63 protein-coding genes, 1 tRNA gene, 2 pseudogenes and 2 other annotated features (1 of these 68 only partly in view) are annotated in these 56,346 nt (G+C 40.9%); of the genes and pseudogenes, 7 read left to right on the top strand and 59 right to left on the bottom strand.

Annotated elements, in window-relative coordinates; genetic code table 11:
- The 3 genes from GMD4S_RS01895 to GMD4S_RS01885 all read right to left on the bottom strand — a co-directional run.
- A protein-coding gene (locus GMD4S_RS01895; RefSeq protein WP_000411181.1) for a peptidase U32 family protein crosses the window boundary here: on the bottom strand, positions 1-297 show its start. Its footprint begins 633 nt before the window's first position; 297 of the gene's 930 nt are visible here — the first part of the coding sequence; its start codon is at positions 295-297; the stop codon falls past the left edge of the window.
- A gap of 125 nt (positions 298-422) precedes the next feature.
- On the bottom strand, positions 423-1,103 hold the full coding sequence (locus GMD4S_RS01890) for an ABC transporter ATP-binding protein (protein WP_000125733.1): 681 nt from the start codon (positions 1,101-1,103) through the stop codon (positions 423-425).
- Positions 1,104-1,116: 13 nt separating this feature from the next.
- The gene (locus GMD4S_RS01885) at positions 1,117-2,172 is read right to left on the bottom strand and encodes an ABC transporter permease (RefSeq protein WP_000280270.1); all 1,056 of its coding nucleotides are present in this window, start codon (positions 2,170-2,172) and stop codon (positions 1,117-1,119) included.
- A 384-nt stretch (positions 2,173-2,556) separates the two neighbouring features.
- Between GMD4S_RS01885 and GMD4S_RS01880 the strand changes: the two genes are divergently transcribed.
- A complete protein-coding gene (locus GMD4S_RS01880) occupies positions 2,557-2,841 on the top strand; it encodes a DUF3270 domain-containing protein (RefSeq protein WP_001276165.1) in 285 nt (94 codons plus the stop codon).
- 64 nt (positions 2,842-2,905) lie between these two features.
- Here GMD4S_RS01880 and GMD4S_RS01875 read toward each other — a convergent pair whose 3' ends face one another.
- The 22 genes from GMD4S_RS01875 to GMD4S_RS01770 all read right to left on the bottom strand — a co-directional run bounded on the left by GMD4S_RS01875 (position 2,906) and on the right by GMD4S_RS01770 (position 26,608).
- Positions 2,906-4,243, bottom strand: a complete 1,338-nt coding sequence (locus GMD4S_RS01875) for a sensor histidine kinase (RefSeq protein WP_000482349.1) — start codon at positions 4,241-4,243, stop codon at positions 2,906-2,908.
- Positions 4,233-4,907: a two-component system response regulator CiaR gene (ciaR, locus tag GMD4S_RS01870; RefSeq protein WP_000590635.1), complete on the bottom strand. Its 675-nt coding sequence runs from the start codon at positions 4,905-4,907 to the stop codon at positions 4,233-4,235. The genes GMD4S_RS01875 and ciaR overlap by 11 nt, the downstream gene beginning before the upstream one ends.
- 109 nt (positions 4,908-5,016) lie before the next feature.
- Positions 5,017-7,563, bottom strand: coding sequence for a M1 family metallopeptidase (locus GMD4S_RS01865; protein WP_001149141.1), 2,547 nt, complete (start codon positions 7,561-7,563; stop codon positions 5,017-5,019).
- Between the two features lie 120 nt (positions 7,564-7,683).
- A complete protein-coding gene (locus GMD4S_RS01860; protein WP_000188825.1) occupies positions 7,684-8,124 on the bottom strand; it encodes an ASCH domain-containing protein in 441 nt (146 codons plus the stop codon).
- Positions 8,121-8,969, bottom strand: coding sequence for a putative PEP-binding protein (locus GMD4S_RS01855; RefSeq protein WP_008276044.1), 849 nt, complete (start codon positions 8,967-8,969; stop codon positions 8,121-8,123). Before GMD4S_RS01855 ends, GMD4S_RS01860 begins: the two co-directional genes overlap by 4 nt.
- Before the next feature lie 41 nt (positions 8,970-9,010).
- Entirely contained in the window at positions 9,011-9,739 is a 729-nt protein-coding gene (locus tag GMD4S_RS01850; protein ID WP_000418697.1) for a GNAT family N-acetyltransferase, read from the bottom strand.
- Between the two features lie 7 nt (positions 9,740-9,746).
- Positions 9,747-10,226 (bottom strand): NUDIX hydrolase, encoded by a 480-nt coding sequence (locus GMD4S_RS01845; RefSeq protein ID WP_000403326.1) that lies wholly within the window; start codon positions 10,224-10,226, stop codon positions 9,747-9,749.
- 10 nt (positions 10,227-10,236) lie between these two features.
- The gene (locus GMD4S_RS01840; protein WP_000198455.1) at positions 10,237-10,935 is read right to left on the bottom strand and encodes a 3-oxoacyl-ACP reductase; all 699 of its coding nucleotides are present in this window, start codon (positions 10,933-10,935) and stop codon (positions 10,237-10,239) included.
- Entirely contained in the window at positions 10,928-11,164 is a 237-nt protein-coding gene (locus GMD4S_RS01835; protein WP_000141924.1) for a DUF2829 domain-containing protein, read from the bottom strand. Before GMD4S_RS01835 ends, GMD4S_RS01840 begins: the two co-directional genes overlap by 8 nt.
- A 113-nt stretch (positions 11,165-11,277) precedes the next feature.
- A complete protein-coding gene (locus GMD4S_RS01830; protein ID WP_000749426.1) occupies positions 11,278-12,093 on the bottom strand; it encodes a hypothetical protein in 816 nt (271 codons plus the stop codon).
- 148 nt (positions 12,094-12,241) lie between these two features.
- A complete protein-coding gene (locus GMD4S_RS01825) occupies positions 12,242-14,494 on the bottom strand; it encodes a glucosaminidase domain-containing protein (RefSeq protein WP_000832902.1) in 2,253 nt (750 codons plus the stop codon).
- 110 nt (positions 14,495-14,604) lie between these two features.
- Positions 14,605-15,591, bottom strand: a complete 987-nt coding sequence (locus tag GMD4S_RS01820; protein ID WP_161800715.1) for a dihydroorotate dehydrogenase — start codon at positions 15,589-15,591, stop codon at positions 14,605-14,607.
- Positions 15,554-16,354, bottom strand: a complete 801-nt coding sequence (locus tag GMD4S_RS01815) for a dihydroorotate dehydrogenase electron transfer subunit (protein ID WP_001070074.1) — start codon at positions 16,352-16,354, stop codon at positions 15,554-15,556. The genes GMD4S_RS01820 and GMD4S_RS01815 overlap by 38 nt, the downstream gene beginning before the upstream one ends.
- Positions 16,355-16,601: 247 nt before the next feature.
- Complete coding sequence (gloA, locus tag GMD4S_RS01810; RefSeq protein ID WP_000157150.1) at positions 16,602-16,982, bottom strand: lactoylglutathione lyase; 381 nt, start codon at positions 16,980-16,982, stop codon at positions 16,602-16,604.
- A 97-nt stretch (positions 16,983-17,079) separates the two neighbouring features.
- Positions 17,080-19,851 (bottom strand): J domain-containing protein, encoded by a 2,772-nt coding sequence (locus GMD4S_RS01805; RefSeq protein ID WP_001028666.1) that lies wholly within the window; start codon positions 19,849-19,851, stop codon positions 17,080-17,082.
- Positions 19,852-19,864: 13 nt separating this feature from the next.
- Positions 19,865-21,529, bottom strand: a complete 1,665-nt coding sequence (locus GMD4S_RS01800; RefSeq protein ID WP_000583410.1) for a molecular chaperone HscC — start codon at positions 21,527-21,529, stop codon at positions 19,865-19,867.
- A gap of 174 nt (positions 21,530-21,703) precedes the next feature.
- Positions 21,704-22,063 (bottom strand): 50S ribosomal protein L20, encoded by a 360-nt coding sequence (rplT, locus tag GMD4S_RS01795; RefSeq protein ID WP_000124830.1) that lies wholly within the window; start codon positions 22,061-22,063, stop codon positions 21,704-21,706.
- Positions 22,064-22,114: 51 nt separating this feature from the next.
- Positions 22,115-22,315, bottom strand: coding sequence for a 50S ribosomal protein L35 (gene rpmI / locus GMD4S_RS01790; protein WP_001125942.1), 201 nt, complete (start codon positions 22,313-22,315; stop codon positions 22,115-22,117).
- Between the two features lie 32 nt (positions 22,316-22,347).
- Complete coding sequence (infC, locus tag GMD4S_RS01785; protein ID WP_000848184.1) at positions 22,348-22,878, bottom strand: translation initiation factor IF-3; 531 nt, start codon at positions 22,876-22,878, stop codon at positions 22,348-22,350.
- A 15-nt stretch (positions 22,879-22,893) separates the two neighbouring features.
- Positions 22,894-23,025 (bottom strand) — a sequence feature (ribosomal protein L20 leader region).
- A gap of 72 nt (positions 23,026-23,097) precedes the next feature.
- Entirely contained in the window at positions 23,098-25,338 is a 2,241-nt protein-coding gene (locus tag GMD4S_RS01780) for a DNA internalization-related competence protein ComEC/Rec2 (protein ID WP_000942378.1), read from the bottom strand.
- Positions 25,322-25,972, bottom strand: a complete 651-nt coding sequence (locus GMD4S_RS01775) for a helix-hairpin-helix domain-containing protein (protein WP_000643903.1) — start codon at positions 25,970-25,972, stop codon at positions 25,322-25,324. Before GMD4S_RS01775 ends, GMD4S_RS01780 begins: the two co-directional genes overlap by 17 nt.
- A gap of 66 nt (positions 25,973-26,038) precedes the next feature.
- Entirely contained in the window at positions 26,039-26,608 is a 570-nt protein-coding gene (locus GMD4S_RS01770; RefSeq protein ID WP_000443754.1) for a GNAT family N-acetyltransferase, read from the bottom strand.
- A gap of 175 nt (positions 26,609-26,783) precedes the next feature.
- Here GMD4S_RS01770 and ald point away from each other — a divergent pair, with 175 nt between their 5' ends.
- Complete coding sequence (gene ald / locus GMD4S_RS01765; protein WP_000904697.1) at positions 26,784-27,896, top strand: alanine dehydrogenase; 1,113 nt, start codon at positions 26,784-26,786, stop codon at positions 27,894-27,896.
- Positions 27,897-27,947: 51 nt separating this feature from the next.
- Here ald and GMD4S_RS01760 read toward each other — a convergent pair whose 3' ends face one another.
- The 16 genes from GMD4S_RS01760 to GMD4S_RS01685 form a co-directional block, all read right to left on the bottom strand.
- Positions 27,948-28,934 (bottom strand): PhoH family protein, encoded by a 987-nt coding sequence (locus tag GMD4S_RS01760; RefSeq protein WP_000658201.1) that lies wholly within the window; start codon positions 28,932-28,934, stop codon positions 27,948-27,950.
- An 80-nt stretch (positions 28,935-29,014) separates the two neighbouring features.
- Positions 29,015-29,230 (bottom strand): YozE family protein, encoded by a 216-nt coding sequence (locus tag GMD4S_RS01755; RefSeq protein ID WP_001232077.1) that lies wholly within the window; start codon positions 29,228-29,230, stop codon positions 29,015-29,017.
- An 8-nt stretch (positions 29,231-29,238) separates the two neighbouring features.
- The gene (cvfB, locus tag GMD4S_RS01750; protein ID WP_001095464.1) at positions 29,239-30,093 is read right to left on the bottom strand and encodes an RNA-binding virulence regulatory protein CvfB; all 855 of its coding nucleotides are present in this window, start codon (positions 30,091-30,093) and stop codon (positions 29,239-29,241) included.
- A 59-nt stretch (positions 30,094-30,152) separates the two neighbouring features.
- Positions 30,153-30,710, bottom strand: a complete 558-nt coding sequence (frr, locus tag GMD4S_RS01745; RefSeq protein ID WP_001262235.1) for a ribosome recycling factor — start codon at positions 30,708-30,710, stop codon at positions 30,153-30,155.
- A 7-nt stretch (positions 30,711-30,717) separates the two neighbouring features.
- Positions 30,718-31,455 carry a UMP kinase gene (gene pyrH, locus GMD4S_RS01740; RefSeq protein WP_000002996.1) on the bottom strand — a complete coding sequence of 246 codons (738 nt, stop codon included), beginning with the start codon at positions 31,453-31,455 and terminating at the stop codon, positions 30,718-30,720.
- Positions 31,456-31,538: 83 nt separating this feature from the next.
- On the bottom strand, positions 31,539-32,873 hold the full coding sequence (gene trmFO / locus GMD4S_RS01735) for a methylenetetrahydrofolate--tRNA-(uracil(54)-C(5))-methyltransferase (FADH(2)-oxidizing) TrmFO (RefSeq protein WP_000083705.1): 1,335 nt from the start codon (positions 32,871-32,873) through the stop codon (positions 31,539-31,541).
- Positions 32,874-33,006: 133 nt separating this feature from the next.
- Positions 33,007-33,885, bottom strand: a complete 879-nt coding sequence (gene rsmI / locus GMD4S_RS01730; protein WP_001166889.1) for a 16S rRNA (cytidine(1402)-2'-O)-methyltransferase — start codon at positions 33,883-33,885, stop codon at positions 33,007-33,009.
- A 2-nt stretch (positions 33,886-33,887) separates the two neighbouring features.
- Positions 33,888-34,205 carry a DNA replication initiation control protein YabA gene (gene yabA, locus GMD4S_RS01725; RefSeq protein WP_000358229.1) on the bottom strand — a complete coding sequence of 106 codons (318 nt, stop codon included), beginning with the start codon at positions 34,203-34,205 and terminating at the stop codon, positions 33,888-33,890.
- A gap of 137 nt (positions 34,206-34,342) precedes the next feature.
- Complete coding sequence (locus tag GMD4S_RS01720; protein ID WP_000808203.1) at positions 34,343-35,233, bottom strand: DNA polymerase III subunit delta'; 891 nt, start codon at positions 35,231-35,233, stop codon at positions 34,343-34,345.
- A complete protein-coding gene (tmk, locus tag GMD4S_RS01715; RefSeq protein WP_000033393.1) occupies positions 35,230-35,868 on the bottom strand; it encodes a dTMP kinase in 639 nt (212 codons plus the stop codon). Before tmk ends, GMD4S_RS01720 begins: the two co-directional genes overlap by 4 nt.
- Before the next feature lie 114 nt (positions 35,869-35,982).
- Positions 35,983-36,780, bottom strand: a complete 798-nt coding sequence (gene proC, locus GMD4S_RS01710; protein WP_000689686.1) for a pyrroline-5-carboxylate reductase — start codon at positions 36,778-36,780, stop codon at positions 35,983-35,985.
- 3 nt (positions 36,781-36,783) lie between these two features.
- A complete protein-coding gene (locus tag GMD4S_RS01705) occupies positions 36,784-38,046 on the bottom strand; it encodes a glutamate-5-semialdehyde dehydrogenase (RefSeq protein WP_000255271.1) in 1,263 nt (420 codons plus the stop codon).
- 9 nt (positions 38,047-38,055) lie between these two features.
- Positions 38,056-39,165: a glutamate 5-kinase gene (gene proB, locus GMD4S_RS01700; protein ID WP_000875730.1), complete on the bottom strand. Its 1,110-nt coding sequence runs from the start codon at positions 39,163-39,165 to the stop codon at positions 38,056-38,058.
- Between the two features lie 101 nt (positions 39,166-39,266).
- Positions 39,267-40,166 (bottom strand): RluA family pseudouridine synthase, encoded by a 900-nt coding sequence (locus GMD4S_RS01695; protein ID WP_000403230.1) that lies wholly within the window; start codon positions 40,164-40,166, stop codon positions 39,267-39,269.
- The gene (gene lspA, locus GMD4S_RS01690; protein WP_000745694.1) at positions 40,150-40,617 is read right to left on the bottom strand and encodes a signal peptidase II; all 468 of its coding nucleotides are present in this window, start codon (positions 40,615-40,617) and stop codon (positions 40,150-40,152) included. Before lspA ends, GMD4S_RS01695 begins: the two co-directional genes overlap by 17 nt.
- On the bottom strand, positions 40,614-41,522 hold the full coding sequence (locus tag GMD4S_RS01685) for a LysR family transcriptional regulator (protein WP_001025716.1): 909 nt from the start codon (positions 41,520-41,522) through the stop codon (positions 40,614-40,616). Before GMD4S_RS01685 ends, lspA begins: the two co-directional genes overlap by 4 nt.
- Here GMD4S_RS01685 and GMD4S_RS13715 point away from each other — a divergent pair.
- Positions 41,515-41,610 (top strand): annotated as a pseudogene (locus GMD4S_RS13715) (AraC family transcriptional regulator); the annotation flags it as partial. The gene GMD4S_RS01685 and the pseudogene GMD4S_RS13715 sit on opposite strands and share 8 nt — an antisense overlap.
- Before the next feature lie 145 nt (positions 41,611-41,755).
- Here the strand turns inward: GMD4S_RS13715 and rpmA are convergent.
- The 4 genes from rpmA to GMD4S_RS01665 form a co-directional block, all read right to left on the bottom strand.
- On the bottom strand, positions 41,756-42,049 hold the full coding sequence (gene rpmA / locus GMD4S_RS01680; RefSeq protein WP_000916509.1) for a 50S ribosomal protein L27: 294 nt from the start codon (positions 42,047-42,049) through the stop codon (positions 41,756-41,758).
- 16 nt (positions 42,050-42,065) lie between these two features.
- Positions 42,066-42,410 carry a ribosomal-processing cysteine protease Prp gene (locus tag GMD4S_RS01675; protein WP_000613704.1) on the bottom strand — a complete coding sequence of 115 codons (345 nt, stop codon included), beginning with the start codon at positions 42,408-42,410 and terminating at the stop codon, positions 42,066-42,068.
- 15 nt (positions 42,411-42,425) lie between these two features.
- Complete coding sequence (gene rplU / locus GMD4S_RS01670; protein WP_000109137.1) at positions 42,426-42,740, bottom strand: 50S ribosomal protein L21; 315 nt, start codon at positions 42,738-42,740, stop codon at positions 42,426-42,428.
- Between the two features lie 34 nt (positions 42,741-42,774).
- Positions 42,775-42,863 (bottom strand) — a sequence feature (ribosomal protein L21 leader region).
- A 54-nt stretch (positions 42,864-42,917) separates the two neighbouring features.
- Positions 42,918-43,613, bottom strand: coding sequence for a YoaK family protein (locus GMD4S_RS01665; protein WP_001238360.1), 696 nt, complete (start codon positions 43,611-43,613; stop codon positions 42,918-42,920).
- 155 nt (positions 43,614-43,768) lie between these two features.
- On the opposite strand from GMD4S_RS01665, the gene GMD4S_RS01660 reads away from it, so the two are divergent.
- Together GMD4S_RS01660 and GMD4S_RS01655 are read left to right on the top strand one after the other, a co-directional pair.
- Positions 43,769-44,746, top strand: coding sequence for a Gfo/Idh/MocA family protein (locus tag GMD4S_RS01660; protein ID WP_000915852.1), 978 nt, complete (start codon positions 43,769-43,771; stop codon positions 44,744-44,746).
- Complete coding sequence (locus GMD4S_RS01655; protein WP_000850559.1) at positions 44,743-45,825, top strand: DEAD/DEAH box helicase; 1,083 nt, start codon at positions 44,743-44,745, stop codon at positions 45,823-45,825. Before GMD4S_RS01660 ends, GMD4S_RS01655 begins: the two co-directional genes overlap by 4 nt.
- A 24-nt stretch (positions 45,826-45,849) precedes the next feature.
- On the opposite strand, the gene GMD4S_RS01650 is transcribed toward GMD4S_RS01655, so the two are convergent.
- Positions 45,850-46,227: a DUF1934 domain-containing protein gene (locus GMD4S_RS01650; protein ID WP_008279073.1), complete on the bottom strand. Its 378-nt coding sequence runs from the start codon at positions 46,225-46,227 to the stop codon at positions 45,850-45,852.
- Positions 46,228-46,298: 71 nt separating this feature from the next.
- Between GMD4S_RS01650 and GMD4S_RS01645 the strand changes: the two genes are divergently transcribed.
- Together GMD4S_RS01645 and yidA are read left to right on the top strand one after the other, a co-directional pair.
- Entirely contained in the window at positions 46,299-47,606 is a 1,308-nt protein-coding gene (locus tag GMD4S_RS01645; RefSeq protein ID WP_001003532.1) for an HD domain-containing protein, read from the top strand.
- A gap of 9 nt (positions 47,607-47,615) precedes the next feature.
- Positions 47,616-48,422: a sugar-phosphatase gene (yidA, locus tag GMD4S_RS01640; protein ID WP_000023482.1), complete on the top strand. Its 807-nt coding sequence runs from the start codon at positions 47,616-47,618 to the stop codon at positions 48,420-48,422.
- Between the two features lie 100 nt (positions 48,423-48,522).
- Here yidA and GMD4S_RS01635 read toward each other — a convergent pair whose 3' ends face one another.
- From GMD4S_RS01635 to GMD4S_RS01575, 13 genes and pseudogenes are all read right to left on the bottom strand, one after another.
- Complete coding sequence (locus GMD4S_RS01635) at positions 48,523-48,999, bottom strand: Imm6 family immunity protein (RefSeq protein WP_000958200.1); 477 nt, start codon at positions 48,997-48,999, stop codon at positions 48,523-48,525.
- A gap of 32 nt (positions 49,000-49,031) precedes the next feature.
- Positions 49,032-49,526 (bottom strand): Imm6 family immunity protein, encoded by a 495-nt coding sequence (locus GMD4S_RS01630; RefSeq protein WP_000999424.1) that lies wholly within the window; start codon positions 49,524-49,526, stop codon positions 49,032-49,034.
- A gap of 56 nt (positions 49,527-49,582) precedes the next feature.
- On the bottom strand, positions 49,583-49,909 hold the full coding sequence (locus GMD4S_RS01625; protein WP_000879673.1) for a hypothetical protein: 327 nt from the start codon (positions 49,907-49,909) through the stop codon (positions 49,583-49,585).
- A gap of 155 nt (positions 49,910-50,064) precedes the next feature.
- Complete coding sequence (locus GMD4S_RS01620; protein ID WP_000920280.1) at positions 50,065-51,018, bottom strand: hypothetical protein; 954 nt, start codon at positions 51,016-51,018, stop codon at positions 50,065-50,067.
- Positions 51,019-51,109: 91 nt separating this feature from the next.
- A complete protein-coding gene (locus tag GMD4S_RS01615) occupies positions 51,110-51,790 on the bottom strand; it encodes a hypothetical protein (protein WP_000662241.1) in 681 nt (226 codons plus the stop codon).
- A gap of 62 nt (positions 51,791-51,852) precedes the next feature.
- Positions 51,853-52,428 carry a DUF6572 domain-containing protein gene (locus tag GMD4S_RS01610; protein WP_000165997.1) on the bottom strand — a complete coding sequence of 192 codons (576 nt, stop codon included), beginning with the start codon at positions 52,426-52,428 and terminating at the stop codon, positions 51,853-51,855.
- A 41-nt stretch (positions 52,429-52,469) separates the two neighbouring features.
- Positions 52,470-53,024 carry an NAD glycohydrolase inhibitor gene (locus tag GMD4S_RS01605; protein WP_000708259.1) on the bottom strand — a complete coding sequence of 185 codons (555 nt, stop codon included), beginning with the start codon at positions 53,022-53,024 and terminating at the stop codon, positions 52,470-52,472.
- Positions 53,025-53,189, bottom strand: a pseudogene (locus GMD4S_RS13480) (hypothetical protein); the annotation flags it as partial.
- A gap of 86 nt (positions 53,190-53,275) precedes the next feature.
- Positions 53,276-53,935, bottom strand: coding sequence for a DUF6572 domain-containing protein (locus tag GMD4S_RS01600; protein WP_000443989.1), 660 nt, complete (start codon positions 53,933-53,935; stop codon positions 53,276-53,278).
- Positions 53,936-54,011: 76 nt separating this feature from the next.
- Positions 54,012-54,443, bottom strand: a complete 432-nt coding sequence (locus tag GMD4S_RS01595; protein ID WP_008278436.1) for a hypothetical protein — start codon at positions 54,441-54,443, stop codon at positions 54,012-54,014.
- A 727-nt stretch (positions 54,444-55,170) separates the two neighbouring features.
- Positions 55,171-55,593: a hypothetical protein gene (locus tag GMD4S_RS01585; RefSeq protein ID WP_000805164.1), complete on the bottom strand. Its 423-nt coding sequence runs from the start codon at positions 55,591-55,593 to the stop codon at positions 55,171-55,173.
- A 12-nt stretch (positions 55,594-55,605) separates the two neighbouring features.
- The gene (locus GMD4S_RS01580) at positions 55,606-56,028 is read right to left on the bottom strand and encodes a hypothetical protein (protein WP_000805166.1); all 423 of its coding nucleotides are present in this window, start codon (positions 56,026-56,028) and stop codon (positions 55,606-55,608) included.
- A gap of 212 nt (positions 56,029-56,240) precedes the next feature.
- A tRNA-Arg gene (locus GMD4S_RS01575) sits at positions 56,241-56,312 on the bottom strand.
- Between the last annotated feature and the right edge of the window lie 34 nt (positions 56,313-56,346).

Genomic DNA, 56,346 nt, shown 5'->3' with positions numbered 1-56,346 from the left:
GACACCTGCATCCCCAACTGTGATGTAGTCTGTCTTAATTTCTTCCAAGAAGTCTAGGAAGGGCTTGATACGGTCCATCATGTCTTGGTGCATAAGGGCATTGACCGCAACGATCAATTCCTTGCCTGCTTCATGAACCAGCTTAGCGATGGTGCGTAACTCTTCATAGCTAAAGGTTGTTGGCAGACGAAGTCCAAAATCTTTCTCACCAACATAGATACGGTCTACGCCGGCTTCGAGTAACTGTTCAACTTGTTCAATACTTTCAGCAGTTGCTGTAATGATAATCTTTTCCATAAGAAAAATTATACCACATTTCTCAAAAATCAGCTATGGGTACTGGGAGTTTCACAAAAAGTTAAACTTGTTTCTATCTTTTCCAATCAAAAAAGTGAACAGTAACTTGTACCATTCACTCTATTTTATGCATGTGTTTCTTCAACTAGGTGGCCATCATTCATGACATAAATACGGTCAACCTTATCAAGAAGGCGTGTATCATGAGTGATCATGACAACTCCTCTTCCTTGTTCATGGGCAATGGCAGCCAGCATCTCCGTTACTTGGTAAGCACGCTCGGTATCTAGACTGGCTGTCGGCTCATCTGCAAGCACAATGCTTGGATTGTTATAGAGCGCTCTAGCAATCGCGGCACGTTGACGTTCGCCACCCGATAGAGCTTTGGGATAATGATTTTGAACTTTTTCCAAATCCAACAAGTCAAAGAGTTCTTTTCGGTCACTTTTACTATTTTTTCCCTTATCTAGTCTGTCTATCAAATCCAGCTGTTCCTTGACCGTTAGAAAAGGAATTAAGTTTGAAGCCTGGAGAATGAAACCAAACTCTCTAAAACGGAGATCTGTTTTTTCCTTCTCCGTCAAACTGCCTGTTTCCTTCCCCTTTACCAAAATTTTTCCACTCGATGCTCCCTGAAGTTGTCCTAGAGTCGTTAGAAAAGTCGTCTTTCCAGAGCCAGAAGGCCCGACGATAGCTACGAACTCTCCCGCATTTAGCTGAAAATTCGTCTCATGCAGGGCTACGACTCTCATCTTTCCTTCCCCGTAGGTTTTTGTCACTTGATTCATTTCAATCAATGCTGTCATACTATTCTCCTTATCATTCTGCAATCGCAGTAATCGGGTCTACCTTTAGCAAGCGTGGAAGTGAAATGACACCACCTAGAAGGGCCATCAAGGAAATTACCAAGCTTAGGACAGAGTAGGCTATCCAACTTGGATAGAAAAAGAAGGTAGCTGGTAAGACTAAAATCACTCCTCCGATTGCCAGCAAGGCTAAAGCAATCCCCATACCAGCTAGGAGGAAGATTTGACAGAACAGAGACCATACAATGGTTTTGATCTGTATCCCCTGAGCCCGCATTATTCCATAAAGGCCTAGTTTTTGGATGGTAATGATATAAACAAAAATTCCCACAATCAAGCCTGTAATGACAATCATAGCAAGAATCATTCCTGAAAATACATTAACCTGAGGTGTGTAACCAGGAATTTTCGATATCATTTTTGGAATGGAAATCTGTTTCAATCCATCGCCAGACACTTCTATGTCATTTTTCAATACCAAGGCAGAGACGGAACGATTGGCCTTCAAGGTTCCTTGTAAGGTCCAATAAGTTGTCAGACTCGTAAAGACAACAGGCTCTGTGAAAAATTTATTTCCTTGAGTCAGGCCTACAATCTTGTAACTTGTCTCGCTTCCATTGAGCTGAATGGCATCACCTAGCTTCATCCCATAGTTCTCAAAAGACTGATCCACGACAACCTCATCATCTCTTTCAGGATAACGACCCTCCGTCAAACTAGGAGAGATAAAAGAGTCCCAGTCTTGAGCAAAGATGGAAACGTTGATCTTTTCACTACCATCGACTAGATTGGTCACAGCGAACATATAGCCCAATGGAGCAGCCTCTTCAGAACTCTTTTCCTTGTAGTCCTTTTCAGGAATAAAGGATGCCGTCAAATTATCATTTGCGTAGTCGGATAAAACGACACCCGTCGCTTTCCAATTATCAATAGCTGCTCGGTTGTTTCGCACAAGACCAAGAGCTAGACTGGTCATAAAAAAGACCATAAAAGCGATAAGAAAAATGGTAGTTAGAATCAAACTATATCGAAGTTTGTTTCGTAATATCTCTTTGATAGCAAGATACATGCTTATCTCCTTTTACTTTTCCCAGAGGTAGTTTAAAAGCCACCCAGTCCAATAGACAGAATCTCTGTCTTATCATCCATTCAAAACAACTCCTACCAATACTCTTCAAAAGTATCCAGGTAGCAACTCAACAAATTATCTTAGGAAAAAGCCTCAGCTTGCTATCAATTTATATAAGTTATCCTTTCCTTTCTCAGTATATTTATAATAGAGAAGGTTAGGTCATCTGTTTTAAGTGTAACATCCATGCTACCATTTTCCCTTGTAGGTGTCAAGAGAGCGACTTAGAAGATGATAAGAGACTTTAGTAGTTTTGTAACAAATCTGTAATAATTCTCTGCATAAAAAATGATAAAATAGTTATGTACTGTTAAGGAGAGAATCATGTCCGCAAGAAAACTAGAAGCTTATGAGTTTGAACAAGCTCCCGAATCAAATCAAACTCCGCTTTATCAAGATTATACACCAGAAGCCCCAGTCGGCCCTAACCTAAAAGAGATTTTATTTTTTGTAAATATCGCTTGTTTCTGTATTTTTATGGTGCTTTTTAGCTTTATCTTTTTAGCCTTAAAATTAAATACAGCTTTATCATTTATCGCTGCTATGGCAACAAGCTTCGCACTTTTACAACTTCAAAGAAAGATAATGAAACGAAAACTTTCAAAATAAAGGTTGGTACTACTACCAACCTCTTTTCTAGTTATCTAAAAAGACAGTTCTATAACTGTCTTTTTTATTTATTCTTTCGTTTTGAAGGAGATTGGATGGCAATCTTAACTTCAAAAATTGTTCCTCTAGGTTTGTTATCTTTTACGGTAATCGTTCCTCTTAAGGCATCTACGATTTGCTTGGCCAAAGATAGTCCCAGGCCGAAACCACCTTTCTGACGGGTTCTTGCCTTGTCTACACGATAAAAACGGTCAAAGATTTTCTTCTTATCGGCAGCTGAGATTCCAATTCCATTATCCGTCACTGTAAGATAGAGGTGGCGATCTGTAGCATGAACTACAAACTCAATCTTGCCATCTTCTTCAGTATACTTGATGGCATTATCAAACAAGATAGTCATGAGTTGTTTTAAGAGCAACTGATCGGTCATGAATGGACGGTAAATTCGATTTTCATAGTTGAAAACACGATCATTTTCAGAAGCAATCAACTCATAGTTGGCAAAGGTTGTTTTAAAGAATTGTGGAGAAACTTCTGCTATTTCTGGTTTGATTCCATCATCGCGACGTGCAAGGTTGAGAAGATTGGTCGTGAGGAAACGCATATTGCGAACCTCTTCAAGACTGGAAGCGATACTTTCGCTGGATTCCATGATTGTTGCCTCTGGTTTTCGAAAGAGATTCTCTAAACGATTTTGTAAAACGGCCAAAGGCGTTCTCAGTTCGTGACTCGCATTTTCAACAAAGGACTTCTGCTTTTGCATGCTTTCCAGTAGCGGTTTGACACTGACACGTGCCAGGTAAACACTGGCAATTAAAGACAGGAGCCAGAAACTCGCCATCACTACAACAATTAAATGCTCGTGTTTTTGGCTGATTTGCTCAAGCTGGCTGGTATTGATTAGAACCGCCGCATATTTGACATTACTTGATACGGTGGAAGAGTTGGTTTCCATCAAGACCATTCGATAGGTTTCTTCCTGACCATAGCTGTTGAAAACTTGGATTTGCCGAATATGATTCAACTCTTTCTTGTCCAGCTTGATCTTATCCAAACCTAAAAAGCGATTGCCCAGTAAGAGTTGGTTAAAATCTTTGTCAAAGAGCAAGACTTCCGTATTGGAGCTGACATTGGGCTTGATTTCAGCCTTGCTGGCATCCGCTGTTGCGGGTTGGATATCCTTGACCTCTTCAGTTGCCCGATTAAGGGCTAACTGGATAACCGCTTGGGGACTACTACTAAGGGCTTGTAGTTTTTCATCTACAGAGGTGTAGAGACTCGAATGCATGACCTGAAGGATAATCAAGGTCATAGCAGAGAAAATCAAGGTGAACACTCCAAAGTTTCGAATGAAATAGCTAAAATCATCCGCATACCATGTTTTTTTTAATTTATTGAACATCTTTTAAAATATACCCGACACTACGCAAGGTTTGAAGATTTTCAGCAAAGGCTGTACCCTTCAGTTTCTTACGAACTTTTGAAACATAGACTTCTACAACGGAAATAGTCGTATCGCTATCAAATCCCCATAGACGGTCAAAAATTTGTGTCTTGGGAAGAATAACATTTTGATTTTGAAGGAAGTAAACCAATAACTCAAACTCTTTTCCGAGCAGTTCCACAGGCGTGTCTTCCACCTTCACTTCATTCGTTGAAAGATTGACGACTACATCCCCATAGGTCAAGGTATTTTCGTTAAACTTTCCTGAACGCTTGAGAAGGGCTTGAATCCGCATTTTGAGTTCTTCTAGGTAGAAAGGTTTGGTGAGATAGTCATCCGCTCCCAACTCAAAACCATGTCCCTTGTCATCCAAACTCTCTTTGGCAGTCATGATAAGAACTGGTGTCGTAATTCCTTTTTCTCGCAACTCTTTCAAGACTTGGAAACCATTTTTTTCAGGCAACATCAGGTCAAGCAAAATCAAGTCATAAACGCCACTTTCAGCTTCGTAGAGCCCTTCTTCTCCATCAAAAACCTGCATGACATCTGCAAAATCATCCAAAAAGTCAAATACTGAGTTTGACAGACCTAGGTCATCTTCTACTAATAAGATTTTTATCATCAGAAACTCCTCCTTGTTATGATTATTATACCAAAATTGCCTTAAAAAAAACTCAACTCTCTCTTCTTTTAAGATAGAAAGTTGAGTTTTTGTTTACATTTTGAACGAATTAAGCCTTGCCATATTGGGCTACAACAGCTTCGACTGCTGCTTTCTCACGCTTAATCAAGTCAACACGCGCTGCGATATCCTTGATCCCCATGCGGATATTACGGCTAAGAGCTAGGTCAGAAAGTTGCGGTTCAAAGAATTCCTTATACTCAGCCAAGCGTTCTTCTGTTTTAAAGATGTGTGATGGGAAGATGACAAAGCTATCAAAGCTCATATCCCCACCAAGAGCTGCCTTGATCCAATCCCAGTTTTCACGCGCCCATACCCAAACAGTTTCTTGAGTTGTTTGGTGTCCGAGGAATTGGAGGTACCATGAAGAAAGGTCTTGTGGTTTCACCACAAATTTGTCCTTCCATGAACGAATCAAGGTTTGGATATTGTCAGCATCTGTACTGTAGGCTAGAGCAGCTGCCAACTGGCGTTTGAAGACCGCATCCGTCGCATGAGTGTAGAGGTCCAGATAAGTTGCGACCAAGTCCTTGGTCTCATAGTGTTTCATTTCATTGATAAGAACTTGTGCACGGATGGCTGCTGGAAGTCCTGCAAGGTTCTCCTTGTGAGCTGCAAAGATTTGGCTAGCGACTTGACTAGCTTCTGCATCATTGGAGCGAATCATCATAGAAACGGCCAACTGACGAACCAATTCATCCTCATCTGATTCTCCGTCTTTGGCTTCAAAGCCAAGACGGTCATAGTTATGACGAGCCAATTTAGCAACCAGACTGTTAAAGGCTTTCTCAGCTTCTGTACCTTCATCAATAAAGCGTTCAAGGGCAGAAATTACTTGAGAAACAGCTGAAACAACAAGGTAAGACTCTTCCTTAGAAAGTTTATCAAGGACTGGGAGCAAGTCAGCATAAGAAATGTGACCCGCTTCAGCAAGCAAACGGCGTTCTTGAACGATTTGTAATTTGCTTGTGTTATCAAGTGTCTCTAGCTCAGCAAGAACGGCATCTAACAAGTCTCCTTGATAGTCTGTAATGTAGTGGGCAGTATTTTCAGTGTTAAGACGAAGAGCTGTTTTATTTTCAGCAAGAAGAGCGGCATAGCCAGGGATTTCGATGCTTTCAGTTTCAAGTGTATCTGGTAGGCCTTTCCAGTTGCTGTTGAGTGGCACCACCCAGAGACGGTTCTTGTCTTCATGCTCACCGATGAAGAATTGTTTTTGCGAAATCTTCAAGACGTCATTTTCAACTTTGACAGTGAGAACTGGGTATCCAGGTTGTTCCAACCAAGAATCCATGAAGGCTGCAACATCACGTCCTGATGCTTGTCCGAGAGCATTCCAAAGGTCTCGACCAATGGTATTGCTGTATTGGTGTTTTTCAAAGTAAGCATGCAAGCCTTTAGCGAAATCCGCATCACCGAGCCAACGGCGAAGCATGTGCATGAGACGGCTTCCTTTGGCATAGACGATAGCGCCATCAAAGAGGGTATTGATTTCATCTGGGTGTTTAACTTCAACGTGAACAGACTGAACGCCATCCGTCGCATCGCGTTTAAGCGCAGCTGGAACACCACCTGTTTGGAAGTCTTCAAAGATATTCCAACTTGGCTCGATGGCATCCACACAGACGTATTCCATCATGTTAGCGAAGCTTTCATTAAGCCAAAGGTCATCCCACCATTTCATAGTCACGAGGTTTCCAAACCATTGGTGAGCCAACTCATGTGCTACAACTAGGGCAACTTGTTGACGGCTAGCAAAGGTTGAGTTCTCATCCACAACCAAGTAAACTTCACGGTAAGTCACAAGACCCCAGTTTTCCATGGCACCTGCTGAGAAGTCAGGAAGGGCGATGTGGAGCGATTGAGGAATTGGATACTTAACTCCGTAGTAATCTTCGTAAAACTCGATTGAGCGAACGGCGATGTCTAATGAGAAATCAAGGTTAGATAGTGGATGGGCTTTGGTTGAGTAAACACCTACGAGGGTACCGTTTTTAGTTTTAGCGGTCACCCCTTGCAAATCACCAGCGACAAAAGCCAACAAGTAAGAAGACATGCGAGGTGTCGTTTCAAACTTCCAGATGCCTGTTTCCTTGCGGTTTTCCACATCGATTTCAGGCATATTTGACAAGGCCACTTCACCTTCTGCTTGGTCAAAACGTAGAGCGAGGTCAAAAGTTGCTTTGGCTTCAGGCTCATCCACACATGGGAAGGCTTCACGCGCAAAATGGCTTTCAAACTGAGTAGACAAGACTTCCTTCTTGATACCATCAACTGTGTAGTAAGAAGGGTAAATCCCTGTCATGTTGTCTGTAATTTTTCCTGAAAAAGCAATGACCAATTCAACTTGACCAGCCTCAGCCAATTCGATATGAAGGGCTTCATTGTCATGGTCAACTGTAAATGGACGAGCTTGACCCGCAACTTCTACAGAAGCGATTTCCAAGTCTTTTTGGTGAAGGGAAATACGGTCACTCTGTGCTTGACCAGTGATGGTCACCTTCCCAGAAAAGGTCTTGGTCTCACGACTCAAGTCTAAAAATAAATCATAGTGTTCAGGAACAAATTGCGTAATAAAATGTTCTACTGCTTGCATAGTTTTCTCCTATTCTAAGTTTAAGAGTTTTACTCTTCTTCAAACAAACTTATTATATCATGTTTTGCTTAAGAAAAAAGGATTGGACGGTGATTTCCAAAACTTTCTTCCTTCTGCAGTCTAGAGTGGGTAGACTTTGCGAAATTCTTCTAAAACAACCTTGCTGTCAGGAGTAAAAGTCAGTCCGGTTTCCCTCATCCACTCGGTGAAAAAATCCTCATGAACCTGACGCCAATAGGCTAGGGATTTGTCACCTTCCCCTTCCTTATAGGCATGGTCGGCAGAAACTTGATGAAAAGGCTGAACGGAGACCTTGGTAATTTCGACAATGCAGACAGCCTGATCTTGACTGTCTAAAATGACATCGAAGGTCCCTTCTTGTGGAAGAGGTTCGTCTTCTAGTGCGTAGAGGTCGTAAGCTGAGGCGGTTGCAGTCTTTTCGCCTCTTAGAACCAAGTCGGCCAAGAGATCTGCTTCCACTCCAAAAGCCCAGGCATCTATCTCATCTCCAATCGTGGGGTTAATTTGCTTGTAAATATTCCACATTTCTTGCGGTGTCATAGTTTGCTCCTTTGTAATTTTTTACTTACTTCTTTTATACGTTTGAGATGGTCTGGATGATCAATCTCTAAATTAAAAATCTCTGGAATAGAACTGTAGTGGATAATACACTTGATACCCGTCTGATTCATTTTTTGTATGAAAGAAGCATTCAGATAGCCTGCTACAGCAAAGTCAATCTTTTTCATCCTTGCTTTATCCTGCATATCTCTCAGCATATCTAACATTATTGGACTTTCCATATCATGCCATTGACTATTTCTCACAGTCGCAAAAACAAAAGAAGTCAAATCATTCATTCCAACTACAATCTTTGAAATACCAGTTTCCAGTATCCTGTCCAAGTCAAAATAAGCTGACGGTAACTCAATCATTGTGCCGACTTTTCCAGTAAAACCATGCTCACGCAATACTCTAATAGCTTGTTTTAACTGCTCAGCATCATTGATAAAAGGAAAAATAACAGATAGATTGGGATTTGTTTGATAAACTTCTGTAACGACATGTGCTTCAGCCTGAAATTCTTCAGGACACGCCAGCAAGCGCCTAGTTCCTCTATAACCAAACAAGGGATGATTTTCATCAAAATGCTCTTTAGTCCCCTCTAAACAATTAGCTTCTGTATTTGTTAACTCTGAAAAACGATACCAAACCTCTTCATCTGAGTACAAGGAGCAAATGGTATCTAGATAATCTTTTACAAATTGCTGACAACTTGCTAATAGGATGTTTTGATTAAGCTCTCTCAACAAATATTCCCCACGAATCATACCAACATGATGCAATAATTGAGGGTAAACTTTTTCAACAATTTGTTCGCCACTAAGAGCAAGTTGGTTTTGCATAGCCATTCACCTCGTCTTAAAACATACAATATCAGATATCATTATATGATACCTTCCTCTAGTTCAAAAGCTTCATAAGGTTCAAATAACTCATATCCTAAAAATTCTGCTACTTTTTTGGAAGCCTCGTTATGAGCATCCCAAAGTGGAAACATATCTCTATTTAAACTCTCCAGAATCATTGTAGCACCAAGCTTTTTAGCAAATCCATTTCCTTGTTCGTTTGGTCTAGTTGCAACTTCCACTTCAACTGCTCCACGGTAAACTAACCCTGAGGAAATCCCAGCAATCAGTTCATTATTTTTAAGAATCACAAAGCCAAATCCACCCTTTAAAACAAAATCCTGATAGGACTCAAAATCCCCCTGTAAATCTTGTGACCATTCTTCCTCAGAAAAGCAGTTATAAATATGATTATCAATAGGCACAATATTGTAATCTTCCTCTAAGTGAGTAACTAGACCATTTAGAAATTCAACTTGAAAATTTGCCTTATCTTTAAAAGAATAGCGAGTAAAAGAATTTAGCTCCACTTTCCGATGTAGAAAATCTTGCCAATTAGTATCTTCTGAAATAATAATCTTATAATCTAAACCGTATTTCCTAACAAAATCTTCCCAAAATCTGGAATCCAACTCCCCTGCTAGGTATAGAAAATTTCCAACATCATAAAAGCTTGTTGTCCTATCACTGTTTCGGTAGACAGTTCCGATTTGAGATTTAAGACCATAAAGAACCATATTTTTCTTCCATGTTTTAAATAGTTCCATTATCCCCCTACTTCACCTTCCAATTCATATACAAGGTCTTGTCCAGCTCTGGAAATCCTAATAATTCAGACTTAACCTTCAAGACTAAGGGCGAAGCATTTTTTTCTGTGATCTCTTGAATATCCATCCAAACATATCCGAGCGAATCATTCGCACCATCAGAGACAACTTCCGAAATCGTAACTTGAGCTTCCTTCTCGTTGACCTCAATATCATAAAATGCCATGATATGGTGAACCATAAAATTTTTTAACTCTTCCCTGACGAAAACATCGTAGATTCGAGGATTGGAGTAGTTTCTAACAGTAAAGCCCGTCTCTTCCATAACTTCTCTAATCAGCGTTTCCGTCAATCCTTCATCAAGTTGCTGACTACCACCAGGTAGATCATAACGATGTTGATAAGGGCCTCTCGTTTTTTCAATGCAGAGTAACTTCCCATTTTCAAAGCAAACAGCATAGACTCCAAAGTGTTTTTTGATTTCCATTCAACTCCTCCTACTTCAAACTCCAACCACCATCAATGGTCAGGATTTGTCCTTGCATGGCGCTCGCTTTTCCACTTGCTAAGAAAAGGCTAATCTCTGCTACTTCCTCTGGCTCAATCCAGCGCTTGATTGGCGTTTCACTAGCTACCCAGTCTGCTAATCCACCGGGTTCAAAGTCCGCAGCGGTCATAGCTGTCTTGACTGCCCCTGGAGCAATCCCAAAGACCTGAATACCAGTCTCAGCATAGTCTAGAGCCAACTGCTTGGTAAAGCCAGCTAAGGCGTGCTTAGACGAGGTATAGGCGTGACCACCTCCGCCAGCTAGACTTGAAGCAATCGAACACATATTGATGATGATTCCTTTTTTATTTTCCAACATTTGTGTAAAATAATGCCGAGTCAACTCAACAGGAGTCACGTAGTTGATTTCAAAAATCTCTTGAATTTCCTGCGCTGATTGTTCCAATAAGGGTTTGTAAGCATCCAAAACTCCTGCAGTATTGCACAAAACATCCACCCGAGGGCACCAGTCAAAAACAGGTTTCAAGTCCAAGGTCAAATCTCTCTGTAAAAAGTAGAAATCACCCTCTAAGAGTGGATTTTCACCTTGGTCCACTCCATATACTTGATACCCCTTCTCTAAAAAGAGTCGGGCTTGAGCCAGACCAATCCCTGAACTCACTCCCGTAATCAATACACGTCTAGTCATGCACTTCTACCCAATCCGTCGCCAAAACATCACAAGGTGTCGGGCTCCACATGGAAAAACCTTCCCCTTCTCCAGACACGTTGATGAGGAAATAAGGCGTCACTTCAAGTGCAACCCCGTTTTGCTCGATAGTGTCAAAGAGTTGGACATAGTTTTCAGCCCCTCCCCAACCAGTTCGTACATATTTTTTCTTGTCCTTTAACCCAGGCAGGATTTCTTCAAAAGTCATGTTGTTCTCCTTTAATGCTACATTCTTCATTTAATTATAACAAAAAACCGTTTTCCAACGGCTTTTTGACTGTATCTTAGTTCAATAAAACAAATAGCTATCCAATTTTTTAATTATTTCAGTTCAATTAATTTATTGTAGATTTTCTCAGTCAGTTCTTTCTGTTGCGCTCCTGTTAAATGGTGCGAAGTGCGAATTAATATGGTTCCATAAACATAGTGGGATCCCGGATTTAAAGCAGTTCCATCAAAAGCACTAATATAAGTATTGCGCTTTTCTGCATCTTCTTTTGTCTTATAAACTTCTATATTTCCACCAGCATCATTACCTTTTTGAACAATATCTGAGCCTTCTACAGATTCATTCACTTGCTTGTCAACGAAATATACAGACGCTGTATATCCTCCTTGTTTATTTAATTTTTTATTAGGGTCATTATCCTCCGTAACAGATTGTACTCCAGTAATTGATTCAATTTCTTTGAGTCTTTCTTCAATAAAAGAACTAGAAGGATTTGTAATTTGTTTTAATTGAAGAATGCTATTTTGATAGTGAGTCAATTTTTCAGACAAATTCTTTTTTGTTTCACTATAATCTAATGGTTGACTTAATTCTTCAATTTGCTTCTCAATCTTAGCAGTCGCTTTCTCCATTTCTGGTTCTTTACGAAGTGAATCTTTGCTATCCTTTATAGTTGATTTCAATTCTTCCAATGTCTTAGAATCAAGAGGTTCTTCATTATTCTCAATAACCTTTTCAGCCTCAGCTATTTGATCTTCAACTTCTTTATTCTTTTCATTTAAATCCTTTACTACATCTTCAAACTTAGTTACAACAGCTTGATGAGGCACATAGGATAAGAAATAGTATCCTGTTGCCAAACCTAAAGCAATAAAAGTAATAAGCCCAACAATCATTGATTTCTTCATTTTAAACTCCTTAATTTATAAGCAATCTCTTCTATATTTTAATATATTGTTTTAAAAATTTCAAGTTTAAAAAGCTATAGAATCAACTTATTGCCAGATATACAAAAACGATAACCACTTCTCAGTAGTTACCGTTGATTTCTTTTGATTAGTCTTTCCCACCAAGTTTGCTGTTGATGGTCATCATGATGCTGGCTATCTTCTCACCCCAGTACGGATCGGAAGCATAGCGAACATTCATTCCAGTTGCCTTGTTTCCAAGGTGGTCTCTACCATAGTCAATGTAATTTTCACGAATCCACTTGGCCGCTCCAAGAATTCCTTTGTCCACATTATCAAAGCTCTTGGCTGAGAGATATGGGCTAGTATCATAAGCAGCAATACCAAAGAAGTTGTTCTTATCTCTGGCAATTTGACTACGTCCCCACGCACTTTCAAGAGCGCTATGTGCCATCAAGTAAAGGGCATTGACACCGTAGCGTTCCTCAGCTTCTTTGAAAGTCGCTCCTTTACCTGCTAGAGGACTATCCTGCAAGTTCATCATCGAATACAGTTTATCCAATTCAGCTGCACTATAATTACTTGGTTCTCTTAAGTTTTTATAGAGGAAAGGATTTTTAATGGTAAAGCCATCAAAGTGCTCTCCATCAGTTGAGTAGTACTTCTTACCAATAACCATAGCAGAGGTGTGTGGAGCTACTTTGATACTCGTATATGGAGAGAGTTCATGGTAGAGGAATTTCCCATCACTAGTATAATGAGGGATAAACTCGCTACCTTCATCTACTGCTGTCAAATCACTTTGATTCATATAGCCAGACAAGCCAGAAATCGAAACTGCAAGTCGGCCGCCTTTTCGCGTCGAGCTATCCAGTGAAACAATGCTTCCTTGGTTAATGTAACTCAAGATTTCTCCAGATGCACTATAGACATAGGCAGTGATTGGTTTAACTTTGTAATATTTGGTTTTATCCGCAACATGCCATCTACCAGAAGCATCCAAGGTATGACCATCCACAGTTTCATTTTTTGCCATATAACCGCCTGATTTAAGGTAATACCATGATTGGTCGGATGAATCGTAGATTAATTCTTTCTCAGCCATCTTTCCATTTGACTTGAGGTAGAACCAGTTGTTCTTGTACCATACCCACTCACTCGCAGCCATATAACCACCAGATTTGAGATAGTAGTAACCATTATCCCAGAGCCATTCTTTATTGGCATAATTTCCATCAGAGTTGATATAGAACCAAGAGTTATAATTCTTGTCAAAGAGCCACCCTTTGCCAGCTTTTGCTCCACTGCTCGTCACATAACTGCGGTCAATCCAAGTTTCCATAGAGAGGTAGCCGCCTGATTTGAAATGGTAATCCTTGCCTTTGATGGTTTGCCAACCTTTTTCAGCATAGGTTCCGTCAGCTTTCAAGTAAAACCAAGAGTTATAATTCTTGTCAAAGAGCCATTCCGATTTCAATTTAGCTCCACTCTTCGCAACATAGAAGCGATCTATCCAGCGCTCGGTAGAAAGATAACCGCCTGATTTGAAATGGTAATCTTTTTCTTTAATCGTTTCCCAGCCTTTTTCGGCATAGGTTCCGTCAGCTTTCAAGTAAAACCAAGCATCATAATTCTTATCAAAGAGCCATTCCGATTTCAATTTAGCTCCACTCTTCGCAACATAGAAGCGATCAATCCAACGTTCAGTAGAAAGATAACCGCCTGATTTAAAATGGTAGTCCTTCCCATCTATAGTTAACCACCTATTTTCAGCATAGGTACCATCTTGTTGAAGGTAGAACCAACTGCTATAGTTGTCATCATAAATCCAGGCTTGTTTAACCTTATTACCATTTTCTGATATATAGCTTTTACCAAGCCAAGCATTTTTCAGCATTTTACCTTGTGAATTGATGTAGTACTGGTTCTCACCTTGAGTGATCCACTCATCTTTGGCCATTTTCCCGTCTTCTTTAAGGTAATATTTTTCTTGACCTTGTTGAATCCATTCTTTTTGAGCTTTCTGACCATCAGACTTTAGATAATACCAGGATTCTTTTTCCTGATTAAATACCCACTGTTCCTTTGCTTTAGCACCACTTTCAGTCACATAGTACTGGCCAACCCACGTTTTCGTAGCTAATTTTCCAGCTTCGTTAAAATAGTAATCTTTACCACCAACTGTCAACCAGCCATTTTCTGCACGTTGACCATTATCTTTAAGATAAAACCAGTTCTGATGCGTTTGGTCAAAAAGCCATTGCTTGGTTGCTGGTTTCCCGTCTGCTTTGAGGTAGGTCTTTCCTTGCCAAGTCCCCTCTTCTGCTTTTGCTGTGTCCACTACAGTAAAAAAACACCCCAATAAGCCAGCACTTACTAGGGCCACTTTCCATCGTTTCATTTAAATGCTCCAATAACGTTTTCTAAACCCTATTGTAACATAGTTAATCGACGGAAATATTACAAATTGATGAAGATTCTATTTCTTGTTGACGATAAGGAAGACCTAGCTTATCTCAGATTGGCTTTGACTTCCTGACGGAGATTTTCTAGACTGCTAATGCCGTATTTATCCATGACTTTTGGTAAATTTTCAATAATATCAGGACAGGCATATGGATTGGTAAAATTGGCTGTTCCAACTCCGATAGCAGAGGCACCAGCCAGATACATTTCTAGCGCTGCTTCAGCAGAATCCACTCCTCCCATTCCAATGATGGGAAGGTCGGTTGTTTGGGCGACTTGGCGGATGAGTTTGAGGGCTACTGGAAAGACTGCTGGTCCAGACATTCCACCTGTTCCATTGGCTAGGATTGGTTTTCTGGTTTTAAGGTCAAAGCGCATACCGACAAGGGTATTGATCATGGTTAGGCCACTTGCCCCTGCATCTTCTGCGGCTTTGGCGATGGTGACAACATCCGTTACACTAGGGGTTAATTTAACATAAACTGGCACATCAGAGGCTTCCACAGCTGCCTTTACCACTTCATAAGCCAAGTCAGGATCTTGCCCAATCAAAAGTCCATGATTGCCGTGATCCACATTCGGACAAGAGATATTGAGCTCGATAGCTTTTACATTTGTAGCCTTGGAAATCCCCTGAGAAACGGCAGCGTACTCTTGTTTTGAAAAGCCTGCTACATTGGCGATGATGGGAAGCGAAGGATATTCTCTTTCCAGCCAAGGCAACTTTTCAGCTAAAACAGCTTCTAAACCTGGATTTTGTAAACCGATTGCATTGAGCATACCTGCAGGCGTTTCTGCCACCCTGGGAGTAGGATTCCCAAAACGGGGTTCAAGTGTCGTCGCCTTGATCATAATGGAGCCTAAAAGGTCTAAATCATAGTATTTGGCATACTCTTGGCCGAAACCAAAACAGCCTGATGCTGGAATGATGGGATTTTTCAAATCCAAGCCCGGTAGAGAAACTTGTAAACGTTTGTTAGTCATGACTTTCTCCTTATAATACAACTGTTCCTGTGCGAAAAACAGGGCCATCTTCACAGACGCGTTGGCTGACGGTCTCACTATCTGGCACTTTTAGAACGCAGGCATAGCAAGCTCCCATCCCACAAGCCATACGAGATTCTAGAGATAGATAGGCTCTTGGATGATCATAAAAGGTTTGATTGATATACTTCATCATTCCCGGAGCACCACATGAGTAAACCGCATCAAATTGACTGTCTAAATCATTGATAACAACAGAAACATTTCCCTTGATGCCATAAGAACCATCATCTGTCGTTACAAAGACCTGACCATATCGGGCCAATTCGGTTTCGAGAATAACAGCATCCTTAGTCGCAAAACCGAGGACTGTCACTACTGTCACCCCACGCGCATGCAATTCCTTGGCTACTTCTAGCAAGGGTGGAACACCAATCCCACCACCAACGAGGAGGACTTGACTCTGGTCGTCTAGGTCAGACAAGTCAAAACCATTTCCCTGAGGTCCCATCACATCAAGAGTATCTCCCTGACTTAAGGTTGAAAAAATAGCTGTCCCAGCCCCCTCAATCCGATAAATAAGGTGACACTGCTTGTTTGCTTTGTCAATAGACGAAATTGAAATAGGGCGGCGCAAGAGATGGGCGTCATCAGGCACACGCAGATGAAGAAATTGGCCGGCTCGCATGGCTTCAACCATCTCCCCTTCTAGGACTAATTCAAAGATTGCTGGCGCAATTTCCTCTTGTGCGACCACCTTCATGGTTTCCAAACGAATGGCACCCAAACGCTTCTTACATGTGGGATTCATGACTTTTCCTCCTTAAATTTAAGGGGACCAGATAAAGAAAAGGCCTTGCTAATGCAAGGCCTCAGTTGGGTTAGGCTAGAACTCATGCGCACACTTAAAAAGTCTCCACAGAGAGTCCCCTTATCCCTTTTATCTGACACCTTGTGAGTCTCTCTGGACTCCCCTTAAAGGTTAAATTTGTATTAGTATACTCTTTCAAAGAAAAAAAGTCAAGTAGAAAACGAACATTCTACTTGACTTCACTGGATTATTTTTCACGAATGACTTCGACCTTGTAACCGTCAGGATCCTTGACAAAGTAATAGTTTGGTTGAGTTCCTGGAAGTCCATTAGGAGCTGTCACCTCATAGCCTTTAGCGCTATGTTCTTGATGTAGGGCCTCAAGGTCAGGTGTACTGAGGGCGATATGGGCGAAGCCATCTCCTACCACGTAAGGACCGTGATCATAGTTATAGGTCAACTCCAACTCATAGTCATCCCCCTCAAGTCCTAGATAGACAATGGTGAAAGCATGATCTGGAAAATCTCTGCGACGCAATTCTTTAAATCCAAAAGCATCTTGATAAAAAGCGATTGATTTTTCAAGGTTTTCTACTCGCAAGCAAGTGTGTAGCATTTTTGAAGCCATTTTCATTACCTCTTTCGTTTTAATAGTTCTATTATACCTTTATTCAGGAAAATTTACTAGAAACTTGAACCAGAGTCCTCTTCTCTACGCTTTCATTCTAAGCAGCACTTTTACGATTTTCCTTGCGTATATTGCGAATAAGGAAAAGCATGATCAGGACAAAAAGTCCCTCGAGGAAGTAGAACGTAAATTCGCTGTTCATGATTAGTAAGTCTTTGTAATGATAGTTATTACCGAAAACTGAATTTGGTGCAAATAGGATTCGGAACAGTCTTCTTAGGAAAATAAAGATCTGCAATCCATAAATCATAAAGACCTTCTTCACACCAATCATGAAGCCTTGTTCCTTTGTAAAATAAGATAAGGCAATTCCATTTAACAAGAGGATAACAGTTATAGCCAGTGTTTCATTTCGTAGAATAGTTGGATCAAAGATATCTAAACGGCTGTGAATATATGGCAACGTTTGAAAGAGTAGGATTCCCAAGATTGCTGGTATGAAAATTTTCTTCAGAGATGGTGGAAATCCAGGACTGAATCTTGTAAAAGACAAGCAAATCACAAGGATTGCAAAAATATGGAAGTAGGCTGTTGCAACTCCTGAAATAGTCTGGCTTTGATTTACCAAAGCAGAAAGAAAACCAGCAGAAAGAAAGATACCGATAGGAATCAGCTTCTCCAAAGAATAATCCCACTTCAGCCCCTGACTCACTTGGAAACCATCGATGAAGCTGAAAAATGTAATGAACATAAGGGCACCAATGAGACCAAATGGTAAGGATGGAATGACGAGGATTAATAACAAGATTAATAGGAACCATGGATGAGGACTGTAGTAGAATTTCCGTTTTTCTCCTCTAGCAGTCACTCCCTCCTCAATCGGTGTTTTCCTTAATTTTAGCATATAGACGTAAAAGAGTGAAAACATGCCCGCATGAACCCATGAATTATAACCAGGTCGCTCTATAATACTGAGTAGCAAACATACAATCGTAAAGAGACCAGAGAAAATCTGAAGAAACTTATTATTAAATACCTGTCTTTTTTTCCAATCCAAATAAGAGAGCTTGGCCTTTGGATGACTAAGTTCATAAGCATAAGCTGTCATCTCTTCTAGTTTCTGGTCTGTCTCCTCCGTCATCATTTGGGGAGCCATTTTAGAAGTAGGAAAAGGAGCCAAAACATATCTCAAGAGCTTGCCATCTGTAAACCGATGGTACTCCTTATAGATTTGTTGAAGCAAAATCGTTAGAATGCGTGGTCTTCCTTTAAAGTAGCTTCTCCACTTTTCCCAATCATTGATATCTTCATCGCTCTTGGTGAGCTTATCTATATAAAGATAACCTTCATTGTACCAGTAATCAAAATTTTCTTTTTTGTTAAGTGCATACTCCTCTACCACTGAAGGATAAGAATGGATACTCTTCCAGAAATGAAGTTTCTTCAGGTAAGGATTTGATTCCTCATCACTATAACGCTCCACAAATTGGAAAACAAGGGCTAACACTTTCGCATTGGTTAAAGGATAGACGTCCACCTTTTCTAACAAATCAAGTAGGAGCGTGTGATCTTTGACTGATTCAAAAAGGTATTGCCAATCACGTAACAGTTTATACTCGTCTTCATAGTGAGCATGGAGCAACTCATAGAAGGCTGCCTCAACTTCATCCGGATTATCTAGAGTGTAATGACTAAAGTCAACGTTTTCTCCCAGCTCCTCTTTTACTTCCTCTAAGTAATCAGCCAAGTCGTTCAAGAGTGGATAATCCTCTTCAAATATGACTTGTCGGTTTTTTTCCAGGATATAGGTTAAAACGGGCACACTCTTGATTATCTGACGATTCTGATTTACTTGATCTAAGACCATAAAGGCCAAATAAGGGTGCTTGAAAAACTCTATCCAGGAGCTCAATTGATTTGCTTTGTTAAAATCTTGGAGAATTTCTTGGCAAAGTTGATAAGAATAATAGAATTCTTCAGTGGCTTCATGTGCGCTTTCAAGCGAACTGCCTTCCTCTTCTGCTATAGCTCTTTTAACTTTCCAATACTTCAATTTATAGTAATAGCCCCAGTGTCGGAAGTCAGGTATATAATCTTCCAGCAAGGGAATGAGGATAGAGAATTGCTCTGGTTTATTAAAAATATAAACATCCATTTCCTCTAAAACGGATTGAACAATGTCCATATCATACTGATACTGATGAAAGAACTGACGCCATAGATGCTCTTGTTCCTCTTGGTTATAACCGTCATTTCCAACAATACTTTCAATCGCATTTCGAATCAGATAAGTTTCTTCATTATAACCACTAAAGTCAAGAGTAGACCTTGTTATTCCTTCTTGCCCTTGGTTCTCTTCGTCACCAAACGTTTCAAAGTTGAGGGTATTCTTAGCTCTTTCTTCAGAATCTCCATTTAGCTGAACTTCCTCATCATAGTCACTAAAGTCAAGGGTGGAATTTTGCTCATCCTCTTCCGCTTTAAAGGTTTCAAAGTTAAAAGAATTGCTGGTTTTATCAGTCGATTGCTGATAATCACTGAAATCAAGACTAGATGTTTCAGACTCTTCGTTCTCAGTCTTCGTTTCTTCAGTCAAGTGTTCAAAGTTGAGACTAGAGTTAGGTTTTTCATTCGCCTCTTCTTCAAGTTTAGTAGCTTCTTGAGAGTCACTCGCTTTTCTTAGACTATTTTCTAGTCTTGTGTTTCTAGATCTCGCATAAGTCAAGGCTTTTTGATACGCTTCAACAATTTTTTGGTAAATTTCTGGTTGGTCTTCTGGGTGATAGAGCCGAACCAGTTCAGCATAACGCCTTCTAATAAGCTTGACGTCAGTCGTTGGCTCTATCCCTAAAGTTTCCCATATATTCATAAGGTCTCCTCTTTTACAGTCCTCGCTCTAGGAAGTCTAGATAGTTTGAAAATGATTGATAAAGTTTTGGCAAATGATAAACAGATGCTTGACTGACCTCTTCTTCAAATCGTCTAGTTTCAGCCATTAGCTCATCTCTTCTTCTCCCCAAGAGCATACTGTACACACGATTCGCTTTTTCAATCAAGAAACGATAAACCTCTGTTTCTTGAGCATTGATCTTATAGCGAGTCAACTCTGCTTGCTTAGCCTTAATTTCCTTTTCTGTCAGAGTAATGCTATCTTGGAGAATAACATGACTAAAGACTTCCTGTGTGGAATCAATTTTCACTTCGACATCCAAAATCCCATTTAAATCATAGGTAAATCGAACTGTGAAACTTTCATTTACTCGAGTATTCACAGGGACGGGAACTTCTAATTCTCCTAGGAACAGGTTTTGTGATGCCTTCATCATCTCACCTTGATAGACCTTTATCTTGACTTGGCTCTGTCCCAATTCAGCCGTATAGTACTGCTCGATGCGTGAAGCAGGTAGGGTAGAATTTCGCTCAATAATCGGCGAAAAACGGTCTCCAACTATCTCAATCCCCAGTGTAAAAGGACAAATATCAGAAAGTAATAAATCTCGTATCTCACCCTGGCGTTCTTTGATACCTGCTAGAAGTGCACAACCTCTCGCAATCATCCGATCAGGATCATCCGATACCTGCACAACTTGATTGATACAGTAGGATAAAAAGTCCTGAACCAAGCGGAGTTTCGAAGTCCCCCCCACAAGAACAAAGTTATCAGATGATACATAGCTATAACGTGCATCCATCAAGGCACGATCCAAAACAGCCTTAACACGGGCTAGCAGAGGTTGACAAAGCTCATAAAAACGCTGGTAGGTCAGGTCTAAAGTGTATTCCTGTTCTTGGTCCAGAACTGTCATCTTCACTTCTTCTTTACTATTGAGTTCTAGCTTAGTCTTTTCAGCCTGCACCAGAATTTTGCTATAAAATTCTCGGGAAATCGAATCCTTGGTTAATTGATTGGAGACTAAAAATTCCTCAGCAATAGCCGCAGTGAAGTCTTCTCCTCCCAAACGATTGTCCCCTGCGATCGAGACGATTTCGACAATGTTATCAAAAAGCTCTACAACTGAAATGTCAAGAGTACCACCGCCAAAATCAACTACAATAAAGGATTGATCTTCTTGGTTTACCATAGATCTTTTAGCAAGAGCCGCTGCAGAGGGTTCATTGATAATCCGATCAATCTGAACGCCTGCAAATTTCCCTGCTAGTTTGGTCGCATAGCGTTGAGCATCATTGAAATAGGCTGGAACACTGACAATCACTTCCTCGACCTTTTCTCCAAGATAGGTCTCTGCATCATCTACCAACTTTCGAATGATAAAAGAGCTCAATTCTTCAGCCTTATATGCTCGATTCCCTAACGTCAACTCATGTTTGGTCCCCATAAAACGCTTGAACTGAGAAACTGTCTTATCTGGGTGAGTTACCAAGCGTTCCTTGGCAATTTTTCCAACTATAATCTCATCATTGTCATCTAAAGCCACAACAGAAGGAGTCAAATACTCACCAAAAGCATTGGGAATCAACTTGACCTGGCCATCTTGATAAACCCCTACTAAAGAATTAGTCGTTCCTAAATCAATACCTATTATCATCTTCTTCTAACTCCAAATCTTTTTTAGATATTCCTATTATACAAGAAATATCCTATTTTCTTTGAAAAAATCTGTTATTTACTCTCTAAAATAGAAAATCATTTATGGAAAATAAAAAAGTTTCACCCTACTCTTGCGGTAAAAACCACGAGAGTAAGAATGAAACAGTTGTCATTATTTACCAAGTTTTGCTTTAGCTGCATCTGCAAGAGCTGTGAAAGCTGCTGCATCGTTAACAGCCAAGTCAGCAAGCATTTTACGGTTAACTTCGATTTCAGCCAATTTCAAACCATGCATCAATTGTGAGTATGAAAGTCCGTTCAAACGAGCTGCCGCATTGATACGAGTGATCCACAATTTACGGAAGTCACGTTTTTTCTGACGACGGTCACGGTATGCATAGTAGTAAGAGTTCATTACTTGTTCTTTTGCAGTACGGAACAAGATGTGTTTAGCTCCATAGTAACCTTTTGCTAATTTAAGAATACGTTTACGACGTTTGCGTGATACAACGCCACCTTTAACACGTGCCATGTTTTATTTCCTCCAAATATTTCCTAGAATTGTTTACTTACTGTTAGGCTATTATTTCAAGCGAGTAAGCATTGCTTTGATACGTTTGAAATCTCCTGAATGCACCATAGATGCTTTACGAAGATGACGACGTTGTTTCTTAGTTTTTCCGTGGAAACGGTGAGAAGTGTAAGCACGGAAACGTTTAAGTCCACCAGAACCTGTACGTTTGAAACGTTTAGCTGATGCGCGGTGTGTTTTTTGTTTTGGCATGATTTTTTCTCCTTTATTTAACTTTCTGACAATTATTTTTTGTCAGTTGCTGGCGCCAACTGCATGAACATTTGGCGTCCATCCATCTTAGCTCGTTGTTCGATGATCGCAATATCTTGTGTTGCTTCAGCAAACTCGGCTAAAACTTTTGCACCAATCTCTTTATGGGTGATCATACGCCCTTTAAAGCGAATGGATACCTTAACTTTATTTCCTTTTTCAAGGAACTTGCGTGCATTGCGAAGTTTTGTGTCAAAGTCACCCTTGTCAATAGTTGGACTCAGACGAACTTCTTTCACAGTAACAACACTTTGTTTTTTACGTTGTTCTTTTTGCTTTTTCTGGTACTCGAATTTGAACTTACCGTAGTCCATAATTTTAGCAACAGGCGGTTTTGCTTGGGGTTGAATCAATACTAAGTCAACATTTGCACTATCAGCCAATGCTTGCGCTTCACTGAGTGGCTTGATGCCTAGCTGTTCTCCCTCAAGACCGATCAAGCGAACTTCACGTACACGAATTTCATCATTGATGAATAAGTCTTGCTTTGCTATGGTTTTCACCTCTTTTTTATTATTAGAGAAAAACAATAGCGGACTCGTAATAATACAAGCCCGCACGTTATGATAGCGTTTCTTAGAAACTTTTCATCCGTAGGGCCAGGCAACTTGATGTCACAAGGCGAGAAGCTCTCACTTCTGCTTTTCTCAACTTTTATATGATACCAAGTTTTCTATCCCTTGTCAAGATAAAAAGTCAATTTTTCGAAAAGTTTGTCTATTTTATCGAACCGTTTCAATTCTCCAACTATTCCATCCTGTAAAGCGGATAGCCCCTTGCTGGTCAGTTCGGTAAATCTTACTCTTGATACTTTCCATTCGTGTCAAGGTTTCCTGATGGGGGAGTTTCGTACGATTGCTCTTTCCGACTGAAATGAGAGTAATCGCTGGTTTGAGCTGTTCTAGGAAAACTGGATTTGATGAGGTTTTAGCACCATGTTGGCCTGCTTTCAAGACATCCACCTGCAAGTCAGGATACTGCTGAAGCAAGTCTTTCTCCCCCTTGTTTCCCAAATTCCCAGTAAAAAGGAAGTTCTTATCCAAGAGTTTTCCATAAAGAACCAAGGAATCATCACGATCCCCATATCCAACCTTCCTTGGAGATAGGACTTCTAAGTAACCGCCAAAAATTGGCAAGTTCTCCCCTGCTGTCACACTGCACACCTTGGTTTGAGTCGCTTGTAGTTCCGCTACAAATTCCTTTTGTGTCAGACTTCCTTTTGATACTAAAATCTCCCCGACATGGAAAGCCTTGGTTACCTCCAGCAAATCACCGACATGTTCCTTCTCTGTATTGGTCAAAATTAGCTGGTCAATCTTATCTACTCCTCGACTTTTAAGATAGGGAATCAAGTTTCGCTGGGCATTGCTGGTCGTCGCCTTTTCCTGCCAAGCTTGGATTTTCTTGTCAGATTCTGCCTTACCTCCTACATCTATGAGAATAGTTTTACCAGTTACATCCCGTAGGAAAATACTCTCCCCTTGCCCAACATCTAGCATGGTAATTTCATTTTCAAGTGGATGCTTGGTCAAGAAAAAGAGCCCCACAATAAAAAGACTGACTCCTGCTAGTCTTTTGATGTTTTTCCTCATGTCATAGACCAAGGCTAATGAAACTAACAGTAGAATCAACAGCCATGCGTTGGGTTGACCAAAGACCAGGGGCCTACTTGCCAGCTGCGATAGCAAGCGAATGACGCCCTCCAACCACTCAAAGACAAAGTTAAACTGAGTGACTGGGTAAACGAAGGACAGAATGAATAAGATGGACAAAAGCGGCAAGAAGACCACATCAAACAGAAAGGAAAAGACAAAGGTCAAAAGGATAGACCAAGGCTGAAATTCTGCAAAATAAAAGGATAGAATGGGCAATATTCCCAAAGAAATGACCAAACTTTCTCTGGCAACAGCCTTGATCCCATCGCCTTCTTTGCTGGTCATGGTCAAGATAAAAGCATAAGCGCAGGACAAGACTCCTCCTGCAGTTAGGAAAAAGTTTGGCATAATGATAAAAAGGACAAGGACCGTCAAGGCAAAATTATCCAAGCCCTTAATACCATGTTGTGCTAGTAACTTTTGCAAGAGACTGCGAATAACAGATGCTGAAAATCCTGTCAGACCTGCATAGATAAGAGAAAAGGGATAAGTTAGCCACTTCAACTTTTCTTGAGTTAAGCCCAATCGCAAGAGGAGTTTCTTAAAGGCATCCATGAAAAAGCCTACCTGCATACCCGACAAGGCAAAGAGATGGATAATTCCAAGACTGGAATAGAGCTCATTCATCTCCTCAAAGTCCGTGTCCAAATGTCCTAAAAGAAGACCTGTCATATAATTGCGCATAGGATCTGGAAAGTGCATCTTGATCCAAACTACAGCCTTTCGACGTAAACTGGACAGATTTTCTCCTATATCCCAACTGCTAATCTTTCTCATTGACTGGATACTCTTGATAGTCAAAGTTTGGTAAATCCCCTGAGTTTTCAGATAGGCTTGGTAGTCAAAGCCACCAAAATTCCTCTGACCTTCAGGCTCTGAAAGTTTTCCTTCTATCTCTATCTCGTGAAGGTCTGTTAAGGCCTGAAAGAGCTCTTTCTCCTCCTCAGACTGGAGTTTATAGTAAACTTGGAAGGTGCGACCCTCAGCCTTGCCCCGAAAGGACAGACTGTCTCCATTGACTTTGATGGTATCTGGTAAAATCCGTACCCTTTCAACAGAATCCACTAGGTTTTGATTAGCTTGTGTCTGTTGCCAAGTTTGAAACAAAAACCAAAAACCAAAAACTCCACAAAACGCTAGAACTTTACCGGCCGATTTCCAAGGAAATTGGAAAAAGAGACAGACAAGCAAAAAAACAAAACCTAGCAGTGCGAGATAGGACACTCCAAAAATGGCATAGTAAAGCCAGAGCAACAGGAAACTCAGATAGATTAGGGGGATAGGGAAATTCTTAATCCACTGTAACATAGTCTTTTAGCTTTTCTATGGTCTTAGCGCCAATACCAGAAACCTTCTTTAATTCATCAACCGACTTGAACTTGCCATTTGCCTCACGATGATCGATAATATCCTGGGCTCGTTTTCCTCCCAAGCCTTTGACCTGCTTGAGTTCTTCCAGACTAGCTTTATTTAGGTTGACCTTCTTATCTTTACTTGTCGAAGCAGTCGTTCCAGAGGCAGTCTGCTGACTCACTGCTTCTTCTCCCTTAGTTGGAACATAGACAAGAGCCTCGTCACTGACTTTCTGTGCTAGATTAAGCGACTTACTATCTGCTTCCTCTGTCAATCCACCCGCCTTCTGAACGGCATCATGAACACGACTCCCTACTGGTAAATCATAAATCCCTGGCGATTTAACAGCACCTTTGACATCTACCGTAATCAAATCTTGTTCAGGAGACTCGTCCTTTTCTTCCTTTTTCACTTCTTTGTCAGACGATGAATCCTTTGAAACAGCTGCGACTTCAGCCTGCAAATTTGATTCTTTTACAGATGTTTGTGAAGTTGGCTTTAGTAGGAAAAATCCGCCCAAGGCCAAACCTAAACCAGCACAAATGACAAGGATTTTATACTCTTTGATTTTCTCGATAATTGCTTTCATATTTTCTCCTCTCTTAAATTATTCGTAAGTGAAAGAAAAAACAGTTGAAAATTTCTTTTCAACTGCTTATTTATTTGCAAAATAGTCTTCCTTAGTCAAGACATAATGAACCCTTGTGATCATTCGACCTGGTTCTTTATTATCCATTCTGGCATAGGGTTCTTCGTGGGAAAAACGCATCCCAGATTTCTCCATGACCTTGCCAGATGCGGGATTGTCTTTGTCATGAAGAGCGGTCAACTTGTTCATTCCAATCTTCTCAAAAGCCAGCTCAATCACGGCGCGATTGGCTTCTGTCGTCAATCCTTGATTCCAATACTTTTGGTTGATAATGTAACCAATAGCTGCTTTTTTGAGAATGGGATCAATCTTGTGCAAATCAATAGTTCCAATAAACTGATCATTGCTTTTTAGTTCGATTCCCCACCGTCCCAAGGGATTAGCCAAGTAGAACTGAGCGATGTTGTTCTTGGTTTCTTCTAAGCTTTGATTTGTTGGAAAAGTATAGCGTGTATTTTCTCTGTCTGAGGCATACTCAAACATAGCTTCTGCATCGTCCAAAGTTACAGGTCGGAGCAATAAACGCTCCGTTTCTATAGATGGATACTGGGCAAATTTCACAAATATTGATTCCATACTTTTCCCTCCATTAGAGCTCGATTCTCACTAGTCTAGCATAAATAAATTTGAATGACAAGTTTTTCTTGATTTTTGAAGCGGTTTCATATACAATAAAACCATCACATTTTTGATTTATGGAATGGAATGTGACAACCAAAACAATCCGACAATTGAAAGGTAGGTTATCTATATGTTAATCGGAATCCCAAAAGAAATTAAAAATAACGAAAACCGTGTCGCCCTCACACCTGCTGGTGTTCATAGCTTAGTTTCTCGTGGACATCGTGTCCTCATCGAAACAAATGCTGGTCTCGGTTCAGGATTTACTGATGCTGACTATCAAAAGCAAGGAGCTGAGATTGTCGCTACTGCTGCAGAAGCATGGGCTGCCGAGTTAGTCGTGAAAGTAAAAGAACCACTAGCTTCTGAATACGGTTATTTGCGCGACGATCTTTTCCTCTTCACCTACTTGCACATGGCCGCTGCACCAGAATTAGCAGAGGCTATGTTAGCAGCAAAAACAACAGGAATTGCCTATGAAACCGTTCGTGACAATCAAGGACAACTGCCGCTCCTCGTTCCTATGAGTGAGGTTGCAGGTCGTATGGCTGTTCAAATCGGAGCTCACTTCCTTACTAAGCAAGCTGGTGGCTCTGGTGTTTTACTTGGTGGTGTACCAGGTGTTCCAAAAGGAAAAGTAACCATCATCGGTGGTGGTGTCGTCGGTACACATGCTGCCCGCATCGCCCTTGGTCTTGGTGCTCAAGTGACTATTTTAGATATCAGTGCTAAACGTCTCTCAGTTCTAGAAGAAGTCTTTGGAAATCAAATCCAAACTCTTATGTCTAATTCATTCAACATCGAAGCAAGTGTGAGAGATGCTGATGTGGTGATTGGTGCAGTTCTCATCCCTGGGGCCAAAGCACCAAAATTGGTGACAGATGAGATGGTCAAACAAATGCGTCCAGGCTCTGTAATCGTTGACGTTGCCGTTGACCAAGGTGGCGTTATCGAGACAGCTGACCGTGTGACAACGCACGATGAACCTGTCTATGAAAAACACGGTGTCCTCCACTATGCCGTTGCCAATATCCCTGGTGCAGTTGCCCGTACTTCTACTATCGCCCTAACCAATGTCACTCTTCCTTACATCGAAGCTCTGGCTGGCAAAGGATTCACACAAGCAATTGCTGAAGATGAAGGCTTGCGTCAAGGTGTGACCACTTATCAAGGTTACTTGACCAGCCTCCCAGTTGCTCAAGGTCTCGATAAAGATCACACGTCAATCGACGAACTTGTTTAAAGATATACACTCATTAAAAAAGAGCAGTTCACATCTGAACTGCTTTTTTTGCTATTCTGTTTCTTGGTTCTTTTCTTCAACCTTAACTGGAGCTGGTTCATAAGCTCGGATAATCTGAGCGACAACCGGATGGCGAACCACATCCTTGGCTGAAAAATGAACAAAGTCGATTTGGTGAATGTTCTTGAGCTTTTCTTGAGCATCAATCAAACCGGACTTAACATTGCGTGGTAGGTCAATCTGGCTGATATCTCCATTGACAATCATCTTCGAATTAAAGCCTAAACGAGTCAGGAACATCTTCATCTGCATGATGGTCGTATTTTGTGCCTCATCTAAAATGACAAAAGCATCATCCAAGGTCCGACCACGCATATAGGCAAGGGGCGCGATTTCGATAATTTCACGCTCCATGAGACGGGTCGTTTGGTCTTTCCCGAGAATCTGGTACAAAGCATCGTAAACAGGTCGAAGATAAGGATCCACCTTCTCCTTGAGATCACCCGGAAGAAATCCTAGACTCTCACCTGCTTCCACTGCTGGACGAGTAAGGATAATCCGCTTGACTTGCCCACGTTTAAGGGCTGTCACTGCCAAGGTCACTGCAAGAAAGGTCTTCCCTGTCCCTGCTGGTCCGATTCCAAAGGTCACATCATGCTGTTTGACACTGTCCACATAAAGCTTTTGACCTAAGGTTTTGACACGGATCGGCTTCCCTGTATTGTCCTTGATAATTTCTTCTTCGTAAAGGGCGACAAACTTGTCGATTTCATCGTTTTTGACCATGCTAATCGCAGTCACCACATCTGGCGTGCCAACGGTCATTCCTCGATTTACCAAGACCATCAAAGCCTGGATAACCTGACGGGCTTCCTCACAGGCAGTCTCTTCTCCCAAAACCTGCACAATCTCCGTACGAGCATGAATCACCACATCGAGCTCTTCTTCCATCAAACGAAGATGGCGCTCATTGGAACCAAAAAGATGGAACAAGTCATCTGGGTGACTTAGTTGAATGTCTATTGAATGTTCCTTCAAATAAAGAACCTCTCTAATCCGTTTATTTCTTTTTATTATAGCAAAGAGAACAATAAAATACTAGCCTCATCTCATTGTCTCTAGTGTTCTAAGTATTCTTGCCAGATGGCATCAAAATCTCCTAGGTTAAAAGAGAAACTGGCATGCTCCTCCAAAAAGCGACTCACCTCATCGAAATCATCCGTGTGTTTTGGAAAGGCTGACTCCTCAAAAGCAAGGTCTGCCAAGATGGCTTTAGGGCTGTCACTTTTAGGATTACGCTCAGTCATGAGCCAAGTATAAAATGATTTTCTCATAAGCCTCCCTAAATCAGCTCTGTCCCAAACTGGTCTTGCTTGATTTTGCCAGCCTTCATCAAGCCACCGAGTGCTTTCTTGAACTGACCTTTAGAGATACCAAAGGTTGCCTTGATATCGTCAGGAGATGACTTATCATTCAAGGTCATGAAACCGCCATTGCTTTCCAAGTAGGTCAAAATCATCTGGGCATCATTTTCCAACATTTCAAAAGAACGTGGTTTGAGGGAGAGGTTAAGAGTACGGTCCACTTCACGGAAACCGATGACACGCGCATCTAACACTTGCCCCAAACGTGGCTCTGCGTAGCGTTCACTTGGGTGAATGAAACCAAGCATGTTATTCTCTGGTAGGTAAACAAATGTTCCTGACAGCTTGAGACGGTAAACAATGGCTGGCCAGTTTTGGTTCTGCATGTTGTTGTAAGCAGGACGAGCCAGACGTTGGAAGTCTTCCTGATACGCCAAAAGTCCCCAGATTCGGTCTTTCTTGTCCACTTCAAGACGGATGTAAAGTTTATCACCTTTCTTAGGCCAGAGTTCCTTGAGCTCAGGGAGGATATCGAGTGACACAACGATTTCCTTATCAGGTAGACCGGTATCGACAAAGACACCCAAGTCCTTTCGAACTTCTGTTACGGTTCCCCAACCAAATTGGTCCTGAGTCGCAGTAACTTCTTGAGTGGTCAAGCGGAGTTTTTGCTTCATATCCGTGTAGGCAAAACCTTTGACCGTATCCCCTACTGTATGTTGACCTTCTTCTTTAGCAAGAGCATAGGTCTGACCATCCTTTTGCACAAAGTAAAAACGGTCATTTTCATCGATGATGAGTCCAACGATAAAACTTGCAAGATTTGTATTCATATTTCCTTCTTTCGAATAAAACTCAGCCAGCAATGCCAACTGAGTTTTTCTGTTTATTTTTAGACTTCCAAGATTTCTTTTTCTTTATTGGCAGTCATGTCGTCGATGTGTTTCACAGCATCGTCTGTTACTTTTTGAATATCTTTTTCAAGAGTCTTCAATTCGTCTTCAGTGATTTCTTTTGCTTTTTCTTGTTTCTTAGCTTCATCCATAGCATCACGACGGATATTGCGGACAGCCACTTTAGCATTTTCACCGACCTTCTTCACTTCTTTGGCAAGGTCACGACGAGTTTCTTCTGTAAGAGCTGGGATAACCAAGCGGATCACAGAACCGTCATTAGCTGGTGTAATACCAAGATCAGAAGCGTTCAAGGCACGTTCGATGTCTTTCAATGAAGACTTGTCAAATGGTGTTACCAACAAGACACGCGCTTCTGGAATAGTAATTGAAGCGATTTGGTTAAGAGGAGTTTCAACTCCATAGTATTCTACGTGGATACGGTCTAGCAAGCTTGCGTTGGCACGACCGGCACGGATACCTCCAAATTCACGAGCAAGTGATTGGTGAGACTGGGTCATTCTCTCTTTAGCTTTTTCTACAATTGCGTTAGCCATAATTTTCTTATTCCTTTTCTTCGATATTGTTTGAAACTGTTGTTCCGATATTTTCACCAAATACGACACGTTTGATGTTGCCTGGTTGGTTCATGTTAAAGACAACCAAGTCAATGTCGTTGTCCATAGAGAGGGTTGAAGCTGTTGAATCCATGATACGAAGACCTTTGTTGATAACGTCACGGTGGGTCAATTCTTCAAATTTAACAGCTGTCTTGTCTTTCTTAGGATCGGCATTGTAAACACCATCTACGCCATTTTTAGCCATAAGAATGGCATCCGCTTCGATTTCAGCTGCACGAAGGGCTGCTGTTGTATCTGTTGAGAAGTAAGGTGAACCAATTCCAGCACCAAAGATAACAATACGGCCTTTTTCAAGGTGACGAAGGGCACGTCCACGTACATAAGGTTCTGCCACTTGTTGCATGGCAATGGCTGTTTGTACACGCGTATCGACACCAACTTGTTGCAATGAATCTGCCATCACAAGAGCATTCATCACGGTCCCAAGCATTCCAGTGTAATCTGCCTGAACACGGTCCATTCCTGCTTCTGCAGCAGGTTCCCCACGCCAGAGATTTCCTCCACCAATAACAAGGGCAATTTCGATACCTAAGCTATGAACTTCTTGAATCTCTTTTGCGATTGTTTGAACTGTTTGGATATCAATCCCTACGCCACGTTCACCGGCAAGGGCTTCACCTGATAACTTGATTAAAATACGTTTATACTTGGGATTCGCCATTTTTACTCTCCTTTTTTTATCCTACCTATTTTATCACAATTTCTAAGATTTTTATAGTATCATGAGCAATTCTTTGAAAAAAATTAGACTGTTAAAAATTCCTCTAAGTCGGTAAGAGCACGCTCTGCAATTTTTTCATAACGAGCCTTCTTATCACGGATACGCTCGCCATCCAATTCCTTGATAATCCCAAAATTGACATTCATGGGCTGGAAATGCTTGCTGTCCGCATGAGTGATGTAATGAGCTAGACTTCCAATCGCTGTGGTCTCTGGGAAGATAGCTTCACTTTCACCCTTAAAGAGACGAGCTGCGTTAATACCTGCAACCAAGCCTGAAGCTGCTGACTCAACATAGCCTTCTACACCCGTCATTTGACCAGCAAAGAAAAGGTTTGGCTGTTTCTTAGAACGATAGGTCTGCTCCAGAAGATTTGGTGAATCCATGTAAGAATTGCGGTGCATGACCCCATAGCGAACAAACTCCGCATTTTCAAGACCTGGAATCATTTGGAAGACACGCTTTTGTTCTCCCCATTTGAGGTGGGTCTGGAAACCGACGATATTGTAGAGGCTACCAGCCGCATTATCCTGACGAAGCTGGACAACTGCATACGGTGTTTTGAACTCCCCGTCACGAGGGCCTGTATAATCGTCTGGATACTCCAAACCGACTGGCTTCATCGGACCATAAAGCATGGTTTTAATGCCACGCTTAGCCATGACTTCGATAGGCATACAACCTTCAAAGTACTTTTCTTTTTCAAACGAATTGAGCGGGGCTTCTTCCGCATTGATCAATGCTTCATGGAAATCCATAAATTCTTGCTTGGTCATAGGGGCATTGAGGTAGGCTGCTTCTCCCTTGTCATAACGAGACTTGAGATAGACCTTGCTCATATCGATGGTATTGACATCGATAATCGGCGCCGCCGCATCGTAGAAATAGAAACCATCACCGTCATTAAGGGCATGAATCTTTTCAGCTAGGGCATCGCTGGTTAAAGGACCAGTAGCGACAACTGTAATAACATCAGTCGGCAATTCTGTAATTTCATCACGAACCACTTCAATCAAGGGGTGATTAGCCACTTTTTCAGTCACCATTTGAGAGAAACCATCACGGTCCACCGCAAGGGCTCCACCAGCAGGAACACGTGTAGCTTCAGCAGATTCCAAGATAACAGAACCCAAGCGACGCATTTCTTCCTTGAGAAGCCCAACTGCATTGGTCAAAGCATCCCCACGTAAGGAATTGGAACAAACCAATTCAGCAAAATTGTCTGTTTTGTGCTGTGGTGTTGACTTGACCCCACGCATTTCATAAAGTTTAACTGGAATACCGCGTTCTGCGATTTGGTAAGCTGCTTCAGAACCTGCCAAACCAGCACCGATAACATTGATATAAGATTGAGACACGACACTAATACCTCTTTGGGTGGAACCTAAGTTCATATCAAAACAAGCTACTAGACTGTTTGACACCCACAAATCTTTCTAATTTTTCTTCTACTAGTATAACAAAAAAAGGGAAGATGGCAAACTTCCCTGTTTAATCACTTTCTTGATTTTTTTCCCAGTCGTGGTAGGCAGCATAGAGTTGACTTTTATTCCACATGTAGAGTTTCGCAACTTCCTTAATGGCTTGATTTTTCTTCATGCCTTCTTGGATGCGTGCTTGGATATCTGAAAACAAGTCCTCCTCGTCCTTTTCCTCCACATCCTGACTGGCACCCTCAATGATGAGAAGGCATTCGCCCTTGAGTGGCGTTTCAGCTATGCTTTCTAGTAGCTCTGAAATCTTTCCTCGTTGGTATTCTTCATAGATTTTGGTCAATTCTCTGACCAAGACCACCGAGCGGTTACCGTAGACTTCTAGCATATTTTCCAATGTATCTGCCACACGGTGAGGCGATTCGTAGAAAATCTGAGTTTCTGGATAGTCTTTTTTTGAGTTGAAAAATTGCTTTTGCTGACCTGATTTTCTCGGTAAGAAACCATAAAAAACATGTGGTTGCGGCGCCAAACCACTGGCAATCAAAGCAGAAATCCCTGCAGAGGCACCTGGAACGGTAACAACTGCGATTTCTTCCTCAATGGCTGCCTTGACTAAATCGTGACCAGGATCCGAGATACTAGGCAGACCCGCATCAGAAACCTGAGCAATACTTTGTCCTGCTTTCAGTAAACCAATCAAATCAGGAATTTTTTCCTTGGCATTGTGCTCATGAAAACTGATTTGCTTGGTCGAAATATCAAAATGCTTGAGCAGAAGCCCTGTATTGCGCGTGTCCTCAGCAGCAATCCAGTCCACCTCTTTCAAGGTCTGGATGGCACGAAAGGTCATATCATCTAGATTGCCAATCGGCGTTGCTACTAGGTAAAGCTTGCCATAGGGAGATTGTCCCTTAAAACTTTTTTGAATCTGCATGCTTACTCCCTATATAACAACTCATCACAGAACATACATTCCTCGTCCTGCTCGCGACGTTGTCCATAAAAATCATTACATACGTGAAAACCGTCTTTATAGATTCGGCGGACGCTTTCACGAACATGCTTGGCCTTAACGGGTGTATCTGCTTCCACCTCGCCCAAGCGTTCGCGCAACTTACTATTTTCCAAGCGAAGAGCTGTATTTTCCTCTACCAGGCTCTTGAGATTTTTCTTGATGGCTTCCACATCGGCCAAGGTCACCAGTAACTGTTGGGAAAAATCGTCTAGCGCATCAAATAATTCTTTTTTGTCCATAAACCAGCCCTTTCCTTTCTATATCGTTCATTTTTAATACTCAATGAAAATCAAAGAGCAAACTAGCCGCAGGCTGTACTTGAGTACGGCAAGGCGACGTTGACGTGGTTTGAATTTGATTTTCGAAGAGTATGAGTTTATATTTCTTTCAAGACCAGATATTCCATGGCATTTTGAAAGCTGACATTGGCCTGCCACATTTTTCTAGCTTCTAGCAAATCTTGTAGAATCTTTCGAATCCTTGCTTGCAAGAGATCCTGCCCACAGAGAACTTCGAGGATTCGCAAGACCTGATCCTGCTTTTCCTTATCATCTGCCAAGCTGGCTAATTTAGCAACTTGGAGATAACTTTCTTTTTTCTTGGCTAATAACCAGGTCAGTAGGCGTTCACTCTCATCGACCAAGGTCCAAAAACTAGCCTGATTTGCCAACTTTTCAGCTTCAGCTCGTGATTGACAAAACTGGGCTAAGAAAGTCGCTTTTTTCTTGACCAGACCTGCTTGTTCTAATTGATGGATGAGCTTTTCTTCTTGCTTTTTAAAATGGAAAATCTGGGTCCGACTACGGATAGTTGGCAACATCTTTTCCTCATCGCTGGTCAAGAAGAAAATGTAAACTTCACTCTGGGGCTCTTCGATGACCTTGAGCAGAGAATTGGTCGCGTTGGGATGCATTTTCTCAGCTTGCTCGATAATAAAAACCTGTTGCTGACTTTCAATCCCTGCTTGAGAAAACTGGCCCACCAATTCCCGAATCCGTTCTGTCTTGATGACCTGATTGACTGGCTTGATTAAAGTAACATCGGGAAATTCTTCCTGTTCAATTAGCTTGCAGTTTCGACATTTTTCACATGGCAAAACGCCTACTTTATCCGTACAAAAGAGGCTCTTAGCCAAAAACTGCGCCATTTCCAAGCTTCCAAAGAAACCCGAAAAGAGATAGGCGTGATTGAGCTGGTCTTGTTCTAGGATACGGACAAAGCGGTCAAACTGGTCTGGCTGCCAAGCTTTTAGTTGTTCTTGTTTCATTTATCCAAGCCCATTCTATCAAACAAGACAGCCTTGGTAGTTTCCACAACTTGTTCCAAAGGGAGACTAGCATCAATCTTGACAATGCGATTTCCTTCTTTGTCCAGAAGAGAAAGGTAGCCTTGACGGACTTTTTTATGCAAGTCCAACCCTTCCAAGTCCAAACGATTGACCTCCCGGTCACTATTAGCAGCAATGCGAGCCAGTCCCTCTTCCACCTCAATGTCAAAATAAAGTGTCAAATCGGGTTTGAGGCCATCTGTAGCAAAATGATTGAGCCAGTCAATGGCTTCAATGTCCAAGCCACGACCAAATCCCTGATAAGCAACAGAACTATCGATGAAGCGGTCCATAATGACCAACTTGCCAGCTTCAAGGGCTGGAAGAACTTTTTCCACCAAATGCTGTCTGCGACTGGCGATATAGAGAAGGAGTTCTGTCTTAGCATCCATCTGAGTATGACTTGGATCTAAAATCACTTCCCGAATCTTCTCCCCAATCAAGACTCCGCCTGGCTCACGGGTCGTCAGCACCTCTACTCCGTTTTCCTCTAAAATTGGGAGTAGAGCCTCTAAAACACTGGTCTTGCCTGCTCCCTCTGGTCCCTCAAGAGAGACTAAAAATCCTTTTGACATGTCTAACTCATTTCTTTTTTACTACCTTCTATTCTATCAAAAAAATAGGTTTTTGTGACAATCTTTTTGTCTTCTCATTTCATGCACCATAAAAGAGGCAGTCAAAGCCACCTCTTATTTACCTAGTTCTTGTGTTCGTTTGTAAGCTTGACCAACTGCATCCATGACCGTTCCCCGAAAAGCATGCGCTTCTAAGCTCGCTACACCAGCGATAGTCGAACCGCCTGGGCTACAAACTTGGTCTTTCAATACTCCAGGATGCTCTTGGCTTTCTAGGACCAATTGTCCAGCGCCGACAACTGTTTGAGCCGCCATTTTCAATGCCGTTTCTCGTGGCAATCCTGTCTGTACACCCGCATCTGCTAAGGCCTCAATAAAGAGATAGACAAATGCCGGCCCACAACCTGCAAGACCTGTCGCTGCATCAATTAAGCTTTCCCCAAGTTCAACAAAGAGACCTGCCTTGGCTAACAGCTTACAAAAGAGCTCACTGTCCTCAGCCCTGCAATTAGGAGACAAGGCATAACTAATCACTCCTTGCCCGATAGAAGCAGGGGTATTTGGCATCATACGAATAATTCGATGTTGACTTGGGATAAGACTTGCTAGTTTTTCTAAAGTCAATCCAGCTGCCATGGAAATCAAAAGAAGACTCTCTCGTTTTTCAAGAATGGTCTGATAGTGAGAAAGCAGTTCAGAAAACTGAGCAGGCTTAACTCCTAGAAAAATCACACCTGCTTCTGCGAAGATTTCGTCATTGCTGGAAGCCTGACCACCGAAATTGGCGATGAAAGCATCTACTTTCGCTTGACTGCGATTGGCAAGGAGAATCTGAGCACCCGTCTTGGCCTGCACAACAGCCTTAGCCAAGCTAGCTCCCATATTTCCCAAACCGATAAATCCAATCTTCATCTCTTACTCCCTTATCTGTCCGTCACCAGTAACCACATACTTGTAGCTGGTCAACTCTTTCAAGCCCATAGGCCCACGCGCATGCAGTTTCTGAGTAGAAATCCCCATCTCACATCCAAGACCAAACTGGCCACCATCAGTGAAACGAGTCGAGGCATTGACATAAACCGCTGCAGAGTCCACTTGATCTGTAAAGTAAGCTGCAGCTTCAGTATTTTCCGTCACAATGGCATCCGAATGATGGGTACTGTGGGCTTCAATATGGGCAACCGCTTCTTCTAAACTACTCACAACCTTAACCGCTAGGACATAGTCTAAAAACTCGGTGTCAAAGTCTTGTGCCTCAGCTGCTCGACCTGAAAGAGACTGACTTGCTTTCTCATCCAAGCGGAATTGAATTGGTTCCAGTCCAGCTTCTTTCCGACTTGTAACCAGCACTTTCTCCAAGCGAGGAAGAAAACGTGCTGCCTTGTCTTCATGAACCAGCAAGACCTCCATAGCATTGCAGACAGAAGGACGACTGGTTTTAGCATTGTTAATGATAGACAGAGCCTTGTCTTCATCGGCATCCTTATCCACATAGACATGTACAATCCCAGTTCCTGTCTCGATAACGGGTACGATAGCATTTTCAACCACGGCATTGATCAAGCCAGCACCTCCACGAGGAATAAGAAGGTCTAGATAACCCTTGGCCTTCATCATAGCATAGCTACTTTCACGACTAGTATCTTCCACCAGTTGAATCACCTCTGGATGGATGATCGTCGTCTCCAAGCCCTTCTTTAAGGCTGTGACAATAGCATGAGCTGTTTGATAGGCATCCTTGCCACTACGAAGAACGACCGCATTGCCACTTTTGAGAGCCAAGGCAGCCGCATCAGACGTCACATTTGGACGGCTTTCATAGATAATACCAATAACCCCCATGGCCACACGCTTCTTAGTAATAACCAAGCCATTTTCAAGCTGACTTGTTTCTAGGACCTCACCAATAGGATCTGGTAAAGCAACCACTTCACGAATCCCTCTTGCCATCGCTTCTATACGTCCCGCATCCAAATAAAGACGGTCTAGCAAAACATCTGAGATTTTTCCCTTGGCCGCTTCCATATCGAGGGCATTGGCCGCTAAAATCTCCTCAGTAGCCGCCACTAAGTGATCAGCCATAGCTAGCAAGGCTTGGTTTTTCACTGCTTCGCTGGCAGTATTGATAGATTTCTTAACAGCCTGTACCTGTTCAAATTGTTCTTGTGTACTTACCATCGTTCACCTCTAAAATTCTGTAAAGAGCAGCTGGATTTCAGGAGTAATGGAAATCCAGTCATCACGGTGAATCAAGACTCCCTTAGCTTTTTGAGAACGGAGCATATCTTCTAGGGCTGAGACACCAAATTGGACACGTCCCTTTCCAAGAGATTGACCTGTTTCTTTATCTGCTACTGTTACAATATCGTGGTAAGAGAAGTTTCCTTCCACTTCTACCACACCCGATAAAAGGAGACTTTTCCCGTTTTTTGAAAGTGCCTCTGCAGCTCCACCATCTACCCAAATCGTTCCCTGACTTTGAGCATAGAAGGCCAGCCATTGTTTCTGGGTACGAAGTCCCTTCTCTTGCGCAACAAAGAAGGAACCATCCTTGGTCTCCTCCGCTGCTTCAATCAAGGCATCAGATTTCATGGAAGAGCAGATATAGACTGGCACACCTGACTCCGTCGCAATAGTTGCAGCTTTGATTTTTGTCAACATACCCCCAGTACCGTTTGACGAACCTGCTCCACCAGCCATATCAATAATCTCACGATTGATAGTCTCGATTTTCTCCAAACGTTTGGCTGTTGGATCTGAGTTGGGATTTCCGGTATAGAGACCGTCCACATCCGTCAAGAGAACTAAAAGGTCTGCTTGGACCATCGCCGCTACCTGGGCACTCAGAGTGTCATTATCACCCACCTTGAGCTCATCAATAACGACACTGTCATTCTCGTTGATGATGGGGATTGCACCACGATGAAGCAATACAGACAAGGCCTGGTGGGCATTCTTATAGCGACGCTTATCTACAAAATCATCCTGTGTCAGCAAGATTTGTGCAGAAACGATCTGGCGCATGAGGAGGTTGGTTGTGTATTCCTCCAACAAAAGTCCCTGACCAACTGCAGCCGAAGCTTGTTTATCTGCAATCTTGGTCGGACGTTTTTTAAAACCCAAAGCTCCAAATCCAGCGGCAACTGCCCCAGATGACACTAAAATCAACTCATGTCCAGCTTCATGTAGCATAGCCAATTGCTGGGTAATTGCCTTTACTTTACTCCTTGATAAACTCCCGTCTTCATTTGTCAAGGAGGAAGTCCCTACCTTAAAGACGATTCGTTTGTACTTCATATTCTCACTCCGATTCTTCATATTTATCCATTATAACATGAATACTTTAAAATGGAAAAGACTTGAAATGAAAAAGGTTGAGACAAGGCATCTCAACTCTTTTATCTATTCTCAGTTTTACGCAATCTTTCCAGCGTTTCTTTAAAAATCTCTGGAATATCTGCTGTGAACTCCAAGGTTTCACCTGTTCTCGGATGAGTAAAGCCTAGAGTCTTAGCATGGAGAAATTGCCCATGTCCCTTCAGTGTCTTACGAGGACCATAGACTTCATCACCAGCGACTGGATGGCCAATATAAGCCATATGAACACGGATTTGGTGAGTACGCCCTGTTTCCAGTTGCAACTCTAGCAAACTATAATCTCCAAAGCGTTCCAAGACTTGAAAACGAGTCACTGCTGGCTTCCCTTTAGCAGTCACTGCCTGTTTCTTACGATCTTTTTCACTACGACCAATCGGAGCTTCAATCACACCACGATCATTGGGAAGATTGCCATGAACAATCGCCCAGTATTTGCGGAGAGACTTCTTATCCTTGAGTTCTTGAGCGAGTGCTAAGTGGGCCTCATCATTCTTAGCAATCATAAGGAGACCAGACGTGTCCTTGTCTATGCGATGAACAATACCCGGTCGGAGAACCCCATTGATACCTGACAAGTCCTTGATATGGTACATGAGGGCATTGACCAAGGTTCCGCTAGTATGACCGGCGCTGGGATGAACCACCATCCCTTGAGGTTTGTTAACAACGGCTACATCCTCATCTTGGTAGACGATTTCTAGCGGAATATCCTCAGCCACATACTCTAAAACCTCCGGTTCTGGCACATGGTAGGTGACGATATCCCCCTCTTGGACAGTGTATTTGGCTTTCTTTACTTGCCCATTCACCAAAACTTGTCCAGCCTTGATTTGTTCATTCGCGAGACTGCGTGACAATTCTGTCAGATCTGACAGAGCCTTGTCTAGACGTTGCCCACCAGTTTCAATTTTTATTTCCATTTACTTCCTCTTTAAGCATTGCAATCAATAAAACAATCACACCAACTGTCAAATAGCTGTCAGCAACATTGAAAATCGCAAAGTTGATAAAGTCTAGGTGAAACATATCCACCACAAAACCTTGACTCATTCTGTCGATAAAGTTGCCCAGACCTCCCGCGATTATCAAGGTCAGTCCAAAAACCAACCAGAGAGAATCCTCCATGTGTTTATGTAGATACCAAATGGCACCTACCATGACGACCAGTGTAATGACAGCAAATAACCACTGCTGATCTTGCAGCATGGAGAAGGCTGCCCCACGATTTTGCAGGTAGGTCAAGCTAACGAGATTGGGGATCCACGAACGAACTTCACCCAGTGGAATCTGCTGGACAACATAGGCTTTAACCCACTGATCCAGCCCAATCAAAAGCAGTACAATGACTGCTACTATTCCTCTTTTTTTCATGATTTCCTCTTTTGATCAAAATATTCTTGCATAACCTCAACGAAAAGAGTACCAGCTTGGCTAAGCTCCACTTCTTCCCGTTTGACATAGACCATGTGGTTATCTAGATTATCCTTGAGACGAATGACTGTGATCCCATTAACACTGTCACTATCTAAAAACCCAGATCCAGTTGCGTAAGCATCCGTCCGCTCCAAAATACCATTCAAAGTAGCACGGTCGGTCACATTGAACATCTGGGAGCTCGCGCTGGTGTCGACAAAGTTCTCTGAATAGTATAGATACTCATCCTTTTCCTGAGTAAAACGAACTGTTGGTAAATCCGCTAAATCCTCCATGACCAATTCCTCTTTCTGTGCTAAAGGATGCCCTTCACGAAGATAAATGTGAGTCTGGAAAGGAATTAGTTCAATAACTTCTAAACCAAGCTTTTCAACCCGTTGCATGATGCCCTTTTTATTTTGATTGTTGAGGTAGATAATCCCAATCTCACTATGTCCTTGAGCCACTTCGTCTAAAATTTGAACTGTGGTAGACTCAAAAATACGAAAGTTCTTGTAGTCAGGATAACGTTCCGAAAAGGCCGTAATCGTTGGTGGCAAGAAGTCATAGTGCTGGCTGGCAATGGAAAATTCATCCTTTTCTTCCTCAGGATTGGCATATTGATTTTGAAAAACATCAAATCCTTTGACCAATTCCTGCGCTTTCTCATAAAATTCCATACCACGACGGGTCAAAAAAGTCCCCGAACTCGTCCGACGGAAAATCTTAAAACCCAGCTCTTTTTCCAAATCGCGCACAGAAATAGACAGACTTGGCTGACTAACATACATCTTTTCAGCAGCTTCACGGAAAGTACCACTATTGGCAATGGCCACAACATAGCGTAATTGTTGAATGTTCATCTTTTACCCCCAACTTCTCTATCTGTTCATTATACCATATTTCAGAACTTTTCCAAAAAAGAAAAAAGTGTCCATCGCAAGTTTAAATCTAACTATTCTCTATTAAATTCAAAATGTGTATCAAAACAAAAAAATAGGCTCTCCGAAAACTCGGAAAGCCTTATTTTATGCTACTTCTAGCTTCCTCGCCTTTTCATTTCAAGGCTCGGGATAAAAAGGTTCACTGGACCTTTTTATTTAGCGATTGGGTAAACAGAAACTTGTTTTTTATCGCGACCTTTACGTTCAAAGCGTACTACGCCTTCAACTTTAGCGAACAAAGTATCGTCTCCACCACGTCCAACGTTTACACCTGGATAGATGTGTGTACCACGTTGACGGTAAAGGATTGATCCACCTGTTACAGTTTGTCCGTCAGCTGCTTTAGCTCCAAGACGTTTTGCTTGTGAATCGCGTCCGTTTGATGTAGAACCTCCACCTTTTTTGTGGGCGAAAAGTTGCAAGTTGTTAAGAGTCATTTTTAACATAATGTTTTCCTCCGTGTTAGTTTTCTGTGATAACTCTGGTTTGGACGAACTCAGAAGAGTTCTCCGATAAGTTTGCCATACCTAAGAAAAATGATTCGAAGAATAACTGCGTCATTTCTCTCTGGTGTGAAGGAAGATCCGCTGGTATATCAACCTTTAGATAGCCACCTTCATCTTCGTTTAATTCTAAGATTGGTTCGTAGCCTGCAAATTTCTCAATGGAATTGACAAAGTTAATGGCAAGCGTAGAAACCGATGCACACACGACATCTAAGCCGTATTCGCCACTTTCGGCGTGTCCAGTAATTTCCGCACTCCTCAGCTCGCCATCTTCGGCTCTCTCAAAGACTGCTTGTATCATGTGTTCTCCTTAAAATTAAGCGTTGATTGCGTTGATGACAACTTTTGTATATGGTTGACGGTGACCTTGTTTACGGTGGCTACCTTTTTTAGGTTTGTACTTGTAAGTAACAACTTTCTTTTGTTTTCCTTGTTTTTCAACAGTTCCAACTACAGTAGCTCCAGCAACAAGTGGAGTTCCGACAACAGTGTTTTCACCACCAACAAGAACAACTTCGTTAAAAGTAACTTCTTGACCAGCTTCAACGTTCAATTTTTCAACGTAGATTGCTTGACCAACTTCAACTTTAACTTGTTTTCCGCCAGTTTTGATAATTGCGTATGTGCTCATTATGCACCTCCTATGATTTTTAGGGTTTCCCCGTATTTTTGTGAAGACTCGCCTAGCATCGTGGGACGAACCACTTTATACTCACTATGTGAGCAAACGATGTTCGTGCGGTTGCACAGGACTGTGCATAGTCAACTCTTCAAGTATAGCATATCTTCTTTTTTCTTACAAGCGAAATCAATCAAATTTAAGCTTTTTCTTTCCTTTTTTTCTCCAAGAAGCAAAAAGCATACTGAAGTAAAAGATACTCATCATAAGAGGAACACCTAGAATTGTCTTCTCCTGATAGTAAATCGTCAAATAAGCTGAAAAAACAACTCCGAAGACAAAACTGCTAAGCAAGCTAACAAAAATCAATCCCTCTCGTAGGAAAGGCGTATGCTTGGTCCGGAAATAATCTCCAAAAGCCAACATGGTACGTTTGATATTCCCTGTCATAAAAGCATTATTATAGGCAATCCCTGACACTTCTCCAAAGGCTGTTGTCACCAGTCCCATACAAAAGGCTAAGGGCGGTACGAGATAGATATTATCAACCGATTGCGGCACAAAGCCTATAATTAGGGACAGGACTGCAAGAGGAATCAAGGACAAAATCGGCTTTTTAACAATTCGAAGTTTTTCCTTATATAATGTCAGAAAAAAGACACCCATCATAAAGGACAACAAGGTCATTACTTTGGCACTGGCATCCGAGACATTCTGCTGAATGAGTCCTACAGAAAGAAAAACCACATTCCCAGTTTGTCCAGCCACAAGGGTGTTCCCTCGCACGATAAAAGTATAAGCATCGACATATCCTGCACAAAAAGTCAAAAAAAGCGCTAGTCGCTTAGACTGACGTGATATTTTTCTTATTGGTAATAATCTCATTTTCTCCCCCTTTTCATTTCATCTACCTATCTAAATATTGTACCACTTTCTCTAAGAAATGCGTACTCCATTTGAAAATTTTTACCATCTGTTGGATAGTCCTTCTTTTCTATGTTATAATGAAGGAAGGATTTGAAGTCGGAAAAGGAGTATTTATGCTTAAATTAGGTATCATCGGAACAGGGGCTATCAGCCATCATTTCATAGAAGCAGCCCATGCTAGCGGAGAATACCAGCTGGTTGCAGTCTATTCTAGAAAACGAGAAACTGCCGCAACCTTTGCTTCTCGCTATGAAAATATCCAACTCTTTGATCAATTAGAAGACTTCTTTAAGTCTTCCTTTGATGTAGTCTATATCGCCAGTCCAAACTCCTTGCATTTTGTTCAAGCCAGGGCTGCCTTGTCTGCTGGTAAGCACGTCATTCTTGAAAAGCCAGCTGTCACTCAGCCACAAGAATGGCTGAATTTGAGACAGACAGCTAAGAAAAATCACTGTTTTATCTTTGAGGCAGCTCGTAATTACCACGAGGAAGCCTTTACCACTATCAAGAATTTTTTGGCAGACAAGCAAATTTGGGGAGCAGATTTCAACTATGCCAAGTATTCTTCCAAGATGCCTGACTTATTGGCTGGACAGACGCCAAATGTCTTTTCAGATCGTTTTGCTGGTGGAGCCCTTATGGATTTGGGGATTTATCCTCTCTACGCTGCCATTCGCCTCTTTGGAAAGGCTCAAGACGCGATTTATCAAGCTCAACAGCTTGACAATAGCATTGACCTGAATGGAGACGGTATCCTCTTCTACCCTGACTTTCAAGTTCATATCAAAGCTGGGAAAAACATCACTTCCAATCTTCCTTGTGAGATTTACACAGCAGATGGAACCTTGACCCTTAACACGATTGAACATGTCCGCTCAGCTATTTTTAGCGACCACCAAGGAAATCAAGTTCAACTCCCTATCCAACAGGCTCCTCATACGATGACTGAGGAAGTTGCTGCGTTTGCTCAGATGATCCAGCAACCAGACCAGACGATCTACCAGACTTGGCTGGATGATGCAAGCTCTATTCATGAGCTACTATATACTATGCGCCAGACTGCTGGCATTAGATTTGAGGCAGAAAAATGAAAACCAAACTACCGACTGAATGGCAGGAATTGAGTGACCAACTCGGTTTCCAGGAATTTACTCCCATTCAAATTCAACTATTTGAACCCATCCTTGCTGGAGAAAACATACTGGGAGTGAGCCCAACAGGAACTGGTAAGACGCTAGCTTATTTACTCCCAAGTCTTCTCAGACTACAAAAGAAAAAAGCCCAACAACTCTTGATCCTAGCACCAAATACAGAACTTGCTGGACAGATTTTTGACGTGTGTAAAACGTGGGCGGAAGCCATCGGTTTGACCGCTCAGCTCTTCTTATCAGGTTCGAGTCAGAAACGCCAGATTGAACGACTCAAAAAAGGACCAGAAATTCTGATTGGAACACCTGGCCGTATCTTTGAGTTGATTAAATTGAAAAAAATCAAGATGATGAATGTGGAAACCATCATCCTGGATGAATTTGACCAATTACTCGATGATTCTCAGATTCACTTTGTTGAGAAAATTACTCACTACGCACCTCGTGACCACCAACTCGTCTACATGAGTGCGACGACCAAGTTTGACCAAGAGAAGATTGCACCAAACACGCGCACCATTGATCTCTCTGATCAAAAACTGGACAACATCCAACACTTCTATATGCAGGTAGACCAACGTCACCGTGTGGATATGCTACGAAAACTAGCTCATGTTGAGGATTTCCGCGGACTAGTTTTCTTTAATAGCCTGTCAGATCTTGGAAGTGCGGAGGAAAAACTACAGTATCGGGATATCTTAGCTGTTTCCCTCGCTAGCGATGTCAATGTGAAATATCGAAAAGTCATCTTAGAAAAGTTTAAAGATAAGCAACTAACCCTGCTCCTTGCAACTGACCTTCTGGCTCGTGGAATTGATATAGATAGCCTAGAATGTGTCGTAAACTTCGACGTCCCTAGAGATATGGAAACTTACACCCACCGCGCTGGCCGTACAGGTCGCATGGGTAAAGAGGGCTATGTTATTACTCTCGTAACCCATCCTGAAGAACTTAAAAAACTCAAGAAATTCGCAAGTGTGCGTGAAATTGTTCTAAAAAATCAAGAACTCTATATCAAATAAGGTTGGCATTCGCCAACCTTTTTCTTATTCCCAAGTAATTTCTAATTGATAGCTGGCAAAGGAGTGTCCCTCTTGATTTTGCAGTTGATAGGCGAGCTCAATCTTTTGCCCATCCAGTTCATAGTGATTCGTTTGAATGATAAACTCCTGCATCCCCATTGGAGTCGGAATATAGGCTAAACTATCACTATCCTTTAGAAATCTCATAATAGTCTTCGGATTGGAAAAACGGGTCATCACCAGTTCTTGACCATGAAACTTGAGAACCACTTTTTCTTTTTCCTCATTATAAAAAAGCAGATAGCTATAATCCCCTTTTTCACGCACTTCAACGTCATAAAGCTGGTCAATCACTTCCAACTGCTCATCAAACTGAATCCTATTTCGCATCCGAATCTTCACATCAAATCCTCTTTCATGTCTCTTGTCCTACTATTTTACCAAAAAGAGCAGGATTTTGCTATAATGGTCATATGAATGAAAAAGTATTCCGTGACCCAGTTCACAACTACATCCACGTCAATAATCAGGTCATATACGACTTGATCAATACAAAAGAATTTCAACGTCTTCGCCGTATCAAACAGCTAGGGACTTCCAGTTATACCTTCCATGGTGGGGAGCACAGTCGCTTTTCCCACTGTTTGGGGGTCTATGAGATTGCACGACGCATCACAGAGATTTTTGAAGAAAAATATCCTAAAGAATGGGATCCTGCTGAGTCTCTCTTGACTATGACCGCTGCACTCCTTCATGACCTTGGGCATGGTGCTTACTCGCATACTTTTGAACATCTCTTTGATACAGACCACGAAGCCATCACTCAGGAAATTATCCAAAGTCCTGAGACAGAGATTCACCAAGTCCTGCTACAAGTAGCGCCAGACTTTCCTGAAAAAGTGGCTAGTGTCATCGACCATACCTACCCTAACAAACAGGTCGTACAGCTCATTTCCAGTCAGATTGATGCAGACCGCATGGACTATCTCTTGCGCGACTCTTATTTTACAGGAGCATCTTATGGGGAATTTGACCTGACTCGCATCCTTCGAGTCATTCGTCCAGTCGAAAATGGTATCGCCTTTCAGCGCAATGGCATGCACGCCATCGAAGACTATGTTCTCAGTCGCTACCAGATGTATATGCAGGTTTATTTCCACCCAGCAACACGGGCCATGGAGGTTCTCCTACAAAATCTCCTCAAACGCGCCAAGGAACTCTATCCTGAAGACAAGGACTTCTTTGCACGCACTTCTCCACATTTGCTACCTTTTTTTGAAAAGAAAGTTACTCTATCTGACTATCTGGCACTTGATGACGGCGTGATGAATACCTACTTCCAACTCTGGATGACCAGTCCTGACAAGATACTAGCCGACTTGTCACAACGTTTTGTCAACCGCAAGGTCTTTAAATCCATTACTTTTTCAGAAAAAGACCAAGACCAACTCGCAACCATGAGACAGCTGGTTGAAGAAATCGGCTTTGATCCAGACTACTATACTGCTATTCATAAGAACTTTGACCTCCCTTATGATATCTATCGTCCCGAATCTGAAAATCCACGGACACAGATTGAGATTCTACAGAAAAATGGTGAACTGGCAGAACTCTCTAGCCTGTCTCCTATCGTCCAATCTCTTGCTGGCAGCCGCCACGGAGACAATCGTTTCTATTTTCCAAAAGAAATGTTGGACCAAAACAGCATCTTCGCAAGCGTTACCCAGCAATTTTTACACTTGATTGAGAACGATCATTTTACCCCAAATAAGAACGAATAGAGGAAATTTATGAGTATTAAACTAATCGCCGTCGATATCGATGGTACCCTGGTTAACAGTAAAAAGGAAATCACTCCGGAAGTCTTTTCTGCCATCCAAGATGCCAAAGAAGCTGGTGTCAAAGTCGTAATTGCAACGGGTCGTCCTATCGCAGGTGTTGCCAAACTTCTGGACGACTTGCAATTGAGAGACGAGGGTGACTATGTCGTAACCTTCAATGGTGCCCTTGTTCAAGAAACTGCTACTGCCCATGAGATTATCAGCGAATCCTTGACCTATGAGGATTATCTGGATATGGAATTTCTCAGTCGCAAGCTCGGTGTCCACATGCACGCTATTACCAAGGACGGTATCTATACTGCCAATCGCAATATCGGAAAGTACACGGTGCACGAATCAACCCTCGTCAGCATGCCCATCTTCTACCGCACCCCTGAAGAAATGGCTGACAAGGAAATCGTCAAGTGTATGTTTATCGATGAACCGGAAATTCTCGATGCTGCGATTGAAAAGATACCAGCAGAATTTTACGAGCGCTACTCCATCAACAAATCTGCTCCTTTCTACCTCGAACTCCTTAAAAAGAATATAGACAAGGGTTCAGCTATTACCCATCTAGCTGAAAAACTCGGATTGACCAAAGATGAAACCATGGCGATCGGTGACGAAGAGAATGACCGCGCCATGCTGGAAGTCGTTGGCAACCCCGTTGTCATGGAAAATGGAAATCCAGAACTCAAAAAAATCGCCAAATACATCACCAAAACAAACGACGAATCCGGCGTCGCCCATGCTATCCGTACGTGGGTACTGTAAAATGCTTAAGGATAGAAAATAAACGACACCCCAAAAGTAGAGATGAGACTCTAACTTCTGGGGTGTTCTTTTTGATTTTTCGCCAAACCTTCTAATCAAATCATCTAAATAATCCCAGTCTATCTAGTTCTTTTAGGGCGGATTCTCTTGATGGGTATGGATTTCTATTGATGAAAATTTTTACTGTTTCGACGTGATGATAAAGATCCATGCTGATTTCTTTTAAATTATCAATAAAGACATCAAGTAGTTCTGGTTCAATGTTCTCTAAGGGAGAAGGAAGCTCTTTCTTATTTTCAAACTCAAAAGCTTCTTTAGCAGTCACACCTATTACATAACTAATGTTGTCCCACAAGAGACCATTCGCTTCATTTTCATCTAATTGCATGTAGATAAATATTCCACTGAAGTCTGTCCCATCATCTAAAAGGCGATAAAGTTCCTCTCCCCTTTTATCTCTATTCTCCAAAAAACTCCAACATGCATCCAAGGCGGTTCGAATATGTGAAGTATATTCTGTTTCCATACGATTCGCAATTGCCTCAGCAAAAATCAACATAAAATAACTAGTAAGCATATCCTCTCCTGATCTATGCTTGAACGAATGGCCTATTCGTTCTCATCAGATAAAAATAGTGGTCCAAAGTAGTTTTTAACGAGATCATCCTTTAGATATCCTTCTAATTCTGGTCCAGTTATTTGTGAAATAAGTTCCCTATTTTCAGCTAGAATTTGTTTGTAACTTAAGGAAAGAACCTCAAGTATGTCCTCGTCGACACTTTCAATCGTTTGTGGTAGGTAGATTTCTTCCGAAGCAATATATGAATAGTGACAAACTAAAACAAAGAAATTAGCGATACAGTTCCATACTAGTGGATTGGTTTTCTTATCCAATACCTGAAATGTCAAGATATCCTGCTCGTCTATATTTTCCAGTCGATTATATAAAATATCTGGGCAAAAATCACTCTCTTTATCAAGCTCCTGTTTTGAAAGTTTTAAGGAATCAAGGACAAACTCCTGATATTCTTTCTCACTGATAAGATCTACAAGACCGTACATCAACTCCTGTAAGAAGCGCAATAAATTTCTATTATCATTCATCAGTTTTCCTTCTATTACTAAAAACTAACTTGGTGATCCACTGAAAAACGTGGCACTCACTCTTCCTCTTCAAACATCAGAGCATCCAGTTCTTCTCTCTCTGCCGCAATCTCTTCAAAAGTAGAAATAAGATTATTTACTATTTCTAAGGTGATAATACCAGTCGAATCCCTCATCGTAACCTTGGTCCCAATAGCACTCAACTCACGGATGAGTTCTCTAACCTTTTTCAATTCATCCAAATCTAACATGTCTACTTCTATCACCGTGTCATGATCTTTGATTCTGGATTGGATTAAAGAAAAAGGCAAGGATGAATGGTTTCTTAACAACTTATAGGTCCCTGACTTGTCACCTATAGAATCAATAAAAATAGCTAGCATCGTTTTTACTCCTTTATACTTGAAAACATCAGTATCCCATGTCTACAAGGAAAAGATATAAGCTTGAATCTCCTCTATCATGCATCGATTTGTCGTTCTTACTCTTATGGCTTGAAGCCATAAAGATAAAGCAAGCATAATAGCTTGCTTGAAAGTTAAGGAATTAAAAATTGATTTTCATAATCTTTTGGGAGTTCATAAGATATTTCTCCATTACTATTACCAAATCGACTTTGATTAAAAATTGGAAATAGCTTGGAGTCGTACACAGTTTTTATAACAAAACGTTCTCTTTCAAAACTAATAGTTGCAGCTACTGAGGGATCCTTAAAAACTGATTGTTCCCCTTGGGAATGCAAGCGAACGTTTATAGTAGCTACTTCTTCAGGATATTTCTCAAATCTAACATCAAAACTAATGTCGCTACCTGTCGAAGGAATGTACATTTGATATTCACTTACACTGATACTTTGAATCTTTCCTAATTTCTGTTCCAATTCTGGGTCGTTTCTATACAGGTCTGTTTGGATAGCTAGTTTGAAATTTTCCTCATGTTCTTGTAGCCATCTGTTAAGATTACGAATCATAATTTCTTTTTCAACTTGCCTGGAGGCATCCTTGCTCTTGCGATCAAGTTTATTCATAGTTTCAGTCAATTTATCTTGCTCTCGCTTCCAATCCCACGAGGGGTCACTTGATACCTCTACTACTGATAAGTACCATCTCCTCATAGTTTCAGGAGATTTATAAGGATTGGGTTTTATAAATGTAAAAGGACCTATACCAGCATCAGGAAAGTATAATTCTACTTTCATTGACTGCTTGCGATTATTATTAGCATAGGCTGTAAAGGAAATATGATAATTTCCACCTACATCTCCACCATTATCAAAGCCTCCCCTCGCAGAACCTGGTAAAAGCGTCACTGACTTTATATATTGCCCTTGACTGTCTATGTCTGCAATAATTTCGCTTTTGATAGAATCCGCATGATCATGAATAAACTTACCAGTGTTCCCAATCGGTATCCTAATTAACAAATATGACAAACCAATAATAATAAAGGGAACGGAAATTGCAAGGAATATCCACTTGTTCGATTTTAACATAATATCTCCTGATGCTCATTAAAAATCAGTTATAAAACAGCTTTTATAGTGCTTTACCTTTCAACCCGACGGTTCCTTTTTTCAATTTCATTCATTGATTATCCTCCCGTTGTTTAAATATAGTTAAATCTATTTGAACAGCCTCATCCCTAGATTCCATTAGTATTGAAATTCCATAGATTGTTCCACTAGAGTACCTTACTCTGATTCTACAGGTTGTATCCTCTGGCATATCGTACTTATTTTTAAGATATTTATAGAGGTCAGAATGATTTTCTGGTTCATAGATAATATCACGAAGCTCTGTTTCTGCACTCTTAAAGGTTTCTTTTATATTCAAGGAAGCGAAATAATCTCTTTGTACTACCAAATTAAGAATTTCTTCATCATATAAAGGAGTTACCTCCGACCCATAATTTAACTTCCCATTAGAGTAAGTAACAGGAACTGTTTCTTTATTATCCCCAATTTTTATTGTATAGTCACCCTTAATGTCAGATTGGCTAGTATCTAAGAATACTTTATAATCCTTTACTACGTTTCCACTCTCTATATAAATACTATTTTTGTAAAGCTTTAATCCATTAAACTCCTTCTTGTCTTGCTCTAAAAATTTAAATATAGGTTCAAACGTTTTTTCAAATTCGTACTGTTCCTTTGTTCTGTTTTTGGGAATGGTCTCACCACCCAAACTACATCCAGTCAGTGTATAAAGAGTCAGGACCATTAACATCACACTAACAACCCAAAATAAGCGTTTATTTTCCTTCATCTCTTTCTCCTAAACATTCTATGCCTATTATAACATAAAAAAGAGCGTTTCCGCTCCCTTTATCACTCAGGTAATTCTACCTTCAAAATCATATCCGTTGGTTGTAATACCTTCTGAACAGCTGCGAGAAAGGCTAGTCCATTATCCGATGGAGAATATTGGAAGGTGATATGGATGACTTTTTTATCAAAGCTATCGCCATATCGATCCACATACTGCTTACTTTCGAGGAAGTAGATATAGTTGTTGAGTTTTTCTTGCAGTTTCAACAAATGTTCTTCTTCAGTATCTGGAAGCCAAAGATTGCCATCTATTAATAAAAGTTCCAAGTCTGTGTCACTCGTTCCGATTGCATCAATTTCTGAAACATCTAACTGAATAAGAGATTCTTTTATCCAAAATGTCGTTTTTATCAAACGATAAAGTCGATCTATTGCATCACTTTCATTTTTAAATTCGTCTCTTATCCAGATATCTTGGCGCTCATTAACCTCATATACTTTATATTGACTAGATTTCTCATCGTAATAGTATCCCAAAGTAAATTGACCTCCATATCGCTCATCAAGCGCAATATGAAATATCCCCATCTTATCTCTATGTTGATTAATGAAATTTACCAGTTCTTGTTTTGTCATTTAAAATTCCTCCACAACTCTCACATTCAATATGGCGTTTGCTATAGCTCCACTACCTTAGGTGGATTGTAGTATTTTTCCTTGAATTCCTTAAGAATCTTCTCTACCTTTTCTTCATCACACTGTCTGTATAACGGACTACGGTCTAATACATTACATAGTCTTTCATAGGTATAAGTACGTTTCTGTTCATCTGATAATTTTGAAATACTTTCTATAATATTTCTTACCAACTCATCTGTTTCAATAACAAAGGGAAGGCTTGTATATCTTCTTAAACGACTGCCTTGCATAGAAATATAATCAGTTACCTTATCTAATTTGACTAGGTCAACCGATAAACTAAAATCTTTCAAGATATCAAAGGTTCTGCGCGCTATATCCCTGTCACCTTCTGCATACAGAGGGAATAAGCAATATTCCATCAATACACTAATATCTGTACTATCCACTTCATAAGAATCCCGTTCTCGTATACGATATTTTGCATCTGTGCCTAAAAAGGCTTCTTCCTCTTTTCCTTCTCTCATCACATTACGATAAAAATTAATAAAAGATTGATAATCTTTAGGCTCTGGTAATTCATATATTTTCATTTAGTTACTCCATTGATTAATTCTAAAAATTCCTTCAATTTGCTCAATTTTATTAGTGCCTGGTTCATAGACGCGTGGATTTTTGATTTCATAATAGCCTTGACGTTCAATCGCAGATAGAAAATCATCGTAAGAATGCCCCTTTGTGTCAATCGTTGGCATAAGTAGTTCGCTATTTAGAAATGCTAAATAATCTTTTTATAAATATAGTCTCATTATACCACAAAAAGAGAGCGTTTCCGCTCCCTTTTTTACTCTGGCAATTCTACCTTCAAGATCATATCCGTCGGTTGCAATACCTGCTGAACAGCTGCGAGGAAGGCTAAGCCATTATCAGATGGAGAATACTGGAATGTGATATGGATGACTTTTTTGTCAAATTGATCACCATATCGCTCCACATACTGCTTACTTTCGAGGAAGTGAATGTAATTATTCATTTTTTCTTGCAGAATTTCCAGATGGACTGCTTCTATCTCTTCCTCCCAGCCAACTGGATCAACTAGAAGAAGTTCCAAATGATTATCAACTATACCAATTGCATCAAGTTCGCTAGGTTCCAGTTCTGAAACAATGGCTTGAGTGACAATTTGTTTAAATTCCTCTGCTGTAAAAAGACGACGAGTATTTCCTGGGTTTTTTAAAATAAAAGAAGGATGATTTTCGATGAAGAGCTTACCAGACTCATCTTGTGTATACTGCTTTTTAGATTTCCAAAAACCATAATCTGCATAATTCATCAACTCTTTACCAGTATGTTCTCCCGACATATAACTATCTGCAGCTTCTTTGGGGATTTCTTGAACTACTTCTGGCATGGTAATATTAAAAGTTGGATAACGCAAGAAATACTTATCACCATCTTGACAAATTTCCAACATATCTTTTTGACTTACATAAATTGATTCCATTCTTATCTCCTTTGTCTTTTACCAAATGTCTATATTTATTCCCTATTTTGAGGCTGTTTATATGAAGTCATCCTCTTTACCATAAAGGCCAGCGCCCCGTTTCAGCATAAATCATGACTTCGTATGCTCCCCTAGAAGATTCAAATGCTCTATCCATCAGTTCTTTAGTAATAGGATAGCGAACTTCTGGCCCCATGGCTCCTCCAACTTCTTTAAAGAAGCTAATTTCGTAATAACCATCTGTCTCATATACAATAAATCCATTGCCTCTATGTACAATCGTATCCGATTGATTACAATCTTCTAACTCATCTGCTTTAGGCCAACGATGATGTTCACAATAAAACATTACTTCTAAAGAATCTTTTTCTGATTTTGAAACACGTTCTGCTAATTCCTGGCTAATGGGAAAGTTAAGCACTTCTTTCCCTCTACTCCACAGAATCTCATAATCCTTATTGTTTTTTAATACCGTACAATTTTTGTATTGCAGCATTTCTATTGTCATATACATCGACTTTCTTTACTTTTTTAATTCTTCTCTATCATAGGCAAAAAAGATCTAGTTGGTGCGAGCATTTCTTATCAAGCTCCCCATGATCTTCTTTCGCTTGTGCAAATTATTGGCTAAACACAAATAGACAATAAACAAAAGCATCGAGTGGAAAAATAATGGCAAAAAACTAGGATATAACAGGAATACGACTAAAGATACTAACAAACTAATAAAGCTACCACGAATTACGGAAGAAACAACAGCTCCACTTTTCTTTACTACTTCTAGGAATTCTAAGTACTCCAAATCTGTAAATAGAGCCGGATACAAATCCAAATCTTTCTTAAAATAGACATCCAGCAATTTCCCGAAAAGTAAGGAAAGACAAGAGAATAAAACCAAATAAAGATACTTGTGAGCAGATATACTAAAGATTGTTAATCCATTCAGAAATCTGATAAAAGGAAGAAATAGCAATACCAGAGAAAGAATAACGTACTGTTGACTCTTAGAAGTTCTTTCTGGAATCGAAAAAAACAATTTCTTTGTCTTTAAGTCATAGTAAACTAATTTGTTCTTAAACTCTCCTAGATGAACTAGTCCAGTATAATGTTTATTCTTTTCTATCATTTCCACTCCCTTTCTAACCATAATCAAATGATATAAGCTTTTTCATAGCTTCAGTGAACTGGATTAGAGCTCTCTAATATCTGGAATTCAGTTTCATTATATATCTCTTTTACTTGAGTAGCGATACATAATCATCTGGAAGTTTGCCTCTCCAGTCAATCCACATTTGCACAGCAATTGGAATTAATCTTTCAAGCTCTTCCTGAGTAAATAACTCTCTAGTTTCAGGTAAATCAATTAATGATGTCGGACTCTCTTCTATAAATCGTTTCTCACTAGCTTTCTTTTCTTCTTCCGTCGGTGGCCAACAATCGTTTTGAACCTTCCAAGATATTTCAAGTAGAGTCCGTTCTCCACTCTCTAGTAAGGTAAATAATTCTTGTGGTAATTCATAGACAACTAACCAAGAAGCTACGGTTCCCTCTTCTGAAACTAAATAATACTTGTTATCATTTCTCCAGATGGATTTTCCGTAACCTTTTACTTCTTCGAATTGGATAACATCTTCCCATTGTAGTTTTGTTGGTTTCATTTTATACCTTCCTTACTTAAGTGGTGATACATAATCATCTGGAAATTTGCCTTCAGATTCGATCCAAATCGTCTCTGCAATAGGCATTAACTCTTTTAATTCTTCTTGTGTAAAAAGTAATTGATTTTTCGGATTAGCTATCAGTATCTTTGGTCGTTCTTTGGCTCTTCCTCTTTTTATTTTATTGATTTCTTCTTCCATCGGTGGCCAACGATCGTGCTTAATCTTCCAAGATATTTCGAGTAGCGATCTCTCTCCACTTTCTAATAAGGCAAACAGCTCATTTGGTAATTTATAAACTACACGCTGAGGGGCAATTCCTCCCTCCTCATCAACATAATAAAGATGATTACCATCTCTCCAGATATGCTGACCGTAACCTTTTACCTCTTCAAATTGGATAACATCTTCCCATTGTAGTTTTGTTGGTTTCATTTGTATTTTCCCTTTTCTTATAACCCTTTCAGACTAAACTAGTAGAGCACTCATAATCTTTTTTATTTGGTATTCCAACATGATAGAACTACCTTAAAAATCAATGTTAACGTTTCCCATTATTATACCATACAAGCGCTTGATATGAGGGGTTTGCTAGTTAAAAACTAACAAAAAAACACTAGCTATCCAGTGTTTTGTTTCTAGTTTACTGCCCCCTGCAGGAATCGAACCTGCAACTACTCCTTAGGAGGGAGTTGTTATATCCATTGAACTAAGGGAGCTAGAGAAAAACCCTGCTGGGTGAGCAGAGTTTTT

The organism is Streptococcus sp. GMD4S, from assembly GCF_000296955.1.
The sequence above is the reverse complement of the archived record's forward strand: the minus strand, read 5'-3'. Positions and strand labels throughout refer to the sequence as shown.

Excerpts from the sequence above, each read along its gene's own strand:
- GMD4S_RS01890 (WP_000125733.1), bottom strand. The coding sequence starts at position 1,103 with ATGACAGCATTGATTGAAATGAATCAAGTGACAAAAACCTACGGGGAA.
- GMD4S_RS01885 (WP_000280270.1), bottom strand. The coding sequence starts at position 2,172 with ATGTATCTTGCTATCAAAGAGATATTACGAAACAAACTTCGATATAGT.
- GMD4S_RS01880 (WP_001276165.1), top strand. The coding sequence starts at position 2,557 with ATGTCCGCAAGAAAACTAGAAGCTTATGAGTTTGAACAAGCTCCCGAA.
- GMD4S_RS01875 (WP_000482349.1), bottom strand. The coding sequence starts at position 4,243 with ATGTTCAATAAATTAAAAAAAACATGGTATGCGGATGATTTTAGCTAT.
- ciaR (WP_000590635.1), bottom strand. The coding sequence starts at position 4,907 with ATGATAAAAATCTTATTAGTAGAAGATGACCTAGGTCTGTCAAACTCA.
- GMD4S_RS01865 (WP_001149141.1), bottom strand. The coding sequence starts at position 7,563 with ATGCAAGCAGTAGAACATTTTATTACGCAATTTGTTCCTGAACACTAT.
- GMD4S_RS01860 (WP_000188825.1), bottom strand. The coding sequence starts at position 8,124 with ATGACACCGCAAGAAATGTGGAATATTTACAAGCAAATTAACCCCACG.
- GMD4S_RS01855 (WP_008276044.1), bottom strand. The coding sequence starts at position 8,969 with ATGCAAAACCAACTTGCTCTTAGTGGCGAACAAATTGTTGAAAAAGTT.
- GMD4S_RS01850 (WP_000418697.1), bottom strand. The coding sequence starts at position 9,739 with ATGGAACTATTTAAAACATGGAAGAAAAATATGGTTCTTTATGGTCTT.
- GMD4S_RS01845 (WP_000403326.1), bottom strand. The coding sequence starts at position 10,226 with ATGGAAATCAAAAAACACTTTGGAGTCTATGCTGTTTGCTTTGAAAAT.
- GMD4S_RS01840 (WP_000198455.1), bottom strand. The coding sequence starts at position 10,935 with ATGACTAGACGTGTATTGATTACGGGAGTGAGTTCAGGGATTGGTCTG.
- GMD4S_RS01835 (WP_000141924.1), bottom strand. The coding sequence starts at position 11,164 with ATGACTTTTGAAGAAATCCTGCCTGGGTTAAAGGACAAGAAAAAATAT.
- GMD4S_RS01830 (WP_000749426.1), bottom strand. The coding sequence starts at position 12,093 with ATGAAGAAATCAATGATTGTTGGGCTTATTACTTTTATTGCTTTAGGT.
- GMD4S_RS01825 (WP_000832902.1), bottom strand. The coding sequence starts at position 14,494 with ATGAAACGATGGAAAGTGGCCCTAGTAAGTGCTGGCTTATTGGGGTGT.
- GMD4S_RS01820 (WP_161800715.1), bottom strand. The coding sequence starts at position 15,591 with ATGGCCCTGTTTTTCGCACAGGAACAGTTGTATTATAAGGAGAAAGTC.
- GMD4S_RS01815 (WP_001070074.1), bottom strand. The coding sequence starts at position 16,354 with ATGAATCCCACATGTAAGAAGCGTTTGGGTGCCATTCGTTTGGAAACC.
- gloA (WP_000157150.1), bottom strand. The coding sequence starts at position 16,982 with ATGGCTTCAAAAATGCTACACACTTGCTTGCGAGTAGAAAACCTTGAA.
- GMD4S_RS01805 (WP_001028666.1), bottom strand. The coding sequence starts at position 19,851 with ATGAATATATGGGAAACTTTAGGGATAGAGCCAACGACTGACGTCAAG.
- GMD4S_RS01800 (WP_000583410.1), bottom strand. The coding sequence starts at position 21,529 with ATGATAATAGGTATTGATTTAGGAACGACTAATTCTTTAGTAGGGGTT.
- rplT (WP_000124830.1), bottom strand. The coding sequence starts at position 22,063 with ATGGCACGTGTTAAAGGTGGCGTTGTATCACGCAAACGTCGTAAACGT.
- rpmI (WP_001125942.1), bottom strand. The coding sequence starts at position 22,315 with ATGCCAAAACAAAAAACACACCGCGCATCAGCTAAACGTTTCAAACGT.
- GMD4S_RS01780 (WP_000942378.1), bottom strand. The coding sequence starts at position 25,338 with ATGTTACAGTGGATTAAGAATTTCCCTATCCCCCTAATCTATCTGAGT.
- GMD4S_RS01775 (WP_000643903.1), bottom strand. The coding sequence starts at position 25,972 with ATGAAAGCAATTATCGAGAAAATCAAAGAGTATAAAATCCTTGTCATT.
- GMD4S_RS01770 (WP_000443754.1), bottom strand. The coding sequence starts at position 26,608 with ATGGAATCAATATTTGTGAAATTTGCCCAGTATCCATCTATAGAAACG.
- ald (WP_000904697.1), top strand. The coding sequence starts at position 26,784 with ATGTTAATCGGAATCCCAAAAGAAATTAAAAATAACGAAAACCGTGTC.
- GMD4S_RS01755 (WP_001232077.1), bottom strand. The coding sequence starts at position 29,230 with ATGAGAAAATCATTTTATACTTGGCTCATGACTGAGCGTAATCCTAAA.
- cvfB (WP_001095464.1), bottom strand. The coding sequence starts at position 30,093 with ATGAATACAAATCTTGCAAGTTTTATCGTTGGACTCATCATCGATGAA.
- frr (WP_001262235.1), bottom strand. The coding sequence starts at position 30,710 with ATGGCTAACGCAATTGTAGAAAAAGCTAAAGAGAGAATGACCCAGTCT.
- pyrH (WP_000002996.1), bottom strand. The coding sequence starts at position 31,455 with ATGGCGAATCCCAAGTATAAACGTATTTTAATCAAGTTATCAGGTGAA.
- rsmI (WP_001166889.1), bottom strand. The coding sequence starts at position 33,885 with ATGCAGATTCAAAAAAGTTTTAAGGGACAATCTCCCTATGGCAAGCTT.
- yabA (WP_000358229.1), bottom strand. The coding sequence starts at position 34,205 with ATGGACAAAAAAGAATTATTTGATGCGCTAGACGATTTTTCCCAACAG.
- GMD4S_RS01720 (WP_000808203.1), bottom strand. The coding sequence starts at position 35,233 with ATGAAACAAGAACAACTAAAAGCTTGGCAGCCAGACCAGTTTGACCGC.
- tmk (WP_000033393.1), bottom strand. The coding sequence starts at position 35,868 with ATGTCAAAAGGATTTTTAGTCTCTCTTGAGGGACCAGAGGGAGCAGGC.
- proC (WP_000689686.1), bottom strand. The coding sequence starts at position 36,780 with ATGAAGATTGGATTTATCGGTTTGGGAAATATGGGAGCTAGCTTGGCT.
- GMD4S_RS01705 (WP_000255271.1), bottom strand. The coding sequence starts at position 38,046 with ATGGTAAGTACACAAGAACAATTTGAACAGGTACAGGCTGTTAAGAAA.
- proB (WP_000875730.1), bottom strand. The coding sequence starts at position 39,165 with ATGAAGTACAAACGAATCGTCTTTAAGGTAGGGACTTCCTCCTTGACA.
- GMD4S_RS01695 (WP_000403230.1), bottom strand. The coding sequence starts at position 40,166 with ATGGAAATAAAAATTGAAACTGGTGGGCAACGTCTAGACAAGGCTCTG.
- lspA (WP_000745694.1), bottom strand. The coding sequence starts at position 40,617 with ATGAAAAAAAGAGGAATAGTAGCAGTCATTGTACTGCTTTTGATTGGG.
- GMD4S_RS01685 (WP_001025716.1), bottom strand. The coding sequence starts at position 41,522 with ATGAACATTCAACAATTACGCTATGTTGTGGCCATTGCCAATAGTGGT.
- rpmA (WP_000916509.1), bottom strand. The coding sequence starts at position 42,049 with ATGTTAAAAATGACTCTTAACAACTTGCAACTTTTCGCCCACAAAAAA.
- GMD4S_RS01675 (WP_000613704.1), bottom strand. The coding sequence starts at position 42,410 with ATGATACAAGCAGTCTTTGAGAGAGCCGAAGATGGCGAGCTGAGGAGT.
- rplU (WP_000109137.1), bottom strand. The coding sequence starts at position 42,740 with ATGAGCACATACGCAATTATCAAAACTGGCGGAAAACAAGTTAAAGTT.
- GMD4S_RS01665 (WP_001238360.1), bottom strand. The coding sequence starts at position 43,613 with ATGAGATTATTACCAATAAGAAAAATATCACGTCAGTCTAAGCGACTA.
- GMD4S_RS01660 (WP_000915852.1), top strand. The coding sequence starts at position 43,769 with ATGCTTAAATTAGGTATCATCGGAACAGGGGCTATCAGCCATCATTTC.
- GMD4S_RS01655 (WP_000850559.1), top strand. The coding sequence starts at position 44,743 with ATGAAAACCAAACTACCGACTGAATGGCAGGAATTGAGTGACCAACTC.
- GMD4S_RS01645 (WP_001003532.1), top strand. The coding sequence starts at position 46,299 with ATGAATGAAAAAGTATTCCGTGACCCAGTTCACAACTACATCCACGTC.
- yidA (WP_000023482.1), top strand. The coding sequence starts at position 47,616 with ATGAGTATTAAACTAATCGCCGTCGATATCGATGGTACCCTGGTTAAC.
- GMD4S_RS01635 (WP_000958200.1), bottom strand. The coding sequence starts at position 48,999 with ATGCTTACTAGTTATTTTATGTTGATTTTTGCTGAGGCAATTGCGAAT.
- GMD4S_RS01630 (WP_000999424.1), bottom strand. The coding sequence starts at position 49,526 with ATGAATGATAATAGAAATTTATTGCGCTTCTTACAGGAGTTGATGTAC.
- GMD4S_RS01625 (WP_000879673.1), bottom strand. The coding sequence starts at position 49,909 with ATGCTAGCTATTTTTATTGATTCTATAGGTGACAAGTCAGGGACCTAT.
- GMD4S_RS01620 (WP_000920280.1), bottom strand. The coding sequence starts at position 51,018 with ATGTTAAAATCGAACAAGTGGATATTCCTTGCAATTTCCGTTCCCTTT.
- GMD4S_RS01615 (WP_000662241.1), bottom strand. The coding sequence starts at position 51,790 with ATGAAGGAAAATAAACGCTTATTTTGGGTTGTTAGTGTGATGTTAATG.
- GMD4S_RS01610 (WP_000165997.1), bottom strand. The coding sequence starts at position 52,428 with ATGACAAAACAAGAACTGGTAAATTTCATTAATCAACATAGAGATAAG.
- GMD4S_RS01605 (WP_000708259.1), bottom strand. The coding sequence starts at position 53,024 with ATGAAAATATATGAATTACCAGAGCCTAAAGATTATCAATCTTTTATT.
- GMD4S_RS01600 (WP_000443989.1), bottom strand. The coding sequence starts at position 53,935 with ATGGAATCAATTTATGTAAGTCAAAAAGATATGTTGGAAATTTGTCAA.
- GMD4S_RS01595 (WP_008278436.1), bottom strand. The coding sequence starts at position 54,443 with ATGACAATAGAAATGCTGCAATACAAAAATTGTACGGTATTAAAAAAC.
- GMD4S_RS01585 (WP_000805164.1), bottom strand. The coding sequence starts at position 55,593 with ATGAAACCAACAAAACTACAATGGGAAGATGTTATCCAATTCGAAGAA.
- GMD4S_RS01580 (WP_000805166.1), bottom strand. The coding sequence starts at position 56,028 with ATGAAACCAACAAAACTACAATGGGAAGATGTTATCCAATTTGAAGAG.